This window comes from Paenibacillus oralis (assembly GCF_003863965.1).
Lineage (GTDB): Bacteria > Bacillota > Bacilli > Paenibacillales > Paenibacillaceae > Fontibacillus > Fontibacillus oralis.
This window is the reverse complement of the sequence record NZ_RRCN01000001.1, coordinates 403,700-461,370: the sequence shown is the minus strand read 5'-3', so window position 1 is coordinate 461,370 and position 57,671 is coordinate 403,700. Positions and strand designations below refer to the sequence as shown.

55 protein-coding genes and 1 pseudogene (2 of these 56 running past the window's edge) are annotated in these 57,671 nt (G+C 46.2%); 48 read left to right on the top strand and 8 right to left on the bottom strand.

The window, feature by feature from the left end:
- Positions 1-1,741, bottom strand: the 5' portion of a protein-coding gene (locus EHV15_RS02160) for a vWA domain-containing protein (RefSeq protein WP_128629828.1). It extends 347 nt beyond the left edge of the window; 1,741 of the gene's 2,088 nt are visible here — the first part of the coding sequence; the start codon lies at positions 1,739-1,741; its stop codon lies off the left edge, out of view.
- 376 nt (positions 1,742-2,117) lie between these two features.
- Between EHV15_RS02160 and EHV15_RS02155 the strand changes: the two genes are divergently transcribed.
- From EHV15_RS02155 to EHV15_RS02025, 25 genes and pseudogenes are all read left to right on the top strand, one after another.
- The gene (locus EHV15_RS02155; RefSeq protein ID WP_128629827.1) at positions 2,118-4,289 is read left to right on the top strand and encodes a transcriptional regulator; all 2,172 of its coding nucleotides are present in this window, start codon (positions 2,118-2,120) and stop codon (positions 4,287-4,289) included.
- Positions 4,290-4,433: 144 nt separating this feature from the next.
- Positions 4,434-4,868 (top strand): membrane-associated protease 1, encoded by a 435-nt coding sequence (locus tag EHV15_RS02150; protein ID WP_128629826.1) that lies wholly within the window; start codon positions 4,434-4,436, stop codon positions 4,866-4,868.
- Between the two features lie 61 nt (positions 4,869-4,929).
- Entirely contained in the window at positions 4,930-5,427 is a 498-nt protein-coding gene (locus EHV15_RS02145) for a DnaJ domain-containing protein (RefSeq protein ID WP_246061262.1), read from the top strand.
- A 37-nt stretch (positions 5,428-5,464) separates the two neighbouring features.
- On the top strand, positions 5,465-6,004 hold the full coding sequence (locus tag EHV15_RS02140; protein ID WP_246061260.1) for an FHA domain-containing protein: 540 nt from the start codon (positions 5,465-5,467) through the stop codon (positions 6,002-6,004).
- Between the two features lie 45 nt (positions 6,005-6,049).
- A complete protein-coding gene (locus tag EHV15_RS02135) occupies positions 6,050-6,574 on the top strand; it encodes an FHA domain-containing protein (RefSeq protein WP_128629825.1) in 525 nt (174 codons plus the stop codon).
- Between the two features lie 11 nt (positions 6,575-6,585).
- On the top strand, positions 6,586-7,485 hold the full coding sequence (locus tag EHV15_RS02130) for a PP2C family protein-serine/threonine phosphatase (RefSeq protein WP_128635131.1): 900 nt from the start codon (positions 6,586-6,588) through the stop codon (positions 7,483-7,485).
- Between the two features lie 42 nt (positions 7,486-7,527).
- Complete coding sequence (locus EHV15_RS02125; RefSeq protein ID WP_128629824.1) at positions 7,528-9,597, top strand: serine/threonine protein phosphatase; 2,070 nt, start codon at positions 7,528-7,530, stop codon at positions 9,595-9,597.
- On the top strand, positions 9,594-10,880 hold the full coding sequence (locus tag EHV15_RS02120; protein WP_128629823.1) for a normocyte-binding protein: 1,287 nt from the start codon (positions 9,594-9,596) through the stop codon (positions 10,878-10,880). The genes EHV15_RS02125 and EHV15_RS02120 overlap by 4 nt, the downstream gene beginning before the upstream one ends.
- Positions 10,871-11,572, top strand: coding sequence for an iron-dependent peroxidase (locus EHV15_RS02115; protein WP_128629822.1), 702 nt, complete (start codon positions 10,871-10,873; stop codon positions 11,570-11,572). Before EHV15_RS02120 ends, EHV15_RS02115 begins: the two co-directional genes overlap by 10 nt.
- A gap of 340 nt (positions 11,573-11,912) precedes the next feature.
- Positions 11,913-14,603, top strand: a complete 2,691-nt coding sequence (locus EHV15_RS02110; protein ID WP_128629821.1) for an Hsp70 family protein — start codon at positions 11,913-11,915, stop codon at positions 14,601-14,603.
- Positions 14,604-14,617: 14 nt separating this feature from the next.
- The gene (locus EHV15_RS02105; RefSeq protein WP_128629820.1) at positions 14,618-15,163 is read left to right on the top strand and encodes a hypothetical protein; all 546 of its coding nucleotides are present in this window, start codon (positions 14,618-14,620) and stop codon (positions 15,161-15,163) included.
- Between the two features lie 4 nt (positions 15,164-15,167).
- Positions 15,168-15,683 (top strand): RDD family protein, encoded by a 516-nt coding sequence (locus EHV15_RS02100; protein WP_128629819.1) that lies wholly within the window; start codon positions 15,168-15,170, stop codon positions 15,681-15,683.
- Positions 15,684-15,724: 41 nt separating this feature from the next.
- A complete protein-coding gene (locus EHV15_RS02095; protein ID WP_128629818.1) occupies positions 15,725-16,264 on the top strand; it encodes an RDD family protein in 540 nt (179 codons plus the stop codon).
- Positions 16,265-16,277: 13 nt separating this feature from the next.
- Complete coding sequence (locus tag EHV15_RS02090; protein ID WP_246061258.1) at positions 16,278-16,874, top strand: RDD family protein; 597 nt, start codon at positions 16,278-16,280, stop codon at positions 16,872-16,874.
- A 23-nt stretch (positions 16,875-16,897) separates the two neighbouring features.
- Positions 16,898-17,671 carry a DNA and RNA helicase gene (locus EHV15_RS02085; RefSeq protein WP_128629817.1) on the top strand — a complete coding sequence of 258 codons (774 nt, stop codon included), beginning with the start codon at positions 16,898-16,900 and terminating at the stop codon, positions 17,669-17,671.
- A 58-nt stretch (positions 17,672-17,729) separates the two neighbouring features.
- Positions 17,730-19,331 (top strand): type VI secretion system Vgr family protein, encoded by a 1,602-nt coding sequence (locus tag EHV15_RS02080; protein WP_128629816.1) that lies wholly within the window; start codon positions 17,730-17,732, stop codon positions 19,329-19,331.
- Positions 19,332-19,344: 13 nt separating this feature from the next.
- Complete coding sequence (locus EHV15_RS02075; protein ID WP_128629815.1) at positions 19,345-19,542, top strand: hypothetical protein; 198 nt, start codon at positions 19,345-19,347, stop codon at positions 19,540-19,542.
- 13 nt (positions 19,543-19,555) lie between these two features.
- Positions 19,556-20,197: a hypothetical protein gene (locus EHV15_RS02070; RefSeq protein WP_128629814.1), complete on the top strand. Its 642-nt coding sequence runs from the start codon at positions 19,556-19,558 to the stop codon at positions 20,195-20,197.
- Positions 20,169-20,672, top strand: coding sequence for an imm11 family protein (locus tag EHV15_RS02065; RefSeq protein ID WP_128629813.1), 504 nt, complete (start codon positions 20,169-20,171; stop codon positions 20,670-20,672). The genes EHV15_RS02070 and EHV15_RS02065 overlap by 29 nt, the downstream gene beginning before the upstream one ends.
- A gap of 12 nt (positions 20,673-20,684) precedes the next feature.
- Complete coding sequence (locus EHV15_RS02060) at positions 20,685-21,818, top strand: PAAR-like protein (RefSeq protein ID WP_178075724.1); 1,134 nt, start codon at positions 20,685-20,687, stop codon at positions 21,816-21,818.
- A 14-nt stretch (positions 21,819-21,832) separates the two neighbouring features.
- Positions 21,833-24,706, top strand: coding sequence for a hypothetical protein (locus tag EHV15_RS02055; RefSeq protein ID WP_128629811.1), 2,874 nt, complete (start codon positions 21,833-21,835; stop codon positions 24,704-24,706).
- 27 nt (positions 24,707-24,733) lie between these two features.
- Complete coding sequence (locus EHV15_RS02050; protein WP_128629810.1) at positions 24,734-25,963, top strand: PoNi-like cognate immunity protein; 1,230 nt, start codon at positions 24,734-24,736, stop codon at positions 25,961-25,963.
- A 137-nt stretch (positions 25,964-26,100) separates the two neighbouring features.
- Complete coding sequence (locus EHV15_RS02045; RefSeq protein ID WP_246061256.1) at positions 26,101-26,448, top strand: polymorphic toxin type 15 domain-containing protein; 348 nt, start codon at positions 26,101-26,103, stop codon at positions 26,446-26,448.
- Between the two features lie 88 nt (positions 26,449-26,536).
- Positions 26,537-27,099, top strand: a pseudogene (locus EHV15_RS02040) (T6SS immunity protein Tdi1 domain-containing protein).
- A 1,052-nt stretch (positions 27,100-28,151) separates the two neighbouring features.
- Complete coding sequence (locus EHV15_RS02025) at positions 28,152-28,457, top strand: hypothetical protein (protein ID WP_128629809.1); 306 nt, start codon at positions 28,152-28,154, stop codon at positions 28,455-28,457.
- A 699-nt stretch (positions 28,458-29,156) separates the two neighbouring features.
- Here the strand turns inward: EHV15_RS02025 and EHV15_RS02015 are convergent.
- On the bottom strand, positions 29,157-29,363 hold the full coding sequence (locus EHV15_RS02015; RefSeq protein WP_036619900.1) for a helix-turn-helix domain-containing protein: 207 nt from the start codon (positions 29,361-29,363) through the stop codon (positions 29,157-29,159).
- A 207-nt stretch (positions 29,364-29,570) separates the two neighbouring features.
- Here EHV15_RS02015 and EHV15_RS02010 point away from each other — a divergent pair, with 207 nt between their 5' ends.
- The 6 genes from EHV15_RS02010 (at position 29,571) to EHV15_RS01985 (ending at position 35,353) form a co-directional block, all read left to right on the top strand.
- Positions 29,571-29,831, top strand: coding sequence for a DUF6809 family protein (locus EHV15_RS02010; RefSeq protein ID WP_246061254.1), 261 nt, complete (start codon positions 29,571-29,573; stop codon positions 29,829-29,831).
- 284 nt (positions 29,832-30,115) lie between these two features.
- Positions 30,116-30,646 (top strand): pentapeptide repeat-containing protein, encoded by a 531-nt coding sequence (locus EHV15_RS02005; RefSeq protein WP_178075722.1) that lies wholly within the window; start codon positions 30,116-30,118, stop codon positions 30,644-30,646.
- Positions 30,633-31,154 carry a hypothetical protein gene (locus EHV15_RS02000; protein ID WP_128629807.1) on the top strand — a complete coding sequence of 174 codons (522 nt, stop codon included), beginning with the start codon at positions 30,633-30,635 and terminating at the stop codon, positions 31,152-31,154. Before EHV15_RS02005 ends, EHV15_RS02000 begins: the two co-directional genes overlap by 14 nt.
- Positions 31,147-31,899: a PAAR-like protein gene (locus tag EHV15_RS01995; protein ID WP_128629806.1), complete on the top strand. Its 753-nt coding sequence runs from the start codon at positions 31,147-31,149 to the stop codon at positions 31,897-31,899. The genes EHV15_RS02000 and EHV15_RS01995 overlap by 8 nt, the downstream gene beginning before the upstream one ends.
- Positions 31,900-31,914: 15 nt before the next feature.
- The gene (locus EHV15_RS01990) at positions 31,915-34,863 is read left to right on the top strand and encodes a YwqJ-related putative deaminase (RefSeq protein WP_128629805.1); all 2,949 of its coding nucleotides are present in this window, start codon (positions 31,915-31,917) and stop codon (positions 34,861-34,863) included.
- 28 nt (positions 34,864-34,891) lie between these two features.
- Positions 34,892-35,353 carry a toxin-antitoxin system YwqK family antitoxin gene (locus EHV15_RS01985; RefSeq protein WP_128629804.1) on the top strand — a complete coding sequence of 154 codons (462 nt, stop codon included), beginning with the start codon at positions 34,892-34,894 and terminating at the stop codon, positions 35,351-35,353.
- A 519-nt stretch (positions 35,354-35,872) separates the two neighbouring features.
- Here EHV15_RS01985 and nfi read toward each other — a convergent pair.
- The gene (nfi, locus tag EHV15_RS01980) at positions 35,873-36,556 is read right to left on the bottom strand and encodes a deoxyribonuclease V (protein ID WP_128629803.1); all 684 of its coding nucleotides are present in this window, start codon (positions 36,554-36,556) and stop codon (positions 35,873-35,875) included.
- A 120-nt stretch (positions 36,557-36,676) separates the two neighbouring features.
- Between nfi and EHV15_RS01975 the strand changes: the two genes are divergently transcribed.
- The 3 genes from EHV15_RS01975 to EHV15_RS01970 are packed head-to-tail and all read left to right on the top strand — an operon-like array spanning position 36,677 to position 37,902.
- Positions 36,677-37,078, top strand: coding sequence for a hypothetical protein (locus EHV15_RS01975; RefSeq protein ID WP_128629802.1), 402 nt, complete (start codon positions 36,677-36,679; stop codon positions 37,076-37,078).
- Between the two features lie 5 nt (positions 37,079-37,083).
- Entirely contained in the window at positions 37,084-37,251 is a 168-nt protein-coding gene (locus EHV15_RS36285; protein WP_178075721.1) for a hypothetical protein, read from the top strand.
- Positions 37,252-37,263: 12 nt separating this feature from the next.
- Entirely contained in the window at positions 37,264-37,902 is a 639-nt protein-coding gene (locus EHV15_RS01970) for an SUKH-4 family immunity protein (protein WP_128629801.1), read from the top strand.
- 336 nt (positions 37,903-38,238) lie between these two features.
- Here EHV15_RS01970 and EHV15_RS01965 read toward each other — a convergent pair whose 3' ends face one another.
- Positions 38,239-38,439: a helix-turn-helix domain-containing protein gene (locus tag EHV15_RS01965; RefSeq protein WP_128629800.1), complete on the bottom strand. Its 201-nt coding sequence runs from the start codon at positions 38,437-38,439 to the stop codon at positions 38,239-38,241.
- A 412-nt stretch (positions 38,440-38,851) separates the two neighbouring features.
- On the opposite strand from EHV15_RS01965, the gene EHV15_RS01960 reads away from it, so the two are divergent.
- Genes EHV15_RS01960 through EHV15_RS01930 form a run of 7 tightly spaced genes read left to right on the top strand, consistent with a single transcriptional unit; the run spans position 38,852 to position 46,803 of the window.
- Complete coding sequence (locus EHV15_RS01960; RefSeq protein WP_128629799.1) at positions 38,852-39,145, top strand: DUF6809 family protein; 294 nt, start codon at positions 38,852-38,854, stop codon at positions 39,143-39,145.
- Between the two features lie 49 nt (positions 39,146-39,194).
- Positions 39,195-40,718 (top strand): contractile injection system protein, VgrG/Pvc8 family, encoded by a 1,524-nt coding sequence (locus EHV15_RS01955; RefSeq protein WP_128629798.1) that lies wholly within the window; start codon positions 39,195-39,197, stop codon positions 40,716-40,718.
- Positions 40,719-40,740: 22 nt separating this feature from the next.
- Entirely contained in the window at positions 40,741-41,880 is a 1,140-nt protein-coding gene (locus EHV15_RS01950) for a pentapeptide repeat-containing protein (protein WP_128629797.1), read from the top strand.
- 26 nt (positions 41,881-41,906) lie between these two features.
- A complete protein-coding gene (locus EHV15_RS01945; RefSeq protein WP_036619885.1) occupies positions 41,907-42,422 on the top strand; it encodes a hypothetical protein in 516 nt (171 codons plus the stop codon).
- The gene (locus tag EHV15_RS01940; protein ID WP_128629796.1) at positions 42,422-43,066 is read left to right on the top strand and encodes a DUF4280 domain-containing protein; all 645 of its coding nucleotides are present in this window, start codon (positions 42,422-42,424) and stop codon (positions 43,064-43,066) included. The genes EHV15_RS01945 and EHV15_RS01940 overlap by 1 nt, the downstream gene beginning before the upstream one ends.
- Positions 43,067-43,084: 18 nt before the next feature.
- Positions 43,085-46,276 (top strand): contractile injection system protein, VgrG/Pvc8 family, encoded by a 3,192-nt coding sequence (locus EHV15_RS01935; protein ID WP_128629795.1) that lies wholly within the window; start codon positions 43,085-43,087, stop codon positions 46,274-46,276.
- Positions 46,277-46,278: 2 nt separating this feature from the next.
- Positions 46,279-46,803: a hypothetical protein gene (locus EHV15_RS01930; protein ID WP_128629794.1), complete on the top strand. Its 525-nt coding sequence runs from the start codon at positions 46,279-46,281 to the stop codon at positions 46,801-46,803.
- A 424-nt stretch (positions 46,804-47,227) separates the two neighbouring features.
- Here EHV15_RS01930 and EHV15_RS01925 read toward each other — a convergent pair whose 3' ends face one another.
- On the bottom strand, positions 47,228-47,437 hold the full coding sequence (locus EHV15_RS01925) for a helix-turn-helix domain-containing protein (RefSeq protein WP_128629793.1): 210 nt from the start codon (positions 47,435-47,437) through the stop codon (positions 47,228-47,230).
- 35 nt (positions 47,438-47,472) lie between these two features.
- Here EHV15_RS01925 and EHV15_RS01920 point away from each other — a divergent pair, with 35 nt between their 5' ends.
- Together EHV15_RS01920 and EHV15_RS01915 are read left to right on the top strand one after the other, a co-directional pair.
- Positions 47,473-47,754: a hypothetical protein gene (locus EHV15_RS01920; protein WP_128635129.1), complete on the top strand. Its 282-nt coding sequence runs from the start codon at positions 47,473-47,475 to the stop codon at positions 47,752-47,754.
- 18 nt (positions 47,755-47,772) lie between these two features.
- Positions 47,773-48,468, top strand: a complete 696-nt coding sequence (locus EHV15_RS01915; protein ID WP_128629792.1) for an SMI1/KNR4 family protein — start codon at positions 47,773-47,775, stop codon at positions 48,466-48,468.
- 560 nt (positions 48,469-49,028) lie between these two features.
- On the opposite strand, the gene EHV15_RS01910 is transcribed toward EHV15_RS01915, so the two are convergent.
- Complete coding sequence (locus EHV15_RS01910) at positions 49,029-49,235, bottom strand: helix-turn-helix domain-containing protein (protein ID WP_128629791.1); 207 nt, start codon at positions 49,233-49,235, stop codon at positions 49,029-49,031.
- 208 nt (positions 49,236-49,443) lie between these two features.
- Between EHV15_RS01910 and EHV15_RS01905 the strand changes: the two genes are divergently transcribed.
- Together EHV15_RS01905 and EHV15_RS01900 are read left to right on the top strand one after the other, a co-directional pair.
- A complete protein-coding gene (locus EHV15_RS01905) occupies positions 49,444-49,737 on the top strand; it encodes a DUF6809 family protein (RefSeq protein WP_128629790.1) in 294 nt (97 codons plus the stop codon).
- A 201-nt stretch (positions 49,738-49,938) separates the two neighbouring features.
- The gene (locus tag EHV15_RS01900; RefSeq protein WP_128629789.1) at positions 49,939-50,646 is read left to right on the top strand and encodes a GntR family transcriptional regulator; all 708 of its coding nucleotides are present in this window, start codon (positions 49,939-49,941) and stop codon (positions 50,644-50,646) included.
- Between the two features lie 47 nt (positions 50,647-50,693).
- Here EHV15_RS01900 and EHV15_RS01895 read toward each other — a convergent pair whose 3' ends face one another.
- The gene (locus EHV15_RS01895; RefSeq protein WP_128629788.1) at positions 50,694-53,648 is read right to left on the bottom strand and encodes an S-layer homology domain-containing protein; all 2,955 of its coding nucleotides are present in this window, start codon (positions 53,646-53,648) and stop codon (positions 50,694-50,696) included.
- A 243-nt stretch (positions 53,649-53,891) separates the two neighbouring features.
- Positions 53,892-54,593: a hypothetical protein gene (locus EHV15_RS01885; RefSeq protein WP_128629786.1), complete on the bottom strand. Its 702-nt coding sequence runs from the start codon at positions 54,591-54,593 to the stop codon at positions 53,892-53,894.
- A gap of 362 nt (positions 54,594-54,955) precedes the next feature.
- Here EHV15_RS01885 and EHV15_RS01880 point away from each other — a divergent pair, with 362 nt between their 5' ends.
- The 3 genes from EHV15_RS01880 to EHV15_RS01870 form a co-directional block, all read left to right on the top strand.
- Positions 54,956-56,227 (top strand): MFS transporter, encoded by a 1,272-nt coding sequence (locus EHV15_RS01880; RefSeq protein WP_128629785.1) that lies wholly within the window; start codon positions 54,956-54,958, stop codon positions 56,225-56,227.
- A 35-nt stretch (positions 56,228-56,262) separates the two neighbouring features.
- Complete coding sequence (locus tag EHV15_RS01875; protein ID WP_128629784.1) at positions 56,263-57,288, top strand: zinc-binding alcohol dehydrogenase family protein; 1,026 nt, start codon at positions 56,263-56,265, stop codon at positions 57,286-57,288.
- Between the two features lie 208 nt (positions 57,289-57,496).
- A protein-coding gene (locus EHV15_RS01870) for a YiiG family protein (RefSeq protein ID WP_178075719.1) crosses the window boundary here: on the top strand, positions 57,497-57,671 show its 5' end (the start). It continues 836 nt past the right edge of the window; 175 of the gene's 1,011 nt are visible here — the first part of the coding sequence; it begins with the start codon at positions 57,497-57,499; the stop codon falls past the right edge of the window.

Here is a 57,671-nt window from a genome sequence, read left to right as displayed (position 1 = left end):
CCGTAGCCAGGAAATATCCCTCCAGCTTTCCGGCAAAAGCCGGCTTGGGCCGCAGCCAGAAATACAGGGCAACGCCGATCAGCGCCAGCGCAATTCCTGCGGCGATGGACCATTTCAGCACCGTATATTTGGATTTAACATTCAGCTTCAAATGGGCTGTTACCTGGGCGCCTTCCGGATCGGTGGCGGTAATCGTAAGCTCCGCTCCGCCGGTCCGCAGCGGCGAAATGTTCAATTGGTCGCCGACCAGTTCGGCCCGGGCCGCCTTGCCCGCCGCGTCCTCCAGCGCAAAGCTCAGCTTGTCCCCGTTTTCATCAAGGAACAACGTGTTTAAATCATACTCCGTCAGCCCGTCTTCTTTCGTCAACTGAAGCTGCCCTTTTCCTTGAATAACCGGCGCCAGATTAACGATCTTTTGAACATTTGCCGGCGTATCCCGGAAAAAGGTATCTCCCTCCATTTTCACATACCACTCGTATTCCCCCGAAGCGCTGAACGTGTACTCGGCATAAAATCTTGTTCCTTCGTTTTTCATCTCTACTGCGTTTTCGGTTTTGGCGGCTTTATCCAAAACGACCAGTTCTGCGCTGAGTCCCTGATAAAGCTCCTTCTCCTCCAACGGCTCGTTCGAATTGGCGTCGATCAGAAACGCTTCGATTCCGGCGGGTTTTCCCTTTACCGCCTCCCCCTTCGCCAGCTTGGCTTTCGCCTCCATGGCGTAGCTGCCGAGCAAGCTGATTTTCACCAAATTCCCCGAGTTGCCCTTGAATTTGAGCGTCGCGGTTCCCTTTTTCGGCGCGGTGATTTTCAGCAGGGTGTAGCTGTTCGACTTGAACATGCGAATATTTTTGGAACTGTAGAACAACTGCGCGTCCTTCAACGGGTGCGCGGATAACAAGATGATGTTGGCCTCGCTCATCGAAGAGTTGGGGATCTCCACCTGGAGCTCCTGCAACTTACCGGAAGCGGTCACCCCGGCCACGGGCATGAGCACGGAGCGCATTTCCCGGGCGAAAATCTGGTTGAAAATTTCCGGCAAATCATCCGCGCTGCTGGTCGTATAGAAAGCGCCCCCGGTATTTTGCGCGATTCGTTTCAGTTCATCGGGATTTACCGTGCCATCATGATTCAGGCCGATCGTGTAAATGGGGTACCCGTGTTTTTGGGCCATGGCGATCGCGGTATCGCTGTCTTTCGCCGAATCTTCCTTGGTTCTGGATTGCCGGTAAGGGCCGAAATCCGTTTCTCCGTCGGACAGCAGGATGAGAAACGGTTTGCGTCCTTCCGTTTGCCCGCCGTTTGCGGATGCCGTCAGCAGCTTGCTGCCCGTGAGCAGGCCCAGGCCCAGATCGGTGTAGCCCGTCCGGCGGAGCCCCTCGATCTGCCGCTTGATCTCGTCCCGTTTGGAAGCGACGGAGATCGGGGTAAGCGGCATGGAATTCACGATTTGATGATTGTAGGCGGCGAATCCGATGCGCGTCCGGCTGGCGTCGCTGATATCCATAAACATGCGCACGACCTCGCCCGCCATTTTGTCCGGATCGGCATGGTTCATCGAGTAGCTCGTGTCGAGCACGAAGATGGCGTCAAAGGCTTCCTGATTTTGCGGCTCTTGCTGCTGTACGGCGGCCTGAACGGGAACGGCAAAAGAGCAAGCCGTTACAGCCAAAAGAAAAAACAGGAGTATAGTCCTAGAAATGATGAAAAATGTAATAATGTGTCGATTCTTCTTTTGAACCATTATCCAATACCCACCTCAATTATCTAAAAATTACAAAATAGATATATTAAACTATCTATCAACTATCCCCTTTATATCGGACTAACCATTTTGAATTTGTATAGACTTCCAAAAAATAGGTCTCTGATTGGATAATCATCCCTTTCATAGGTTTTTCTATAGGTCTAAAATCCTTATTTCGGGAGCAAATGCTACAGATTGACAATTTAGGCGGACGCTGTTTATGATTACCCCTAAAGGCCTGACCGGAAGGTGCCGGTTTGGAAAGAACCTAAACACAGAGCACTATTTTAGGGGGCTACAGCCGCATGAATTATGGGGTTTTTGGCATAGGTAATGCGTCTTTGAAGAAGCGGGAGGAGGACAAAAAGATCATATGGATATCATCAATCAAACCAATCGGACGATGCTGTTTGATGAGATCAATCCGGAGAAACTGGACTTGCTGACAATTGTGGGCGATGTCAAAGGGATCGACAGCTTAAGCGACGACAAGATCAAGGAGATCAACGAGCATCTGCTCATACGCAGCTTTGACGAATTTTTGACCAAGTTTTCGCCGTGCGTGTATTCGTTTTTCAATGCGGCCAACCAGAAAGTCGTTTATACGCTGAAAAAACCCGAGGGCATCGCGGAAGATGCGATTTCGGAAATCCGGATCGACCAGAACAACGATTTTCTGAAAATGCTGTTTACGCTGATCGATACGAAGCGGAGCCAGGGCATGACCAACGTCGATTTCAAATTCGAGAATTTGCTCGATATGATTTCACCGAAAAAGGTTATGGACGATATCCGGCAGGTGCGCAAAGAAATCCATTACTTGTACGGACAATATGACAAACTGGATGAAGAAGATCCGAAGAAGTTGGATTTGGGCGACAAGCTGAATGCGATGTTTGAAGAGGCAAGTGCAAATTATAACAATGTGATGGCGATGCTGCCGCTGGCGATCGAGGACATTAAAACACGGCTTCTGCTGGGAGGCTCCAGTGAGGAAAAAGACGCCGAAGCGGTGCAGATCGGGATGCTGACGATCGGAGAAAGCGGCGAATTGAAAATCATCGAAGCGCCGAAGAGCGAAAGCACGGAGCTGGTGCTGCTCGACGAGAAGGGCTCCAACGGGTTGGCGGTTGTCTTCGAAGATGATTACAACTCGATTACGGAGGCTCCATCCGGTTATGTTCGCGATTTGGTTGTACGTACCTTTAGCCCGTTGCCGGCCGTAAGCACGGAAGTCAACGTGGAACAGGAAGTGCAAAATTACAACACGTATCTGGAATTTTACAAGACGGCCAAGGACGATTTTGTAAAAACGGTCAAACCGCTCGTGGAGAAAATTTTGGGCGTGAAAATGTTTTTTGACCAATATGCCGTGAAGAACAGAGGGATGCAGCCGTCAATGCTCGTCACGAACAGCAAGCTGGAGATGACCGTCAAGAGCTCCAACATCCCGCGGCTGGAGACGTATCTGAACACCGTTAACGCGAAAAACGATTTCACGGATACGATCTGGTTTGGCATCGTGCCTTCGGTCGAGCTGGAAAGCGCGGGCAAAGTGAAAGTCAGCCGCGAGCGCTTTAAGGGCAACGAGAAAATCGTCAAGCAGGACGGCAACAACATGGAATCGCTGGCGATGCTGCTTACGGTCGTGAAGGAATTCAAGGTGCAGGTTTTCTTCAGCTTCGAATCGGGCGAGGAGACGACGTTCAACAACATCGCCACCTCGGGAGTCGACAAATACATTGACAAATGTGCGCCGCTCATCCGCAAGGATTACAGCGAATTCGCCATCCCGTGTCTGCCGAACTTCACGGTCATCCCCAAGGAGAAGTCGGGCGTGATCATCGACAGCCGCATGGTTAAAACCGAAGGCGGGGCGGCTCAGCTCTCCCGCGAGAAGGAAGACATTCTGAAGCTGTGGATCGAGGGCGTTTACGTGGGGGCGTCTTACGTCGCCGCCGGGATTGCGGCCGCTTATCAGTGTCCGGAATACCTGCGGGAATCGTTCAAGAACACAAGCAAGGAGTTTCCGGGCGTGCGCTTCGACATCGAAGCGGGGGACAACAGCCTGCGCGCCGTGACGACCATGGCCAAAGAAATCACCGGCTTCACGAATACGATCAAGGATTCGATCAACCGGAAAAATTTCGGCTTTGTTTTCTCCTCGGAAAACGCACAGCTCCAGGGTAAAGACATTCGCCGCATCACTGTTTACAAAGCGAGAAGCCTGGCGGCGTCCGAGGACGGATTCGACTCGATTTACAAGACGCTGGTCAGCACGTATATCGAGCGGATTTTACGCTTCCAGACCGCCGACTTCAAGCATGAAAATATTATTAAATTTTTCAGCAACAACCCGACCAGCCAGAAGAGTCAATGGCTGGCCAAGCGAGGCTTCATCAACTCGATCATCTATGACGGGGACGATATGAATTACGTCATCGACGAGAAAAACAACCTTTGCCATATCGACTTGATCTACAATGGCAACGTGAAAAATCTCGAAGTGATGATCACCAAGGGCACAAGCCCCGTCAAAGCTTAGGCATATTCGAGCACAATTTTCGTATGTAGGAGGACCGGCTGCCATCCGGTGACCGCCCTCGTTACATAAATTCCGGGGCGGGCTGTCCACTTGGATAGCAACGCCCTGGAGCCATCATATTTTTACCTTGAGGAGGATGTATTTATGGGATTCAGACTGAAAGTTGAAGGTGCCGAAACGATCGAACTGGGATTGGACAACATCCAGAAGGTGTATTATGACACCGATACGCCGGACGACTCCAACGCCAGATCCACGGACGTGGGTTCCACGCTGAGAATTATCGGCAAAATCATCACGGCGACCGACGGCGACAAAGCCGACGATACGCTGAAGCTGGCCCTGTGGTCGCTGGTTCCTGCGGAAAAAGCGGACTGCTACCGCAAGCTGACGCTGGAAGTCATCGCCGCCAACCAGGTGGTGCGGGAGATCGTATTCCCGAACGCATTTGTGGTCGACTATAAGGAAGCGTTTGGCGACACCGAAGGCATCGGGCAATTCGAGCTCTATGTGAAGCAGAAGAAAGACAAGACCGAACTGGCCAAGCTCAACGGCGGCTATCCGGTCAACGACATCTAAGCTTGCTTCATAGGGCGCGCGGGCGCCCGCATTTCGTAAATCTCAAGAGGCCCGGGGCCTCTTGAGATTTACTATACCTATCACGAATTCGAAAGTAGGAGAACATTTGGCGGACTATTACGAACGGCTGGGCGTTTCCCGGAACGCGGAAGCCTCCGAGATCAAGGCTGCTTACCGCAAGCTGGCCAAGCGCCATCATCCGGATGCAAACCGCGGAGATCCCCAGGCGGAGCAAAGATTTAAAGACATCGTTGAAGCCTATGAAACGTTAAGCGACGCGGAGCGCCGGGCCGCTTACGATGAGCGCTTGCAGCGCGGGAACTTCGGCGCGCCGGGAGGCAGCGGAAAGCCGGGGCCGGAAGCGCAGCGGCGGACCGGCGGAGGGGCGGCGGCAGCGGAACCTTTCGATCCCGCGCGGATGAGGGAGCAGTTTGAGCAGTTTTTTGCCATGCCGCGCAAAGGGCAGAAGGACTCGGAACAAGGGAAGGAAGCCGAAGGGAAAAATCCGCTGGATACTTCCGCCTTGTTCAATAGCTTTTTCGGCTATCGCAAGAAATAACAATTGAGATGAATTCATCTGACGGGGGTAGCTGCCTGTGAAGACGGAGAAATCCGCTTGGATCTTATATATTGAACTCATGATATACGCCATACTGGTCGGTTTGGTGATCTATGTATTGCTGCGGCCGGTTTATTATGTGGCGCAAATGGGCACGGTTGCGGTGTCCGCCGTGATCATCTCGGCCATCCTCTGGACGGGGGGCGACCCGAAGCTGAGTCCGGGCAGGAAGCCGCAGGAAGTGAGCAAAATCGTGCTGCTGGATGACGATGGAGAACGGGTGAAGGAATGGCTGATAAAAGGGGAGACGTCCGTATTGATCGGCAAGAAATCGGATCAAGGCGAAGTGGATATCGATTTGACGGATTGCGAGTACGCCTCGCTGGTCAGCCCGGAACATGCCGTATTGAACCGCGTTGGCGCCGAATGGTATATCGAGGACGCGGAATCTTACAGCGGGACGGGAATTCGCAAGGCGGGACGCAGCGACGCGAATCGGCTCATTGCCGAAGAGCCGGTACGGGTCGGTGCGGGAGATATGATTTTTATCGCGAACACCAGGCTGTTGATTAAATAAGCGGTACTCCCACTTACATTTACATACGGAGGAATGAATCGAAAAATGAGCCTGACGAGATGTATGAACGGGCATATGTTTAGTTCGAGAAAGCACGGCAACACATGCCCCTACTGCAATACGACCGTGGAGCAGCCCGCCCGCGCGCCCAAAAACGCGCAGAGCCCTGCGGCCGCCGCGGACATGGATGAGAAAACGATGCCTTACCTGGGGGAAACGACCGGGATTCAGCCGGTAACCGGCTGGCTGGTGTGCGTCGAAGGCCCGCAAATGGGTCAAGACTACCGGATCATGGCGGAGAAAAACTTCATCGGCCGCGCCGAAGAGATGCATATCCGGATCATCGGGGACAACGCCGTGTCCAGACGCAATCATGCGGTCATCGTCTATGATCCGAAGAAGCGCAACTTTTACCTGCTGCCGGGCGATGCCTCGGGACTTGCTTACCACAACAATGAGGCGGTGTACTCTCCCGTGGAGCTCAACGCCTACGATTTGATCCAACTCGGGCACAGCAAGTTTGTGTTTGTGCCGTTATGCGGTCCGCATTTCGAGTGGGATAACGGTTAGGAGCCGGGATGATGGGGATGGATGATTGGTTCACTACTGATGTGCTCGTGGTCTACGCGGCGGTGCTTGTTGTGGTCGCTGTTTTGATCGTCCTGCGCCAACGGCTGCGCGCGGCCATTGGCGCGGGTCCGGCCCGGACGGCGGCGCCTTTGCCGCCTTCGGCGGATATGGAGCAGCAGCCGGACCGGGAGATTTCGATCGGCAATGCGCAGACGATCGGCCGGCGCGCGGAGCAGGACGATTATTTCGCCAGCGCCGTGACCAAGGTGGGCACGCTGGCCGTGCTTGCCGACGGCATCAGCGGCGTGTCCAACGGCCGGATGGCCAGCACGCTGGCGGTCACGATGTTTTCGCGGGAGTTTCTGAAGCAGGATGACGCCGGGGATATCCCGGAATTTTTTCACAAGGCGTCGATTGTCAGCAACCGGGCCATTATGGAGCAGCTTGGCGGAGCGATTGGAGGCACGACGCTTGTCGCCGTCGTGATTTCGGATCATCGGCTGCATTGGGGCGCGGTTGGGGACAGTCTGATTTTGCTGTTCCGGGACGGAGAGTTTCTGCCGGTGAATTCCAAGGATACGTTTGAGAGCGTGCTCGAAGCCAGATATTTGGCGGGGGAGATCGGCCGGGAAGAGGTCAGCGGCAATCCGATGAAAAATCAACTGACCAATTATTTGGGGTACGGGGGCTTTATGAGCATGGAGATCGGCGAGCCGATCCCGCTGGAGCCGGGGGACATCGTTATCCTGTGCAGCGATGGCGTCTATGACGCGCTGACGGAAGTGGAGATGGAAGAGATCCTGATGCAAAGGATGCCGCCGCAGGAAACGGCGGAGGAAATGATCGCTTGCGTGGAGCGGAAGAGCTACAAGCATCAGGATAATGCGACGGTCCTCATTCTGGAGCATTAATCATCACCCTCGCGCGTGTGCACGGGGGGAACGGGGGAACGCATGAGGAAGGAGAACAGCGATTTTAAGACAGCATTCGTCTCCGAAGCGGGTTCGCATTTCGACAACCGGGATTATTTCGCTTTCGTGGAGCTCGACGACATGGCCTGCTACGTCATTGCGGACGGCCTCGACCTGGATAAGGAAGTGCGCAGCGCGCAGATGGCGGTTGAGGTGATTCTGGAAAACTTTATGGAAAAGCCTTCGATGTCCCGCCGCAAAATTCGCCAGGATCTGGAGGCGGCGCACGAATGGCTGAAATTCGAAAGCCGCCGGGTCCGGTTAAAGGCGAGCGTGCTGGTCGTCGTCACGGATTATACGCGGATGGTGTGGGCGACCTGCGGGAACGCGCGGCTGTATCAATTCCGCGGCGGCCGGGTGAATTTGCGCTCCAAGGATCAGAGCTTGACGCAACTGATGCTGGATCAGGGAAGGCTGGCCGAGGACCGCAACCACAATCACGAAGAACGCGGCAATCTGCTGAATTACATGGGCAGGCCCGACCGCTTCGAGCCGTATGTTTCGGACAAAATGCCGCTGTCGGACGGCGATGTGCTGCTGCTGGCGACCCAGGGCGTCTGGGAGCAGGTGGACCTGCCGGAAATGCTGGACGCGCTCGCGGAAGCGAGCGATCCGGAGAGCTTGACCGATACGCTGGAGGAGGTCGTGCTCAGCAAGCAGCAAAAATCGGTCAGCAATTATACGGCGGCTGCCGTGTATGTGAACAAGACGTTTACGGAAAAACCGAAAAACATCAAAAAGTGGATTTTGCGCGGCGCCATGCTGCTGCTGACGCTGGCGATCGCCGGCGGCGGCGTCTGGTACGTCAAGGCGAAGCAAGCGGAAAAGCTGGCCCAGACGGCCGTCCTGATGGTTGAGAGCGAGGAGGATGGGGACCGGTACGCTTCCGCCGGCGACTATGCCAAGGCGCTGAAGTCCTACAGCGAGGCGAAGAACGCCGCCAGCAAGCTGAAGGACAAGCTGCATTTTCAACTGCTGCGCGGCAAGCAGCAGGTGGCGCAGTTCCTCAGCGACGGCGATGGCTATGTGCAGGACGGCAGCTACGATATGGCGGTGGACAGCTACAACGACGCGCTGAAGCAAGCGGACAAATACAAGCCGTTTAAGGCGGAGGATATCAAAGCCAGGATCGAACGCGCCGGGGCGATTGAAGCCTTGTCCGAGGTGATCAAAGAAGGCGATAAGCTGTTTCAGGGTCAGGATTACAACGGAGCTCTCGAGGTGTATTTAAAAGCGAAGAAAGCGGCGATTGAAGCGGAATACGAGAGCGGGCAAAAGAAAGTGGAGGAGAAGATCGAGCAGACGCAAAGCAAGATCGACAACATCTACAAGGAAACGAGAACGCTGAAGGCGGACAATTTGGAGAAAAAAGGCGATCGCAGCCTTGCCGCGATGGATTATGCCGCGGCGATTGAGTCTTATAAGCTGGCGCAGGAAATTTATCAGGAAATTGATAAGCTGGAGCGGGTACTGGCGATGGAGCGCAAAATCTCCCAAGCCGATGAGAAGCTGCATCCCGCGGTTCCGGCGGGGGCCTCATCCGGTGAGGCTGCCGGGGCAGGCGGCAACGCTGCGGGTTATGTGAATCAGCAGCAGCAAGCAGCGGCGGGTTCGGCAGGCGGCGGCCAAGCCGGGGCAAGCCAGCAGGCGTCAAGCGCGGCGGCGGGTTCGTCCGCTAAAGAGCAGTCCGGGACCCCGTCGGGCGGCGGTGAAGACGCGGCCGGGACAACAAGCGGTAACGGCAAAGCTGGCGGCAACGGCACGAACGGTGGAAATGCCGGATCCGGGAAGACCAGTGGAAATGATGGAGACGGCGGTAACAAGGCTGGTGGAAACACCGGGGATGGCGGTAACAAGACGGATACGGGAGCCAAGGCCGATAACGGTGCGGATGGCAAGGATAATGCCGATACGGGCGATGGCGACACATCCAATACCGGTACGGACGGCACATCCAATACCGATGCGGAAGCGGGTTCGGCAGGTAACGGGGCGGCAAATGGGGCTTCCCCGGCAGACCCGTCTTCTTCCAAAGGAGGGAACGCTTCATGAAGGATATTATCATGGACCGCTTAAGCAAGATGGAGGATTTGCAGCAGCGCCGGCTGCTGCGCAATTTGATGAGCGGCGTGTTCCTGAATCTCGTGGAATACCAGGAAGAACTGAACCGGCAGCTGGAGCGCCGGGTGTTCGAGGAAGTGGGCGAATACGACGGAAAATACGACGTCTTCGTCTCCGCGTGCTCCAGGGAGGAATGGGACCCGCTGCATGAGTACCTGTTTCCGATGATTCCAGAGGACACGGAAGCGGGCAAAATCGATCTGCGGACGGTGGTATCCGGCTTGCGCGGCGGTGAAGAGGTGCGGATCTGCACGCTTTTTCTGGAATGCAAGTACGCGGAAATTCAGCAGCTGCTGCTCAGCGGCCGCCGGTTCAAAGGGGAACTGGCCACGTCCCAAGGCCGCTATGCCGTGGAGTTCAAGCTGGAGCGGAATATGACGTACATCCGGGAGATCGAGAAGCTGTATCACGTTTTCCTCAGCAACGGGCTGCCCTGGAAAACGGTCAATCATCCGTATGCCCATAAATTTGTGGACGCGGTGCTGACCGAGGTGGACGGAGAACTCGGCGAGGAGGAAGAGGCGCTGGAGCTTACCGTTCATTTAGAAGAATATGAGCCGTACAAACGGGCGGATATGATTCCTTTGTGGAACATCCAGCGCCTTGAGCTGAAGACGGGCGGTTTTCCCGTGCCGGCCGCGGACCGCGTTAACTTTGAGCACGTGCTGCCTTTACGGAAAACGGGCGTACAGCACGGTTACCTCGTGGACGTCGACGATGACAGCATCCGCTACGTCAAACGTACACCGGAGGAATTGACCGTCGTCTCGCCGCTGGAGAAGTCGGATATGTGGTGGGTGCTAATGCTGGTCGAGCCTTTTGAATCGGTGGTCAGCAGACCGGGATACGCGCTGCTCTCCAACCGGCAGAAGGAGGATTTCATCGGCAGCTACCGCCGCCAGCAGGGGCAGATCGTCCGGTCCCGGGGCGAGATTTTGCGGCTGGTGCATTCTTTTGTCGCGGCGGAGGCGCTGGAACTGACGGATGTGGAAATTCGACCGCCGGGCGTAAGCCGGGCGATCACGTATGAGCTAAACCGGTTTATTACCGATGAAGTGCGGGTGGACAACGGGAAATGGCGGATGTGCCTGAAGTTTGGCGACCGCGGCTTCACAAGCCGGCTTGCGTTTATGGCCGAGGATGTGATGAGTTTTCTCGTCTCGGAAGTCCAGCTTTTGTTCCCGGAATACCGCTGTGAAGGAGAATGGGCTTGAATTACATTTGGGATCTGCTCGTGCGGGCCGGAGAAGCCGGGATCGAAAAACGGCAAGTCAAGTTCCTGCCGGCCAAAGTGTATTCGCCGTATATGGAGCTGAGCCTGCACGAACTCAACGCGGGCGCGGGGCAGCACGGTCTGGAGGTCGAGGTGAATCCCCATTACCGGTTCCCGGCTTTGTTCGGCGAACTGCTGGATATCAATCTGACGGAAGACCCCGAGTTCCGGAGCGTGCTGTTCGATATTTTGATGCATTTTTTGGCCGAGCTCGATTTGATGCAGGGTATGAACAAGCGGGAGTATTACATCCGGTTCGTGCTGCGCGATATGAAGTCCGGGGCGTTCGGGGAGCGGGTAAAAGAACGCATGAGCCTGTTTGACCGCGACGAACAGGAATTTATCGCCGGCGCGATCCTGCGGATGTACGATACCGGTGAGCCGCTGCATCTGCTGAAAAGCGCGGTCGGCCGCGTGTTCCGCCGCTCCACGATCTACGTGAACAGCGAGGAGAAGGACGAAATGCTGTTCTATATCGGCCAGAAGCGGACCGAGCAAGGCCGGCTTAAGCTGGAGACGCTGATGGAGCTGTTCCTTCCGGTCCGCTACCGCACCGAGGTGTACTGGGACTGCCATGTCGGCATTATTGACGCGGAGGAGACGATGATCGTGGACCGGATCGCGTTGTATTGATTTTCAGGCTGTCTGAGAGACTCTAGCAAGAAAATAGAGGAAAAAAATACCGTTATTCCGCCGCTATCCCCATTTTAAGAGAAATAGAGGAACTTTATGCCGCTATTTTTTCGAACCGCAAGGAAATGCCTGCGATCTTGACCATTCATAGGAAAATAAGGACAAAAAATTCCCCTATTGGGGATGAACAAGCCTGGCTCCGGAAAATAAGAACATTAAATTCCGCTATTTTTAAAAGGTCGAAGGATGGTCTGGGGAATTGAGGAGAAGCCGCTGCGGAAGGCGCGAAAATGTTGCGGCTAAACGGCGTCGTCGTCACGATACAGGAGGGAAAAAGCGCATGAGGGGATTTAAATTGTATACCGATTCCGCCGGCCGGGAGCGCGGGCGCGGACAGGCCCGTTACTCGCGGGAGGAACTCGCCGAAATGACCACGTTCCAGCTCCGGAACATCTGTTACCGGGAACGGCTTGTGGAAGGGTTAAGCCAGCGGCTGGACCGGGAAGAGACGATCCGCATCATTTTGAAATATTTGGGCGTGGAGGAGCGTTTGTTGATCGGACCGCGCTGCGAAGGCGGAATCGAGCGGGTACAGACGGCGATGCGCAAGTATATGCAGGCTCCGCTGCAGGGTGACGGCGGCATTCGCGTTCCGGCCCGCATCGTTTTGTATCCCGGGATCGCCGTGGAGCGGATGGACGGCTACGAAGTGAAGGCGCCGGCGGGATATGCGGAGTCCAACGTGCTGCTCGTCAATGACCGGATGGAGCTGTGCGGGGTTTTTCATCTGCGCCGGGACGAGGAAAGGCCGGGCGGTTATTATTTGGCCGCGCATCACGACGGCGAGTGGCGGCGTACGGCAAACCGCCAGTACAGCCTGTTGTTTCTGCGCCGACAGGATTCGGAATACGTGTACAAGACGTATTACCAGGAACGGGAGCTGCCCCCGACCCATATCCACTACTACAAAATCCCGCTGGCCGATCTGGAAATCTGCGAGCTCCAGGAGACGGGCGCCGTACTGGCGATCGATTTCGGGACCTGCAATACAACGGCGGGAGCCTACCTATATCCGGGCTACACCAAGTTCCCATCGGGTCACGATCCGCTGAACGGGCAAATCCGGCTCGGCGAAATCAATTTCGTTAAATTCCCCGCTCCGGATGGCCCCGAGCGGACGGAGGCCTTGCCGACGGCGGTTGGCGTGGCGGATTGCTCCGACCCCGGCGGGGTGAAGTATGTTTTTGGCCATGAGGCGCTGCAAAGCGGCCGGCGCAGCAGCTTCGGCAGCCGGGCCTCCGTGTTCCAGGGGCTGAAGCGCTGGGTGAACGATTACGGGAAAACAGTCGAAGTGATGGACAGCGAAGGCAATACCGCGCTTGTGACGCGGACCGAGCTGCTGCGCGCTTATCTGGAATACGTGATCCGCATGGCCGAACATCAATTCAAATGCAAGTTCAAGCAGCTGCATTTCACTTCTCCGGTGAAGATGAAGACGCCGTACCTGGATATGTTCGCGGAGCTTTTGCCGGATTACCGGATTGAGCAGGAGAACGCGCTGGATGAAGGGATGGCCGTGCTGTACAACACGATCGCCGACGGGATCGAGCGCAATATCTTTGACGAGGGCGCCGAATACAAGGCGCTTGTGATCGATTGCGGCGGCGGGACGACGGATTTGTCCTCGTGTGCCTTCCGGGTTGAGGACGGGCACATGTCTTATCGGATCGCCATCGAGGCGACCTATGAGAACGGGGACACCCATTTTGGCGGCAACAACATTACATATCGGATTATGCAGTTTTTGAAAATCGTCTTCGCGGACTACTACACAGGAAAAAAAGGCATGACGGATATCGATGCGCTGATCGCTTTTCCGGGCAACGATTTGTTCCGGGAGGTGGACGAGCGGGGCGTGGACGCGGTTTACGCCGAGCTGGAGCGCAGGTACAAGGAAGCGGAGGCCGTGATTCCGACGGCGTTCGCGATGTATGAGAACCGCTCCCGCGAGGAGTACATGCGGGTGCGGAGCAATTTTTATTTTCTGTGGGATATTGCCGAGGAAATGAAGGAGCAGTTTTTCCGCAAAACGGGCGTGCTGATGAACCGGTTCCAGGCGGAGCATGGTGTGTCCGCGTCGGATGGACATGGGATGCATTACGGCAGCCGGGCGGCGCTGCCGCAGGGAGATGGCGTGCTGGAGATGACCCGGGTGGAACGTTGGTTCCTGTCCGTGTTCCGGAGCGGCGATTTGAAGGACGAATATGAAATTCCCGACGTGGTGTTCAACATCCAGGAGATTACGCAGCTCATCAAGGCGGACATTTACGAGGTTGTGCGGCGGTTTCTTGAGGATTTTTACCGGGCGGGCGCACTTGGGGAGTATTCGATTATTAAGCTGACCGGGCAGTCGTGCCGGATCGACGTGTTCCGCGAGGCGTTGAAGGAATTTGTGCCTGGGCGCAGCATCGAGTTCCGCCAGAAGCCTTCGGAGGGGCGGGTGCCCGAGCTGAAGCTGGCCTGCCTGCGCGGGGCCATCCGGTATTTGAACGCGCGCAAGGCCGGGGAGATCGAGGCGAGCATTACGACCCGCTCGGCGGTGATCCCGTATACGGTGAGCGCGTTCACCCATAACCGCCGCGAGGTGGAGCTGATCAGCAGCCTGCGCCGCAGCGACAGCGCACCGGGGGCGATTTCGCGTCCGTCGGACGTCGTCCAGCTGGACCTGTTCCTGCGCGGCAGCGACGGGACGCTGCGGCAGCAGTACAGCTACAACAACCGGTCGAAGTCTTACAAGCCGGTGCTGTACGAGGACATTCAGGCGCAATACGGGGAGCGGATTCCGCAGGACGACACCGACTCGATCGTGAACGGGGAGACGAAGTTTTTCGTGTTCGCCGACGACAATCATTGGGGGTTCCACGTGCTGCCGGTCGCCCGCCGGGATGAAGGCCTGTTCTTGGGCCGCAAAGCGCTGTTCCCGTTCGAGACGGACAGCTCGGAGCTGGATTTTTTTGATGGAATGAAATAAGGAGAGGGTCAGACATGAGGAGATTTTTTACTCGTTTAGTGGTTCGTAATGTACTGGGGGAAACGTTTCGTCCGGCGGTGAGAGATACCTCCGGCGGCATCATTTTGAAAAAATCGAAGTTTGTGTTCGTGTGGTGCGTTATCGGTTTGTTGGTGACATCGGCGGGTTTTGCGCTGTTTCTGCTGGATGAAAGCCCGGAAATGAAGGAGTTAATGCCGATTGCTTGGCTGATCGGTTTCGGTGCGGTTTTGCTGCTGTTTCATGTCCTTAACCATCTGGTCTTCCGGGCCGAAGCGGGCGAAAATTCCGTGAAGGTGCGCTCGCTGGGCGGCAGCCGGACGCTCCGTTACGAGGAACTCCGAAGCGTGGGCTATAGCCGTTTCAACAGCGGGCAATTGGTATTGCAAGGCGCGGCCGGCGCGATTCGCATTCCGGCGGGAATCCGCGGGGCGGCGGAATTCGTCGCGCTCGTTAGCGGGAAGATTGGCGAGGCCGCTTGTGTGGACGCGATAAAGGCGTTGGACGTGTGGCGGGAAGATTTGAAGAAGTGGGGCGGGTAAGCCCATGTATGACGTGTTATGGAGAAGATACGGCGCCTTGGTCGTCGACCGGATCATTGTCGCTATAGCCGCGCTGATTCTTAGTTTTGTTTGGATGTCATTGCAAATGCTTGTTTCAGGTTATGCGGATACGGAGGGGTCGGGCGCTTCTATTTTGCTTATGTTCGTCTGCCAATGGCTTTACTATACGCTCTTGGAATCATCGAAGCATCAGGCGACTCTGGGGAAAATGCTGGCCGGTATCGTCGTGGTTGATCAAAACCACCGGAGAATATCCTATGGCGAAGCCAATGCCCGGTTTTTTGGGAGAATTTTGTCGGCATTTACTTTTGGAATCGGATATTTGATGGCGATTTTTACGAACAAGAAGCAGACGCTGCACGATAAAGTAGCTTCCACCTACGTCGTTAACAAGAACCTGCTCCGGGTACGGGAATTGGCGGAAGAGGCGGAAGGCGCCCGCCGCTTGCACCAAGCAATCCGGGCGGACCGTTCGACAGGTTTTAATTGGCCCGATTGAGGTCGCGGCAGGGGGATGATTGTTTCGAAGGAGAGGGACGGATGTACGCGGGTTTTTGGAAAAGATTTTTTGCGAATCTGCTGGATTCGATCATTGTGTATTTTATTGCCTGGGTAATGATCCTTATTTCTTTGCTGCTATCTATGGTTTTCGGCGTGCTCGGCTACTATGTGTTGGAGAACTGGCCGGGAGTATACCAAATTTATAATGCATCCGGTTATATCATCGGATTACTGATCGCCCCGTTAGCGGTATGGCTCTACTATGCGATTATGGAATCTTCCAAATTGCAAGGCACTCTGGGCAAAATGGCGCTGGGCATCATTGTGGTGAACGAGCGGTATGAACGGGTTTCGTTTTGGCGGGCGAGCGGCAGGTTCTGGAGCAGAATGGTCTCGCTTTTGACGATTTATATCGGTTATATCATGGCCGGATTTACGAAAAAGAAACAGGCGCTGCACGACAAGATTGCCCGGACCTATGTGGTCGATAAGAGGATGCTGGAGATGGCGGAGAACTATAATGCTCAAAATCCTCAGTTTCCAGGGGGCGAAAGCCCCGGAGCATTCGGCGGCGCGTAAGGATCAGACTGTGATGGATGAGGGGAATAAACGGATGTACGCGGGATTTTGGAAGAGGTTTGCTGCTTATCTTTTGGACTTTATCGTTTCGTATTTTCTCGTTTTGGGGGTTGGACTGTTGGGCATGGCCATCCGAAGTATTTTTGGCTGGTGGCCGGCTTCCGACAGCGAGATTTCTCCGTCTGATATAAATCCGGTTAATGTGCTCCTTAGCTTGGGACTCTCTTTTCTGTGGTTTTCCGTTATTAAATGGCTGTACTACGCGATTATGGAGTCTTCCAAACTGCAGGGGACGCTTGGGAAGATGGCTTTGGGCATTGCGGTGGTAGACGGGCAAAACGAGAGAGTTTCGTTCTGGCGGGCCAGCGGGAGATTTTGGGCGCAGTTCTTGTCGATTTTGACGGTGACGGTCGGTTACATGATGGCCGGATTTACGGAAAAGAAGCAAGCACTGCACGACAAGATCGCCAGGACCTATGTCGTCAACAAGAAGGTGCTTGAATACGGTCAGGGGCTAACCGGGCAGGGAAATCCAGCGGCGCACACTCACGCGAATGCCGCCGCATTGTTGGAAGCTTTTGAAGAAGTAAGACAAGCTCGTAACCGATAGAAACCGAAAGGAGGAGGATGCCTTTGTTTACCCATATCGCGCCGAAGTTTGAGAAGGGACGCATTTTGAAGACGGCGATGCTGGAGAATCTGCGGGACTTCCCGCGCGAATTCGCGGATATCTACTACCAGGATTATGCGGACGGCGTCGTGACGGGGGCGGAGGTCAAGGTTGGCCCGGACACGCTGACGATTCACCCTGGTATCGTAAAGCATAGGGGGCGATTATACTCGCTGAGCGAACCGGCCGAGCTTGCGTACCAGACCACCGGGCGGGAGACCGCCGTCAAGGTTCGCTTTCTGGAGGGGAAGGAAGACAGCGACTGGAGTGTGTACCGGAGCGAAATTGTGCTGGACGAGCGGGTGGAAGCGGGGCCGGCAGAGCTGGAGTTGTGCCGGTTCAAGCTCAAGGAAGGCGCCCGGCTGCGCCAGGATTACCAGAACTTCCGGGACCTCACCACGGAATATAACACCGTCAATCTGCTGCATGTTCCTATAGCGGCCTACGGGCAAAGCACGGTCTCTCCGGTTGTGATGCGCATGTTCGGCGACGAACTGCTGCGCCGGGGAAGCGCCGACCCGCAGGATCTCGCGTTTGCCATGATGTGTCTAAACGAAGGCACCCTCCACCGCGGCGTGATCCTGCACTACATCGCAGGCCGCCTTGGCATCGCGTACAAGGACTACGGCAACGCGGACATCCACAAATACCTGGCCCGCATCCTGGACAGCGCCCGCGGCGGCGGCCACCGGATGGGCATAAGCCCGGGCGGCGGGGGAAGGGTGATTGTGGATTAGGGGAAGAGAGTTCCAGTGAGTTTCTATAGCATCTAATTAAGTGAGGAGGTACTTGTTGATGAGAAATGCGACACCAGCACTGGGAGAGGCATCTGAAAAGCAGCTAGTTACCAAACTTATTGTCAAATACGAGGACGAGGAACTGGCCATCGAAAATGTCCAACTAACGATTGACAAAAAGTTAAATGAACATACCTTAGCCAGATTAAAGGGAAGAGTTAAACAGGATAACTTTGATCAGTTTGTTCTAACTACCAATGCTGAAACGAATCTTGTCATAGAATACCAAGTTGGGGAAGATAAGATCCTACTGTTTAATGGCGTTATCGTCAAAATCGAATCCGAAGCGGAAGGTATTGAGCAAAATGCAATTTACTACTTGGAGATAGAAGCCCTCTCCTACACTTATTTACTGGACATCCAGCATAAAAAGCGTTCCTTTCAAGATGTAAATATGACCTATTATCATTTAATCAAAACGGTAATAAAGGAATATCCTCGTTCGGATTGTTTGGATTATGCAACCGAAAAGGAAACCTTAAATAGCATTGTCATGCAATATCAAGAGACGGATTGGCAGTTTATTAAACGAATGGCCTCAAGATTCTATGCGCCCATTATTGCAAACCATACGTCGGACTCGCCCAAATTTACCGTTGGCGTGAGGCCCGAGTCAACAGCTACGAAATTGGAAAACTTAAATTATAAAGTTGTCAAAAATGTGGATACTTTCAGAAATAATGTTCATAATTACCGAATTCATTCAACCGAATCAGATTATATGTTTTACGAGGTTACGACAAAAGGGAACGACACGAAATCCCTAGAGATCGGGGATTCAGTTCTCTATAAAGGAAGAACCTTTTATATCGTATCTGCCCAAGCTATGGTTAAACACCATATCCTTTCGCATACCTACACCTTGTCCGCGTCAAACGGGTTCTTTACGCCTCCTATTTTTAACGAAACGATAGCCGGGTTAACGATTCAGGGAACCGTCATAAAAGTGTCCAGAAATTTATTGAAGGTACGTCTGGATATTGATCCGGAGCAGTCAGCGGAGAAGGCTTATTGGCTGAAATATTCAACATTTTACTCCACATGGTACTGCATGCCCGAGGTAGGTGACCGTGTTAATGTTCATTTTCCCACCAAAGATGAATCCGATGCGATAGTCATAAATTCTATTAAACATGCGTCATCCGGCAGCTTCAAACGATCGAATGACGGAAACAGCACTGCGGCCGCTGGCAGTTCTGGAGGTGGAAGTAGTCAAGCAGGGCTTTCAATACCAAACGCCCAAACACCTACGGCGCAGAAGAAACAAAATTTTGACTTTGAAAATTTATCCCAGAATGAAAAGGTAAAAATGATCGTTACACCAAGCGGAAAAATGATTATTTTGGATGACAACAGCTCCAGCGTCTCTATTGTTTGTAACGATAGCACCTATATTAGATTGGCCGACTCCGGGGACATTTCAATCTTTACAGAATCAGATATCACATTCGAATCCAAAGCCGACATTAACTTTTCTGCAGAAGAAATGATATATATGAAAGCCAAGGAAAGTATTGCCTTCGAATGTGGTGAGAGTTTACTGGAGCTGACTCCTGAGGAAGTAAAAATCAAAGGCACGGATATCAAATTAAATAAGTGAGAAGGTGTTAACAATGCTTGTCACAGGCGCCAAACGTGCAGATGAGATACAAAATATTCTACTGAAAATAGCGGCCTCCGGCCTTTCCGGAGGACTTGTCAACGGATTGACCGTTCACAACGCAAAGCTGACTCAAAGAAAGATAACCGATAAATTGTATATAAAAAATATCCAGGCACAGATTAGCGAGCACTATAAAAGCAAGCAATGAGAAGGTGGATGGGATGAACAAGGCACAGGACTTTGATACTTTTCTCCAGCAAACGGTATTAAAGAAGGCGGATGAACATTACAAACGAGCGATGGAACATTTAATCCAAAATAAACAGCAAGTTATCGACGAGTATGTTGCGGCATTCCAGGATTTATGCTTGGACATAAAGCAAAAACAACGTCTAAACCCGGCCATCAAAGTTTCCTATATCCAATATTCCTTATTATTTAGCCATGTACTGTTGAAGAAGGCACCATACCGGTTAGAGGCCTTTGATGGGGATTATTATTTGGGCAACGTAATCAGCGAAGCTAACTATAATCCCACGTGGCTTTTTGAGCCGCTCCATGCGTTCTATGAGGAGATCCAGAGAGAGGCTAAAAAGTATATTTTAAGAGTCAATCCGATTGAGGTTGAGAGAATTTTCCTCATTGAACTAAAAAAGTATGAAGAAATCGTCAAATTTCTGGCCAAGGAAGCAATAGAAACGCTGGTGGATACGGAAGAATATCAAAGTTTGCCTTATGGAGAGGAAGTCCAGTTCAGGATAGGGGAGTTTAGAGGCACCACGGATATTCTGTTTATCAAAAACGCCAGAAACGACGAGCTATGGAGGTATGTTTGTGGATTATTTTCAAATCAAGCCAGATGATCGGTCAAATAACGCAATCATACCTCAAGTTCCCGACCCCGTCGGGATCTGGAAGTCCGATAAACCGGCTTTTTTTCGGGCTGTGGCCAAAGACGCAAAGTCGACTCTCGATTTTCTTCCTTTGATAGAGAAGCCGATACTGATGGTTTCAGATGCAGTAAAGAGCATCTTTGAAATGTATCAGAGTAAAATGCTGTTCAAACCTTGTGCTATAGGAAGTATAGAGCAGCAAAGAATCGAAGTGTACTGGCTATTACAGCCCAGAATACTGGATTGCTTGGATGAAAGTACGGAGTTTTATCCGGATGGCACACTGAAAGAGATTGTTCTTAACAAGGCGAAGATCGGTTTCAATAAAATCTTTAAAATTGATTCTTTGCGCGGGGAATATTTGATTGTGGATACTGAAGTCCTGGAAAGATTGTTCAGAGAAGGGATTCATGCCTTCAAAATGATACCAGTTAAGTACCGATAGGAGGTGATGATTTTGGCCAAAGAGTATGTCGTTGAAAGCGCGATGATCTCCTGTGAGTACGGAAGCACCCCCATTGAACTAAAAACCCCTGATCATAGACATATTTATGCGGATGAAAAGAAGTTATCCAATATTACAGACATTGACTCCACCTGCATCGGGTGCTTTGGTTCATGCAGCAGCCCCTATCTGGTTAGTTATGATGTACCAACGATGGAGCAGTTTGATATTGACACAGTACAAGAGGCCAGAAAGTTTCTCGGTGACAGCAGTTGTATATCTCAAGTAGTTATTCCCTGGCAAAATCCTAAACCGGATGTCTTCGCAGGGCATTACCAGGCCTTGATAGAGGGATGCTGGACCGTTTGCCAAAAGGGATTTGGCATCATTTCTGTTATAGCCTCGGGGCAATCTGCAGAGTCCAATAACCAGCTGGTTATGCAAAAGCTAAAAGATCTGGAGCAAGCGGTAGAAGCCTATATGAAGGAACACGGCATAAAATCAAAATATAAAGATAAGCTGCTGGAGAGTATTTTGCTCTGGGACGATTATGACCAAGCCTTCTGGGAAAGAACAAGCGATGAACATACGACGGGCTTCTCTGAATATTTAAGGAAGGATAATCCGGCGTTGTTTAACTTCTTTGAAAGAAATATTACGATTCAAGATACAGCTACCGGCAAGGATGTGGACTTGACTTATTTTATGGGGCTGATGAAAGGGTTTGACAAGGATCATACCGATCCATTGGAAGCGATCAGTCCGGAAATAACGAAAAATGAGAGCATGCTTAACGCCTATCTTGATGCGGCCAATTTGAATCAAGTGCACTATGAAGATATCGAGGATAAGTCATTAGTAGAGATTATCGACGGTTACTATGGATTAAGCGGGACACCTAGCGGAAAAACACAGACGAGGTATAGTGATTTTGTTGACTACGTTACACCAATACTGGACGGCCCTTATTTAGGAGATCTGGTCGCTTACGAACAGGCCACGGAGGAAGAAAAGAAGTTTATTCGATTAAACGACATGATTAGCGGGCGGTTGCAGCATGGCGCTGACGAAGAATATGCTTCCGAACTGACGACTTCCTTTCTTGATAAGGTTCGCCAAGGGATGTCGGAAGAGAGAAGCAGGTAAAGGGGGGAGGATTCATGGCAGAAACGTGGGGATACGACAACATTATATTGGAAGGCATCGACGGCGCTGCATATATCGAACAATTGACGATCGATCAGAAAATGAATGACCATGCAATGGTGAACTTGATGGTTGTTATGGACGAGGACAAGGTTCAAGGCTTCTTGACCGCCAATTTATGCAATCGAAAGTTTGTTTTAAGAGATCGGCATAACGAGCGCCGCGTTTTATTTAATGGAATCATTAAAAATAGTGAAGTTGAACAGATTAATGGCGTCTATACTGCAAAAATAGAAGGAACTTCGCATACATACAACTTGGATATTGAGCGGCTACGGCGTTCTTTTCAAAACGAGAATGTGACTTATAAAGAGCTTTTTGAGCAGGTTTTACAGGGTTACGCACATTCGGATTTTATTTGTTCGGATACACTGAGGAAAGAGCCAATCAAGCGATTCATTCTCCAATACGATGAGACGGATTGGGAGTTTATCAAACGGGTAGTATCCCGTGCAAACAAAGGGTTAATTGCAGACGTTAGGCTGGAGGGGGCTAAATTTTACATCGGGTTGCCTGAAGGACGAGAAGAGATTGAAATTCCTAAAGCCTCCTATCGGGTGAGCCGCGATTTAGCATGGATACAGAGAGTGATGAGGAATCGCTCGATTGCCCAAATCGATGGACAGGACAGTCTGCAATATGAGTTGAGGAATCTGTTTGCCAGCTACGAGCTTGGCGATCGGGTACGCTTTCGAGACCGTACGCTGTATGTGGTCGGAAAGTATAGTTACTTGGACAAACGCGACGGCATTCTCCGGCATCACTATACCTTGAAGACACTTCGAGGAAGTCAGCAGGAGAAGCTGGTCATTGAGAGATTGAAAGGGAATTCGATAGCTGGAACGGTAATCGACGTCAAAAGCCACTTCACTAAACTGCATCTGCATATCGACAAGGAACAGGATGTTGGGACGGCAATGTGGTTTCCCCAACCTACGTATTTTACAGGGGGAGAGGGAAAAGGGTATGGAACCATGCCCGAGAGAGGGGAAGTACTCTATCTGCATTTCCCGATGAATTATGAGGAAGCAAATTATGTAATCAGTTCGGACGGTAATGATTACGACGCGATTTCCAGCCGTATCCAGGCATCCACAGTGAATCCAGAACCGTCCAAGCCAGGCAAAAAGGCTCAAGCAAATGCGGGTATGGCGAATATGACATCCGCATCCGCCAAAACCCGAAATCCCGCAAAGGCGATGACGGAGGAAACCATTACTCGAAGCAAGCAATGGTTTTCACCGGGAAACAAATCACTATTGCTGGACGATCATCAGGTAAAGCTGCATGCGACCGGCGGGGCAGCGCAAATTACGCTATTGGAGGGTAGCGGCATTTTGGTCACAGGCAAAGGGAGTTTGGATCTGACGGCCAAGAACATCCGAATCAACCCGGATTTCGTCGGGGCAGAGGAGACAATTCCGAGCGAAGGGGTGAATGTGAACTTATCGGCCGGCAAAACAGTGGCGCTCCTGTGTGAGGGCAGCACCCTGATGATGAGCGAAGCGGACCAAAGCATTGATGTAGTGTCCGATAAGATCACGCTGGAGAGTCCCGAAAATCCAAAGGATATCCAGGTTATGTCCCAGGACGCCGTAGCAGCCCTGCTAGCCGAATACGAGGAAACACGGCTGCGTACGCAACCTGTGTTCAAGTCGGACGGAACCCGAATTACGGCAGATGATAGGGATTTGTTGTTCAATTACTTTTTGAAGTACGTGTTACATGTAGAAGGTACACCAACTCTTGATGAAGTTCGAGAGAGAAACATCAAGTACACGGAATGGCGGCAGAAGAACTATGGAATGAGCACGATGGAGAAAAACCTGGATTATACCAAGAAAAGCTTGAAGTTCGTCATAGAAGGAAACTATTCAGACGAAGGTCCTACAGGGTTGGGCATTGGAGCCAACGTGCTTTTAGGTATTTTCGGATTGGATGTTTTGGCAGACGGGAGAGACCTTTTCCATAACTTCACACACTGGGAATGGAGCTGGGGGCATACCGGGGAAACGCTTCTGAACTCCATCGCGCTAGTTCCGTTTGTTGGAGTAGTCAAAAACCTGAAGTATTCTGACGAAGTAATGGAAATGGCAAAACAAGCTGACAATATTGACGATCTGGTGAAGGGAATCAATAATACCAAAGCATTTAAGGATGCGGCAGGCAATGCGGTTGAGATTAAGAAGCTTGCTGACGGAACATATGAACTGCTCGCTGCCAACGGTCAGGTACTTAAAAAGATTGATGATATGCCTAGATTTCTTGATGAGATGGGTATTAAAATAGGGAAGGGGCCGGAAGCTCCTTCGGGAACGGGCGATGGCAGTAAAAAAATAAATGTAGACGACTTTAATGCGGAGAAAGCTACGACCAAACAAAAAGGTAATTTTGGTGAAATAAAATCTAATGATAATTTATTAAATAATCAAAGTATAAAAGATGCTGGATATGACTTGAAAACAATAGGCAGGGATGCACCATCAAGCATAGATGATAAAATAATAAAAGGGATTGATGGACTATACGAAAATGTAAATCCAAATTCGAAAATAAAATATGTTATTGATGAATCTAAATTTGGTAGTTCACAATTAGGAAAAACCAAAGATGGATTACAAATGTCAAATGATTGGTTGAAAGGTACTATATCTGGGAATAATAGAATATTGAAAGCTGTTGATGGAGATGAACAATTAGCAAATAAGATTATTAAAGCTTTAAGTAAAGGCGAAGTTGAAAGAGTCCTATCAAAAATTGATAGTAGTGGGAGTGTAACAACATATAGGATAGATGTAAATGGCAATATAATTGGAACATGGCCTTAATTTAGAGATAAGGAGGAATTATATATAATGCGAGATCACTTATGTATAGAAGAAAAATGTAGAAAAGGAATTGAATATAATAAAGAGTTTATTGAAGAAAATAGAGAGGATATTAAAAATTTGGAGGAAGATAATAAAAACGGCATCCAAAGATATCCTAATGATAATAAAAGTATCATAGAAGAAACCTACCAAACAAATTTTTTATATGAAATGAAGAACATTAGGGCAAAATACTCTATAGGAGAAAATATTAGTACTATAGAAGAAGATTTTCACAACGCGATCACTGACTTGGAGAATATAGGAAATAAGGAAGTTGGATATTTAAATCTACTTTGGATGATATCTCTAGGGATTTTACTAGAAACTGATAAAGAGAATATTGTAAGATTATCCAAGTTGGTTGAGAAAGAAAATGTTAAAGATTTTGTGATTGATTATTTATTATATGCTTGTGATATTGGTTGGCCCCAAATTACCGATGTTTATTTTAAAGAAAATCCATACTCAGCTACAAGAGAAATCATAGAACTTACGCAAAAAGATAAGAGAGAAGCGTCTAGAAGAATGCAATCGTATATGGAGAAAGAATGGTTTAAAGGACACTATGATTATGAATGGAAAAATGCGCATAAGGAACATGGGTATGTAGGGTTTTGGAGCTTTGAGACAGCTGCACTAGCAAAAATATTAGAACTTGATGATAATAGCTTATCAGAAGATAATCATTATCCCTATGAATTAGCACATTACAAGAATTCAGTGAAATTCAATCAAATCTCCAGAAGTAAATATAACTATGATAATGACGTTGAAGAAATAGATAACGGAAAAGAAGGAATTGAAAACAATCCTTTATTAGAAAAGATTATTCCAATAAAGTGGCATTTATTTGTAAATAAATTGATAAATGATTATGACGTTCTAGATGATAGTGATTTTTATGAAAAATACAAAAAAATTATCGGATTAGATAGAGTATGGTTTTTATTACAGGATTACATGAAAGAAAATGAGCAAAAAAATCTTTTGGGAAGTTTAATTGTTTTTGCGTTGACCGAAAAAGGATATATTTTGCAGTTGGATTATAAGGAAGATGTGGAAGAATACTATTCCAATATGAAAAACTACTGGAATCATTTAAAAACAAAGTTAGTTCAATTTATATTAAATAGTGACCAGAATTATTATGCAATAGTACCAGTAGATACAAAAATTGAAAAGATGTATGAAGTTACTATTAAAGAAGTATAGTAAATTTATGAAATCAGTAAAACTTTTTCCGTTACAGTTCACAGGTCAATTATGGTCAGATACTACCGTGATTGACCTGTTTTTTGTCATCTTCGTATAGGCGATATTGGATGGTTAGAATCGCGAGCCATAGCTAATTGAAGGGTCAAAAAACTGAAATAAACCAGCTAACTGTCTATGATTATTTAAAAAACAGTGAACGATATATTGCAGAGGGGAGAGCAATAGAAGGAAATGCTGCACAGCAAGCAGCTAGAGAAGAAGCGTTAGCTCAAAAAATTAATGAGTTACAAAAACAAGGACTTACATTAAAAGAAGCTAAAGAGAAAGCTTCTGCATGGATTAAGAATAAAGCAATATTGCATAATCCTGACCAAATTGCAGGCGGTAATCCACTAAATGTTGGTGGTTTAGGGGATTCTCCGATAAATTCATCAATTGGACGCAGTGGAAATATAGAATTGATATTGTTGATGAGAAAATAAGAGACTTAGTTAAAAATATGACGGAAGAAGAGCGGAAATCAACCTATCTTAATGTTAATTTAACACAATAGAAGGAAGTGGTTTAGTTATGACAAATCATATATTCCATGATTTTAGATTTACCTCTGAAGTTCCAAAGGAACTAATTGAAAAGTATACTGCTATTCTTCCATCACAAATCATTAGAATTTGGAATGAATATGGGTTCGGCAGTGTTATAAATGGTTATCTAAGAATAATTAATCCAGAGATGTATCGCGGTTTGCTGACAGAAACTTATCTGAGGAACAATGAAAACTGTACACCTTTATTCACGACTGCTATGGGAGACGTTCTCTTTTTTGAAAATAATGGTGAAAATGACCAGTATATAATCCAGATAAACTATAGAAAAGGAGCAACTAAAGTCGTGGCTTCAGGGGTCGATTTATTTTTTAAATTCCTAGAGGAAGTTCCCTTTAGGGAGAAGGCTTTAAGTTGGTCACCTTATTTAGAGGCGGTGGATAAATTTGGTGAACCCTCTACGATGAATGTTTTGGATACGTCCCTCTTCTAGGATTAGGCGGATCTGAAAAAGTAGAAAACCTGAAAAAGGTCAAACTTATTGAACATATTTATTTAATCACACATTTTATGGGGCCGGTTGAGTAAGAGTCAACAGTAATATGCCGAAATAACTGTGCACCGATATTATAAAACAGGTCTATTATGGTCAGGTATCACCATGATTGACCTGTTTTTTGTTATTGTTTTCTCACAGTTTTTCAATTCAATGCAACTTTGCGAATAGATGCCTCTATGGATATAGTGCTGAGAGCATCGCAAATCCGCAGGAAGCCCTTGAGGAACGAAGACGGCTTTACGACACAGCAAAATGATGACTTACTATATCGATTATTCCGTGGACTTATTATCCTCAACTGAAACAACAATATGCTGATTTACGAAGATGTTTTCCAGAGTATAATTTTTCTGCAACGTATGGAGGGAAGAAATTAATGTCAATTGGATTGTTTAGATATAATGGTGATATCAATGATCGCGATTCAGAACTTACTCTAAGTGAGAACATTTCATCTCAAAAGTTTTTATGAGAAATATTGGGAGAAAGCCATACATGACTTAGGAATAAAATATATACAGGAGGGAGCTGAATTTGATAGATCAAAATTAGACGATGTTTTAGTAGAACTGGATTTATTAAGGAACTGGGCTATACAAAATTTAAATGGGACGGATTTAGAATATATGAAGGGAAGAATAGAGAATTTGCAAAAAGTCATACCAGATGCATTCATTAGTGATGATACGATCTTGTATATATTTTAGAATTTCGATAGAACTTAGACAGGCAGTAACTTGATCAACAAAAATGGGTGGTAAATTGTTGCAAAACAATTATCACCTTCTTTCTTAGCAAGGTAATATAATGGTGGTAATTTAAAAATATATTCCAAAATATAAAAATAGAATATGATGGGCAATCAATTTACCGCGTAACAGAAAAAACTGATAATAAATATCTGAAAAAAGGTTATGGAGTTTATCTTGATGCGTTACATAAAGACCACTTAGAAGTCATAGATAAGACTGGTAAAGTAAATACGTACTAAATTTAGATGGAACTTTAAATCTTGATAAAACACAGAAAGCTCTAGGACGTAATGTTAAAGGGTGGAAATAAAAAAACTGAGGTGATTTAGATGGAAAAAAGATTACGTGAAGTATTGAATATACTAGAGAAACTTAACTCAAACACCGATATAGTAACGAAGGAAGACATAGATGAACAACATGAAAATATGGATGATTTTGGGGATTTAACTGATGAATTAGACCAACTATTAAGTAGCTTCAATACTGTAAATCTTAATGATGGTAATAAAGTAGAGGAATTATTATTCGAAATTCATAGAATTATGACGACTTTTGAATGGAATTTTTCGGAGATTAGTGAATTAAATAGAAAATTATTAAAAGGGTATAAAGACAAAATCAAAAACCAATAGTCATTAAAGCCTTATAGGAGATTTTCTATAAAGACGGAGTTTGTGAAATACTTCATATCATGAGGTTAGTGGGCTAATACAGCAATCTCACTTCATTTAAAAATTTATAGCTAGGGTGCTCGAATAGAACTTATAAAGGCTTATTCCGTCTTGAACCCAAAGAAGGAATGAGCCTTTATTAAAAGGTTTGAGTTTGATTGAGTAGGAATCATCAATCATCCATGAATCCTGTAAAGGAGCCATTCAGAAGCTAGGGCTAATACATTGGGCGTTTGTTGTCCTGTATAACATCTCATCCGGAAGGCTTAGTAGTAGCTTGTATGGCTACACTGATTCCATCCCCCACGCTATTCTGAATGTCATGGTACAGAATGACTATAATGAGCAGGAAGCTGGGCGGCAATATCTATTATGGAGGAGGTTTAGAGTCCTGCAAGAGTTAAACGCCCCCCGCCGACACAGAAGGGAGGGCGAATCCATGGAACGACTATCATTAGATACAGCCTTAACTCTGATGCAGCAGGGGATAGGCTTATTCCAATAAACTAATAGGAATAAGCCCTTTTTTTATGCCTAAGGACGATTCGGCTTAACCATAACTTAATAACATATGAGTTCCTTTTCGGAAATTTGTTGGTTTAAAATGGGCTGACGCTTCCGTTACCTTTCCTGATTACTTTAGCCTACAGCTATATTTGTTTAGTTGTCTTCCATTACAAGAAGTTCATGCAAGCTGATGTTGAGTGTTTTGCAAATCTGTTCCAGGGTGTCAAAATAGGCGGCATTGACTTTATCGGAGCAGAGATGACTAACCGTGCTTGGTCGGATATTCATTCTGCGGGCGAGTTCTCGCTGACTCATTCCCCGTTCTTCTAGAATTTCTTTTAAACGAAGCCGGATTGGCATTGATTAATTTCCCCCATAACGTTTTTTCGTTTCAAGTATTAATACTTTCTTCATGATATCATGAAAATCCTCTTGAGTGTAACGGTGTACCGTGATACAATAAAAATATGATACGTAATGCCGTTACACCACATAATAAATCAACTACTTATTGCGTAATTCTCTCCTTCAAGTAACACCAAAATCCCCCCTGAAAGGAAGATGGAAATGAAAAGCATGCTGGAAGCATTATATTGTGGCGAAATTCGCCCGGAAGAGAAGATCGTCCCGAGAGCTCCCGAGTTCCGTAGAATTAGAAGAGAGATATCCGAAGCCAAAGGAATGTGGAAAGGGAAACTGTCTACCGATGATTTCAACCAGCTTGAAACGCTGCTCGATTTGCACAGACAGACCGAGTCGATGCAGGCCGACTTTCATAAATGGGTTTCAACTTGGGGCGTTAATGATGATGGAAGTGTACGGAGCTAAGGAAGAACTTCTTTATGGTTTATGATAATTAATCGGTAACACAAAATTGAAAATATGTGGTTAGCGAAAAGCTTGTTTCTACTTTGTTTTAATAGGAACAGGCTTTTTTCGTTGCGATATAAAGCTATCAAGCGGTGCAGTTCGTTTCTTTTCAAAATGTGGTGAAAGGAAAGCAGTTTGATATCCGTGTAGGCGAGTATCGTGATCCTAACATCTCTGAATCGGTGTATCGGTTGAACAAAATCATGAGGTCATCAATCACTTGTAAAGGATGGCTGGAAAATTTGCTGGAGCATCAATATGTTCATGAGCATATTGCAAAGGTCGATCTCTCCCAAGGAAATTATCAAGGGATTAATTTAAACTATGCGCGATTTGAGGATGTTGATTTCACCGCCAGTAATATGCGGAACAGCTATTTGCTAGGGACGAAATTTGAGCGATGTTCATGCGATCATGCCGATTTTCGGCACAGTGTATTAATCGATGCGGATTTTCGAAATTGTAGTCTGGAAAATGCAAGGTTTGATCATATTCTTGCGAGCCGTGATCTTATGAATGAGCAGCATGCAGTTGTATTTGGTGTGCGGGGAATGTTGTTCCAGCAGGCCAACCTCACCCATGCCAGCTTTCGTAACGCACAGATAGCTGGAGATTTTAGAGGTGCGATTTTAAATGGGGCGGATTTCTCCGGGGCGGATCTGTCGGGAAGCTGTATGTTTAAGCGTGATATGAACTTAGTCTCCTTAAATGAATCTCAACGCCAGAGCATTCGTTGGGTAGAAGAGGAGGAGCATGGCCATGGAGTATTTTAGTTTAGAGCACGATCAACGCCTTGAAGCGATAGGCAGCAGTATCACCTTTCCGGAACAGTTGGTTCAGGGGTTCGAGCATGCCGAGGACTTTCAGACGGTATTCGTGAAGCCCGGAAGAAAACAAGGATATAGCTGCATTATCGAGCATCCCGTATTTCTTGTCTCCATTGAAATTCAACAAATATTTACCGGGTTTGCACCAAATATGAAATCCAAGACCGTTCATGTCATAAATCCAAATATTTCCTCCCAGGACACCTATTACATGTTGGATATTCCTGAAATCGATTGTATTTCATCAACGCATGCCACGATTGAAAAAGGATTTGTGAAGAAACTGGTGATCCGTGAGGAACCGATAGAGGATCAGCCGATGTTTAAAATTAAAAGCCTGATACGGCCTTCCCTGGTTGTGCGTCTGGATGTAGCCGAAGCGTTGCTTCGAACTAGTTTATATGGATTAAAGATACAACGAATTTTAACGGAAGCGGGTGTAGAACATGAGTGAAGGAAGTGGCGTGGCGAATACGGGGATATACGGGACGATGTTGAAAAAATCTACAGTGGATGAATTGAAGACCGATTGGCGGCAAAGAGAAACTTACATTACGCGCGGAGCTTTTATGTATTGTACGATGGGAACTCATGAGGATGTGTTAAATCAGCCTAAAGTCAATGGTATGTTTGTGAATAAGAATCCGATTATGACGGTGAGTGATTGTAAAGTATCCACCAGTATAGCTCAGGTGGCAAGTTATCTCGGTGTTGACGGTTTTGAGCAACCGGGGACTGTGATCGATGGGAATATCCACTCATTTGGCTTTTGCAGGGCTGATCAGCACCCGTCCAAAGTATATGAAACGACTCTTAAACCGAAAGACATGCACCGAGAATTCGCCTTTGATTTTGATCCGGATCAGCCGCCATCGGCTGCAAATCCCGATAAGAGTAAGAAGATATACCCATGTGTCCCTAAGTTTATTTCCAGCTCCGCAAATCCTCTTAAAGGTAGTGCGTTGGCTCAATCGTTAATGGGAGGCGAAAGGGCGGAGGCTGCGAAAAACGCTATTATGGAATACTTTGGGGGACCTCGCTGGCAAAAAGGGAGTGAGACGTTGTTTATTAACGGGGTGCCCGCGCTAACGAGTAAATCCTGTTTGACCTGTGCTTACGGGGGGGATATCGGTTTTCTGACGAACGGGATGGACATGCCGCCCTTTGAATTTGTAGAGCACAATTTAAAGCAGGAATAGGGATGGTGAGTAAAAATGGGGGGAGATTGGTATCAAGGCGACGGCTTCCAATTGCTATGGCCCTATGATCATCAAGGCATTCAGCGGTTAAAGATCGTACATCAATTCAATGATCATGCACGTTGTCATTTTACCGTTAGGATGACGGAAGAGCAAGCACATGCGTGTTTATTTCAAGGAAGTTTACAAGATGCGATTTTAATCCAAAAGTTAAATGAAGCCGGTAAAGAGTATTGGTTTGCCGGAGGAATCTATCAGTTGGAGATGGTCGTTGAGGACGGGATTTATTTTGTTGTCGTGGAAGGAATATCTCGTTCCTATGAGCTTGATATTCATCCCGAAAGCCGTTCTTTTCAAAATAAGGGTGCTACTTATACCCATGTCATTAAGCAGTTGGTGCAAGGGCATCCCAAAGGGGATGCGCAAAATGAAGCTACGGAGCCTGGCGCAACCATTGGTGAATTGATCGTCCAGTATCAAGAGACGAATTGGCAGTTCATGAAGCGGCTGGCCTCCCGAGTTGGAACGGTTATTCTTCCGGATCTGGTCATGGATGCGCCCAGAATTTATTTTGGTGTTCCTGATTTTTCGTGGGGCAAGGATATGAAGGCTTATAGCTATACCATGATGCAGGATATGGGAAGTTATTTGAGTTATCTAGCGCAAGCCGCCGGTAATGAATCACTCCGTTTGCTAGAGGCCGATTGTATTCAATACCAGGTGAAATCTAAGTACTACTACCAAGTTGGAGAGAACGTCGGCTTTAAGCGGCAGATTTGGGTGATCTATGGATCGATGATCACATATGACCAAGGAAGTATTCAATATGAATACGTATTGGTGCAAAGAAAAGCTATACGTCGAAAGTCCAAGGTGAATCAGGCGATTCAGGGCGAAGCTTTGGAAGGAAAAGTCGTCAGCCGGGCGAATAACATGGTAAAGGTCCATCTGGATATCGATGAGCAGCATGATAAAGCAGGTAGTTGGTGGTTTCCGTATTCTGCGGAAGGGAACAACATCTTTCATAGCTTACCCGATGAGGGGGCAAAGGTAAAAGTCTATTTTCCCAGCGGCATTGAGAAGCAGGCGATTGCCGTCAACTCGGCACGCGGATCCAGTGAAGAGATGGTATCGCGGACAGTGTTCCAGAAACCAACGACCAAAGTGTTTCACATTCCGGGAAACACCAAGATGGAGCTGGGCGAAGATGGCGTACTCTTCAAGAAGGATACGGTGAAAATCAACTTGGAAGGCGGAAATATTCAGGTTGAGGCTAACGAGGATTTACTTGTAACCGTGGGTAACGAACTGAAATTGATCAGTCAAAAGGAGGAATCAGAAGAGGGGGATAGTAATAAGAGCAAATCGTCAGCCATGCTCCCAAGATCCATAAAGTTTACGGCGAAGAATATGATTGCGATGCAAATACTAATGGATCAATATATACTCATCACGAATAGTTTCGTATCCATACGCAGCAAGAAGATCGATTTTAACAAAGTCGATATCCCGTTTGTGGATATGCTTACAGAAGATGAACTAAAGGAATTGTATTTAGATGAGTTAAAAAATGATAAAGATATGCTTTTAAGAATATATAATGAAAATTGGAGTGAATCAGATACCGTAAGTGCAAAAGAGATTCAGGCTGTGATAAAGGCAAAAGCATATGAAGATCCAAATGCCATCCAGAACGCAAAAGCTTGGCTCGGAAAAAAAGACCAAAATGAATTGCAAGCGAAATACCTAAGTCGAGGAAAGCAGGATAGCGAGGCGAAATCAGAAGAAAAAAGTGAAGAAGAACTAACTATAATCAAAAATAATTATGTTACAAGGTATAATCAAACCAATAAGCTCATGAGCGCTTCCTATCATGTGCAGAAAGCCGAAACCGATGAGGAACGCACAGAAGCTTATAACCAGTACACACAGGTTTTTGAGGAAATGCAAAAATCCGGACTTTTTGCGAATGATGCGGAAGGAAAGGGTGAGCTTAGTAAATACTTTAGCAAAAACGTGCCCGAAATGTTATATTATTCGCGATTCAATTTTGAACGAATCGTCATTTCAGGTCAATATGGATCCGTGCTCATGGGAGTTTTTTTTGTGGCAACGGGGATTATTGCTATTGTCGCTTCCGCCCCATCCGCAGGAAATTCCGTTCTTCTATGGTCTCTTATGGTTGGAGACGTAGTATGGTCCGCGGGACAAATGTATGTTAGCTTGGAGAAACTGGATGATCTGGGGAAAGGGTATGCTAATACCGAACCTGAGATTTTTGGACTAAACCAATCCGACCTTGATAATCTCGGCCTGTTATTAACCGCAGTAAATCTATCTATTCTTGCCAAGCATGGCGTGACGAAGACGCTGGATGCAGCAACGGATGCGAATCGGATTAAGTTGCTGGATGATATAGCAAAAAGAGAAGGATGGGATAATTTAGGTAAGAATTTTGCTGAGAATTTAAAACGTCTTGGGAATAGGGGGGTGGGTGAGCCTCCCCTAACAAACGGTAACTTTACACCCGAAGAAATTATAAATTTGAAAAATCATGTTATAGAAGAGGCACAAATGTTAAAGGATGTTGGGCTAACAAATACACAATTAGGTCCAGCGGTTGCAGGTGTATACGATAGAACAACAGGAAGATATTTTACAGCTATAAATGACTTAGACGGAGATATACCTAAAGAGTTACATCCACTTTTAGAACCGAGAATTAAGAATATGCCAAAAGAAGTTCATGATTCATATGAAAGAACGCGGGGGGCAGGATCTCACGCAGAAGTGTATGCAGTTAATAAGGCCTTATTAGCTAATCCAGATGTTGATATCAATGACCTGCTGGTGTATGTTATAAAGCCAGGAGGTAAAACAAAACCTGTAACTGATATACCTTTTCATACATGCCCACATTGTAATTATATTCTGTCTGGCTTTAATGTTCTTTCTGATTTTTAGTATCTTATTCATTGAAAAGGGGATTATCATGGATGAAATAAAAATATTAACGAAAGAAGAAGTACTTTTAAAAGGAATAGAGTTTATAGATGATGTTTGTTTTTCTGGAGATTACGAAGATCAGGTTTTTGATAGACCTATGGAAGATGGGGGAAAGCCAATAACAGGACTTGTTTATGAAAAGTACAATAATGGTAATTTAGCTCATTATTGTTACTATGTGAATGGTATACCTGAAGGTGATTATGCTACATTTTATGAAAGTGGTAAATTAGAGGGCTTTAAACGAATGAGCAAGGGAGCTATTATTGGAAAGTCTTTTTCTTGGTTTGAGGATGGATCTATTAGAGTAATCGCAGAATCTCTTTATGGTTTTAAAATAACCTATAAAGAATGGAATGAGAAAGGGGAACTGATAAAAGAAAAAGTAGAACCGACCCAATTTGAGAAAGACACTATAAAAAAGTGGTCGGAACAAGACGCAGAGTGAATTAGAGGAACTAAATAAGTTATTTTAACCAACAATGCCCACTTAGTTTTATCCCTGTGAAATTTACAACATGAAAAAGATTTGCAAGTGCGTTTCGGTAGTTGCGCGCTGATTGAGATTAAATTGAACAATCAGCAACTCTCTGAATCTCAATTACTACTAATACTTTTGAAGCAGGCCACAATCTCCTTGTGGCCTATTGTTGTATTGCCCTGTAGTTTCATCAGGAGAACTGGTTACGACTCCTTGGTGAGCTAGAACGGCGAGACGTTTCATTGTAAAGAAGTTGGCAAGAAATGTCTGGTACAGATCTGCAGGTTATCTCAGCCATCTGGTCCGAGTTTTGCATCCAGCCTTTCTGCTTCGTGCGCTCTTCAGAAAGTTATCCGTCGGGAGGTGTATGTGATTGGCTGTCAAGAGCGATAACTATCTGCTGATTTCAAGTTGCGAAAGTTGAATTATAAGTATTCTGGAGTTTCTTTTATGAAAAAATCGTGACGTTAACCCCTTCTCTTTGTTTTACTTTGGAATAATCTTATTTAATGTGATTTTCACAAGATGGTCAGCTTGTCTAGTTGTTTCAGGTAAACGATATTTAGGTGAAAATTGTAATATCAATTCACATGCTGTAGCTAAAGAGATACGATGACCGATTGACACGAAAACAGGCTTAATGTTGTCTTGAGTTCTTAGTACATTTCCAATCACTTCGTTGTTGTCAATTAAAGGTGAGTAGGCCCCCCGCTGGAGTTCAGGTTCTTTATATGTTCCTAATAATCTAGTTTTTCCACAACCAATAGTCGGTATATCAAAAAGTACTCCTAGGTGACTAGCCAATCCAAACCTTCTAGGATGAGCGATTCCCTGACCATCACAAACAATTAGATTTGGCTTAATCTTTATTTGCTTAAATGCTTTAATTATTGGGGGTAGCTCTCTAAATGAAAATAGTCCAGGGATATATGGAAATCGAACTTTATCTTCAATTACCACCGATTCTACTAATTTTAATGAAGTCGACTCCAAAATGACTAATGCTGCAATTAATTCCTCGCCTCGCTTACTGTATGCTACATCAACTCCAGCAACATAATTTATTTGATCATAATAATCTCTTTGAATGACCTTTTTGGCTAAATTCACTTGTATGGAAATTGCTTCTTTCTCGTTTAATTCCCATGGATGAATTAATATTGGCTCCATTATAATCACCTTATAAATTTAATATAATGCCTTTATTTGACTATTTTAACCGATAAGCGCGGAAAATTGGTTACAGCTAGTCCATAGTGATTAAATGAAACCGATAGGATGACCAAAACATTGAATACAGCAACTGATGCCAAACGGATTAAGTTGCTGGAGGGAGTACCTTTTAAAGAGGCTTGGCCGAATTTTAAACAGAATTTGAAGAAGTTTTTTGAGAATTTAAAGAATTGTTTGAGTCCAAAACCTTCATCAGCTAGAGATATACTGCCAAATATTCAAAAGGTAGATTATGGAGTAAATGATTTATCACAAATAGCGATTAAGTTCAGGAAGACCAACAAAATAACGAGTGCTCGTAGAAATGTTACCGTATTTGAGTATGTAGATGAGTCTGGAAACTTAACCCAAAAAGCATTTATAAGCAATTCTGAAAAACATGCTGAAGTGGTAGGAATGGATTTCTTAAAAAATAATAATATTCCGAATGAATCTGTGAAAAGAATATACACAGAATGAGAACCATGTATCAAGACAGAAACTATCATGCAAATTGCACTGGAAAAATAAAAGAAGAATTTTCTAATGCTAAAGTTGAGTATAGTATTGATTATGGGGATACAAAAGAACTTGGAAGAATGGCAAGAGAAGAGTTACAAAAACTTAAAGAGCAACATGTTCTAAAAAAGTAGGAGGAGTTCGGTGTGGAAGATATCAAAGAATACTGGAATCAAGAATTTTTTAAATATGAAAAAAAAGAATTAGAGAAGTATGGATTTCAAGAAGATACGGTTGAGTTTTTATGTACAGTGGGTTTAATGAAAGGAGAACGTTTCAATGATCGAAGTACTTTGCGTTTTTTAGCTGAATTTGGAGAAGAAACAATTTGCAATGAGAAGTATATAAGAATCGCTTCTCCAACATTAGGGTCAGAGGGATTATATTTAAAGGCTGGGGAGGACCATGTATATTATATAGACTTGCCAGATGAACATAATGAGTTATACAAAAAATTTTGTAACACAAAAATCCATGACTATGTGAAGTTTGAAACGATGAAGTTTATGATTGCTTCAACATATCCAAATGTAGACGATGACGAATTGGAAGGATATCAATGCGCCAGAGAAGTGATTGAAGCATTTAAAAAAATAGATCCTGCTGCCGTGTACTCTTACTCTTATTGGGCAAACAGAATGCTGAGTTACGCAATTGATTACTTTTATGATGAGGATGAAAAATTCGAAGCTGCCATAAAGTCAGGAAAGTATAGATCCAGTGAGGAAGCTTATTTCGATGTACTATTTCATGGAATGCAGGTCTTGGAAACCAATCCTTCATAGTCAACCGGAAGCAGAGGGAAAGTAAAAAGTATGCAACCTACCAGCGGAAGTTTTGGGCGTGGTTCTGGTGGAGCACTTAAATTACTTCATCATGGTATTACTTCGATGTTATAAAACTTATAATTCAAAGGCTTGTTCAACTCGACAGTCGAATAGGAATGAGCCCTTTTTTATTTGGGTTAGAAAGAGCTAGAGTAATTAGCCTATACTAACCAAAAAAGCATTCGAAAGTACACCCGACAATCATGCTGAAGTGGTAGAAATGGATTTCCCTGAAAATAATAATATTCCGAATGGGTGACGGCGTTCTTGAATATACGCACTTTTACTTGTGGTCTACTTTATCTCAATAAGTTCGTTTACGTTGATATCAAGTGCTTTGCAAATCAATTCAAGAGTTTCAAGGTAAACTCTATCCACACGCTCTGAGCATAAATGATTGATTGTACTGGGGCGTAGTCCTGTTAATCTTGACAATTCTCGTTGTGTCATGTCTTTTTTATCAAGAATTTCTCGAAGACGGAATTTAATCGACATTCTCTTTCCTCCAACATACATAGTAACGCCTTAGCGTATTTTATGATTATAGCATAAGACTTGAAAATAACATTTGATTGTTTCGGTTAAGCGGTATATAATTATAATGAATTTCGGTTAAGCGTTATATAAATTATCGTAACAGTGGGGAGGGAGCATATGAATGTAATCGGATAACACCGAGTATCGACACAAGGATAATCTATCATGCCAAGAAAAAAATACACTTACGAAAAACGAGGCTCTAAGCGGAGTATTGGGAAACTGAAGTAAAAAGGGAGGCGGCGCTTCCTGGCAAAAGAACTCGCCACTTCCTCACTGCGACTACCTAAAAGGCAGACTGCACAATTAATCTATCATGTGTAAGTCTTTCTTTCAAGGCGTTGTAATCCATACGAAAGGGAGATAAAAAATGAAAAGCATGCTGGAAGCATTATATTGTGGTGAATTCCACCCGGAAGAGAAGATCGTCCCGAGAGATCACGAGTTCCGTAGAATAAGAAGAGAGATATCCGAAGCCAAAGGAATGTGGAAAGGGAAACTGTCTGCTGATAATTTCAACCAGCTTGAAACGCTACTCGATTTGCACAGACAGACCGAGTCGATGCAGGCTACATCTTCTTTCGTAAATGGGTTTCAGCTTGGGGCGTTAATGATGATGGAAATATACGCGGCTAAGGAAGAGCTTATTTATGGTTTAAGGTAATTAACCACTTTGAAAATTATAAGATTTACAAAAAAAGCTTGTTTCTACTTTGTTAGTAGGAACGGGCTTTTTTTCGTTCGAGGTGAAGCTGGACAAAACCATCGATGACCACGCGAGGCTGACCTTTACCGGGATTATCCCGGAAGAGAAAGAGGATCAGTATGTGAAAATGGCGGGTGAACAGACGGATGTGGAGCTCCAATACACCGATGAAAACGGAAAGAACAAAACGCTGTTTCATGGCATGCTCTTAAAGCTGTTTGTAAGAGTGGATCGGGATGTTTATTGGCTGGAGGCCGAAGCGGTGTCTCATATCTATACGATGGATATCAAGCTGGAAAACCGCGCTTTTCAGAATAAGTCCTTGCTCATTGAGGATGTGATGAAGGAAGTCGGAGGGGCCTATGCCAAAGCCGATTTTAATAACACATATACGGAAAAGCGCAAGCTGGGCGCATTTACGCTGCAGTATCAGGAAACCGATTGGCAGTTTCTGAAACGTCTGGCATCACATTATCACGCCCCGCTTGTTCCGGTTTCAACCTACGATCATATTGCCGTGTATCTGGGAATACCGGAACACCGTGATGCCGGGCCAATTCAGGCCACCCACTACAAAGTATATAAGGATTTACTGGCCTATAAAAATGCCGGCGCCTCAGGGGAATCCGGACTTCATGAGTCCGACTTTATCTGCTATGAAGTCGTGCTTGATCAGGTGCTGGAGCTTGGAGATATGGTCACGTTCAACAAGCAGAAGCTGCACGTTTTTGAGGTTCATACGGAAATGACCCGTGGTATTTTGACTCATAAATATGTACTTTGCCGGAAAAAAGCCGGATACAAGCGTAAAATGTACAATTCCAAAATCATCGGCGCATCAATCCAAGGGAACGTCGCAGCAGTAGTCCGGGACGAGGTCAAAGTGAAGCTGGATTGTGACCAGGGTTGGAGCATGGATACCGCCTGGTTATTCCCCTACTCGACGATGTATGCTTCCGAAGACCAAACGGGCTGGTATGCTATGCCGGAGAAGGGCGATGATGTGCGGATTAATTTCCCCGGCCCGAACGAAGCCGAAGGCATCGCACTTAGCAGCGTGCGCAAGAAGCTGCCGGCCGAAGCCATGGACGGAGGCTCAGCAGGCAGCGGCGGAAAAAGTGGAGGCACCTCAGGCAATGTTACCACAACCGTCGTCAAGCAGGAGACGCTCCAGCCAATCATCCATTATGACAACGATTTAAAAAATTTAAAGGATGACTTGATGGCGGATCCGGATACCAAGTTCTTGCTTACTCCCATGGGACAGAAAATTATGTTTGAGAAAGACAAGATAACGATTGTCGGGGCGGGAGACGGTGCCGCGATTACGTTAACGAACGACGGAACGATTGTTTTGAACAGCAGCAATAAAATCACCCTTCAGACCGGGAAGCAGATTGAAATGGAGGGAGAGAGTATTATGATGGTTGCCAATCAGATCGAGATGTCTACTGAGGGAGGTTTTGGCGGAATCAAGATTGACCAGGGACAGGTCGTTGTCAGGGGCGTCGAGGTTTTGATGGAAAAATAATAAACGGAAGTAGGGAAGTGGCATGAATTCACAAGAAGCGTGGGAACGGTTTGTCGAGGTAGATGCACTTCCACAGCGAACGGAAAGCATACGGGCATTGCACGATTACTTTTGTGAACATAAGGATCAGATCGCGCAGCAGTTGACGGAATGTTTTGATTCGTTTTGCCAGCATATTGCGGAGCAGCAAACGGCTGGCTCTATAGGGAAGTGCGCCAGTATTCACCTCTCTCTTCTGCGTACCAGACTGCCGGAAGGCCATCTCGAGTATATGTTCGAAGCTTTTGACTCGTCGACTGCCGATCAGATTAAGATCACGCCTTTCAGGTATCGAGCGGACTGGATCTATGAGTTTCTAAATACCTGGTCTCAATATTGTGAGGAACAGCGCAGAAAGTATGCCATGCAAATTCCAATACCCTTGCTAGAAGCATGGATGCATGAGCAAATTCCCCTTTTCCATGAATATATGACCCATGCTATGCGTTATGCCATGGAGCGAGTCAGCGAGTTGTCCTCGTTTTGCAACCTGCAAAAAGAAGTTTCTTTTGAAGTGCGGGGTGGGGAGTTTCGAGACTCCATGCAGACGGAATCGGTCTATCGCATCAACGAAGTCCAGAGGTTATCCGTAAGCTGTAAAGGTTGGTTGGAAAGTTTGATCGAGCAGGGATATATTTACGAGCATATCCAGGGTGTGGACGTGTCAGGCGGAAATTTTGCCGGAATTAACCTGAACTATGCCCGGTTGGAACAGGTCAATTTCAGGGATTGTATCGTCCACAACAGCTATTTATTGGGAACACAGTTCCAGCAGTGCGATTGTCGAGGGGCCGATTTCCGCGGCTCCGTGATGATGGATGCGGATTTTCGTGATTGTGACCTGGAAGAAGCGTGGTTTGATCAAATATACGCGGTTCAGGATTTAATGAATGAGGCACGCGGCGTGATCTTCGGCGTTCACGGCGTATGTTTTCAGCGAGCTAATCTGACAAACGCCAGCTTTCGCGATGCCCAAGTGGCTGGGGACTTCACCTATGCCGCACTGGACGGCGTTGATTTTACCGGAGCAGACCTGGCAGGCAGCCGTATGCTGAGGCGGGATGCTGAGCGGGTAGCTTTAAGCGAAGAGCAGCGCAGCAGCATTTGCTGGGTAGAGGAATAGGCGATTATTTGAGAGGTGGGGAAACGGTGGAGTATTATGTCGTCAGTCATGATTCGCGCCTGGATGCGATGGGCGGGAATATTTTGTTCCCGGAGCGGGTATTAAGCGGGTTTGCGGCAGCTGAGGATTATGAGATGGCGTTTGTCCGGAAAGGGAGAAAACTGGAATACCGGAGTGTCATTGAGCTGCCGGTGTTTCTCGTTTCCGCGCAGGTACGTGAAATCTTGAGTCAATATGAACCTAACCTAGCCTACAAAACCCTCGTGGTCACGGACCAGACAACCTATACCCAAGTGTATTTTTGCTTGATCGATGTCCCCAAGGTGGATTGTATCTCACAAACGCACTCGGTAATCGAGCGGGGAATGGTCAGAGAGGCCGTTTTGGAGGAGGAGAAAATAAGCGGACTCCGCATGTTTTGGGCAGCAGGATTGCCGTTCCCGGGTCTAATTGTGCGTCTGGATGTGGCGGAAGCTTTGTTAAGACATAACTTGTATGGACTAAATCTACGAAGAATATGCTCGAAAGCAGGTGAAGCGTAATGAGCGGTACTTATAATCAGGATAAATTAATTATGTTAGGTAAAGCAAGGATTCACGAGTTGAACACAGCGTGGAGAGATACGGAAACCTATATCACGAGCGGGGCGTATATGCAATGCTCTTGCGGGACACACGAAGAGGTACTTAATAGAGTCACTAATAATGGAGTATACATTAATAAAAATCCAATGATGACCGTCAGGGATTGTAAGGTATCTACATCGAAAATCAAAGAGGGGGACAAGGCTTTAGAGGAACTTGAAGGAAATATTGACGGGAACTTGTATTCTTTTGGTTACTGTCGAAGTGACCGTCATCCTGCATTTATAAAAGGAGAACAAACCGCTCCCGGAGCATATGGAGGTGAAGTAGATTATGATGTTGATTCCGGGACTAATATACCAGGAAAATTTATTTATCCATGCATCCCGGAATTTGTCACAAGACTATCTGGCCCTACCTCCGATAGCAGCATGTGTATACAACCAGAGTGGCAGAATGGCAGCAAAACCGTATCGATCGATGGCGTACCTGTCTTAACGAGCAAGTCTTGCCTGACCTGCGTAAAAGGCGGGCAGATCACCTTTTTAACGAATGGAATGGACATGCCTCCTTTGGATTTTGTCAAGCATTACGTGAAGTGATGAAGGAAGGTGAAGGGGATGGAAGAATGGTTTGAGGGGGACGGCTTTCGCTTAAAGTGGCCGTATCCGATTCAAGCGGTTCGCAGCTTGCGAGTGGAGCAGAAGTTTAATGAGCATACCCGGTGTACTTTAACCGTTGCGATGGCTGATGAGCAAGCCGAGCGGTGCATGATCGAAGCGAGCTTTGAAGATAGCCTGCTCATTTGCAAACCCGGAAACCCACAGGATGAGCATTGGTTTGCCGGGGGGGTCTCGAATCTGGAGATGACGATGGAGGACGGAATTCCGAGTGTCACCGTAGAGGCACTCTCCCGATCTTACGAGATGGATGTGCGGCGGAAGAGCCGTTCGTATCAAAACAAACAAACCACATACACCCAAGTGATTAAGAGACTAACTGAAGGCTACCGGAATGGGGATGCGCAGAACGAAGCGACGGAACCGGGGGCAACGCTTGGAGAATTGGTTGTGCAATACCAGGAAACAGACTGGCATTTTATGAAGCGGCTCGCTTCCCGCCTGGGGACAGTGATCTTACCGGATACGACGATGGATGCGGCGCGGATTTATTTTGGCGTACCGGATTTTTCCTGGGGGAAGGATCTTAAAGCGACGCAGTACTCGATGGAGCAAAATCAGGAAAGCTACTTGAGTTACCGGGAACAAGCCGCAGAAAATGGGGCCAAAATTCCGTCTGAAGCAGACTGGATCAGTTACCGGGCAAGGTCAAACCAATTCTTCAGAGTTGGGGAGAATGTCGGGTTCAAGCGCCAGATCTGGGTGATTGCCGAATCGGTCATTACCTACGATAAGGGAACACTTCAATATGAATATGTGCTGGTCAAGCGGCAAGCGCTTCGCCGCAAGTCCCGCTTGAACAAGGCGATCCAAGGCGTAGCGCTAGAAGGCCGTGTGTTGAAACGGGCGAACAACATGGTGAAGGTCCATCTGGACATCGACAAGGAACACGACGAATCGGGGAACTGGTGGTTCCCGTATTCGCCGGAAGGCAATAACATCTTTCATTGTATGCCGGATGAAGGGGCGAGGATTAAGGTTTATTTCCCAAACGGCATTGAGAAACAAGCGATAGCCATTAACTCGGTTCGTGGCGGCAGCGAGGAAATGAAGACGCGAACTGTTTTCCAGAAACCGACGACCAAAGTCTTTCATATGCCCGGGGATGCCAAGATGGAGCTGGGCGATGACGGAGTTTTGTTTGAGAAAAATACGGTAAGACTCCAATTAGATGGCGAAAACATTCGTTTATCCGCGGAAGAGAACATTGTGCTGATCGCGGTCAACACCGTTGAGCTGACCAAGACGGAATCGGCGTCCAAATTGGAATCGATCCGGATGAAGGCCAAGAGTGTCATTACGCACATGGCGAATAAGGAGCAATTCGTTGAAATCGCGGGTAACCGGGTGCTCATTCAAAACCAAAAGGTGAACTTCGAGAAGGTTGACATGAACATTTTGGACATGCTGACGGATGAAGAACTCGAAGAGACTTATATTGAATATTTGTTAGAGAATGGGGCTATGCTCGAAGCCTACGGAGAAGCGTTAACGAATAATGAAATCGTATATGATGATTATGAAGCCTATAAGAATTTTGGTAAGGAAACTAAAAAAGTAGACTTATCGCGAGAAACTGTAAGAAAGAAATTAACTGAAAAGATACAAAGCGATCCCGATTCAAAGAACACCGTGCGTAATGCTCTGAAGGGTCTAAAGGAAGCCGAGACCCAGTCATATTATCTAAAAACAAATCGCCCGCCGGCAACAGACGGCAAAGGGGAAGAGAGAACAAATGATGAGATAAAGCAGGCTCACCAGGAATACGAGGCTGCCTATAAAAAATACAACATGATGAAGCGGGTTCAATATGATCTGAAAAAAGAAGCAGAAGGGCCGCCAGCTTTTATGCTGGCGGAGAAAGCTCCTCCAAAGCAACTATTTCCGGGAATATTAGATGTTACCAAGGTGGTCGAGGAGGAACAATCACCAGAATATGAAGCGCTGAAAGACGAGATGCGCAAAAAAATGAACGGGGAGACAGCAGAAAAATTGACCCCGCTCGCCCAAGCAATGAATGCGCTAAGCCAAGGCTTGGAAAATAGCGATTTTTGGCTGGAGAACGTCATTCCCAAGAAACCGGATTATTTCAGCAAAAGGGATGAAACGGTTACCTATCTCTCGCGATTGAACTTTCTAAATACGGTTACTGTTCCCCAGAAACAAGCCGCAGTGCTCGGCATATTATTCGGTGTTGTCGCCATTGTGTTGGCGCTCCCAACGATGGGAAGTTCCTTGTATATAGCAGCCATTGGAGCCGCAGAAATCGCTGTGGGGGCCATGCAGATTAAAATAAGTTCAGAGAAACTACGTGATCTGAACGCAGGGAACAACTATAGCAGTCCGAAAGTATTCGGGATGGATCAGGAAGCAGTGAATAGTGCAGATATCGTGGTAAGTTTAGTTGGCTTATCCATCCTGTTCAAACCTAACTTGAAAGCCGCCGATTCATTTAAGGATAGCCAAAGACTAGCGGCCCTTAAAGAAACCGCAGGTAATAAATACGCAAACTTCAAGAATACAATGAAAGATGCTAATATTAATCTGAATCCGCGGAATTATGAGCTGGAATGGGAAAAAGCACCAGCGTTGAATACCGGATATGGTTCAGTGGGTGGAGGATTTGGAAGATTCCGTCTTGATCGTGTTGCGGACGAGCCGTTTATTCAGTTTAGTAAGAGTGGCGGTGGGAGGGCACTTAATGAAAGTAACAGGCTAAATATAGGTGCAGGAGATAACCCTAGACAAGGATACAGAAATGGGGATATTGATCCACGAGCTGAGGGTATTGAAGTAATGGATGCTAATAACTTGGTTGGAATCAAAACAGGTTCACAGGCAGAGGTAATTGTGCAAAATCCACATGGTTTTAATGCGCTTGAAGGTGACATTCCGCGAGTAATCGAGCCAGGAGGCTTACTGAAAATAGTAGGTGGAGAAAAAAATCCTTTTTTCAACAAAATATATAAAATGAATGATGAAGATCTTTCGAAATACGGTTTTGAATTGGTAAACAAAGGAAAAGCTTCTGATGATTTAATGTTTGGAACTCAGAAAACAACTAGCGGTGATGCTTTCAGCGATAAGGCATTAAGTAAACAATTAGAAGTAATTTTAAGGAGGTTGAAGTAATCTTGATACTAAATATTTCTAATGAGAGATTTGATTTAATTTATTTGGGTGAATCCACAATAAACATTGATTATTCTTCAACGTCTTCAACTAAGTTGGTACTAGATGTGTGGGGGATAAATCTACCTATTAGTGTATATGGTTTAGAAGCGTATGGATTAACTGAACATACTAAACCATTCAATGATGATATTTATGTTTCGGGCTACTCTAGGCTCACATTTCATGATGTTACTGGTGGAAACATAGAAGTTGAATTATTTAGTAAGGAGGCTCCTTATTCCAAACTAAGATGGCCAGATAATAGCTTAATGAAAATAAACAAAACTTGGGGAGAAGTGTATCAAGGGGATGATAAATATATTTATGAAATAGAGGGAACACTCGCATGGCCTTACGGTAGATGCGACTTATCTATAGTAACCGGATCGAATGTATCTATTGAATTAAACAGTAATAATTTTATACCTTTAAAAGAATATATACTTAATACTAAAAAATATGGATGGAGTAGAGTTTTTTATTAGTGTCGAAAGGAGATTTCTTTGAATAACCTGTTTACAAGCCTAACAACAAGATCATACAATACAACCTATAAAACCTGTATATAAATTTCGTTATTTGTTTGTACGCACACCAAGCGCTTTAGTTTTATAACCTAATAGTGTTATTCAGTTGTACCAACAGGTTGATTATGGTTAGATACAACCATGATTGACCTGTTTTTGTTATCTTCGTTTAGTCACGGGGTTTACAAAATATTACCAAATTTTACAATACGCCACCCCTCCACCCTGTCCGCTGGACGGTTTTCAATAGCTCCAAGAACGCGTGAAGGCTTTTTCAGGCTTTCTGTTGTTCTTGGAGTAGTGCATAAGAATTGTCGTGGTGGCTATACGAACCATATAGACGCTTTTTATCCGGGCGGCGTGATAATCAAAGCAGTAGTTTTTACTTTTCAAGACGGATAATGTCTCTAACATCGTGTATGCCGAGGCAATCAGCAATTTTTTCAATATGTTCGCGATTTATTGAGGTTCTCTGATTGTTACAGATTTCGCTAATTGCCGCAGGTCGGATACCTGTAAGCTCCGAAAGTTGTTTTTGTGTCATCCCACGTTCTTTTAAAATTTCACTCAACCGTATTTTCTTCAGATGCAACTCCTACTCCTCTTCAAGCGGACCATATCGTGCCTATGAATAGCATAGTAAAAATGGAAGGCTTCGAAAAGCTAACTAAAGAACAACAACTAGAAGTATTAAACAATCCTGATAACTTTATAGGATTGAGTGAATCAGCCAATAAATCAAAGGGATCGAAATCTTTTTTAGAATGGACGAAGTATAAAAAAGAAAATATTGATGTTGACCCTAAATTTAGAGAGAAAATAATCAAAAAAGAACAAGAACTAGAAAGGAAACTACAAAAACAAATAGATGATTTTGTTGAACGAAATAAAAAAGTTACAGATGATTGAAGGAGATGATATAATAGCATGCAAAATAAACTTGATTTTTTAAAAAAGTATAAAAGAAATGTGCGAATAATACCATTTGATCAAATCAATAAACTTGATCCTGAGTGGATGCCAAGTGCATGGTATGATTTGTTTAACGAAACTGATGTAACCACGAGAATTGAAACTATTTTGTCAATGTGGAAAGAACATATGGGTACAGAATTGAGTAACACTATTTCATATTTATCCAAACATCTAAAAGAAATTGACTTAATGGAGATAGACGGTAAGTACTCTATTTTATATACGATTAAAACGGGTAGTAAGGAAATCTATTATGAGGGGCGAAGTCCCAAAGATGCGTTTAACAATGAGGTGCTAGAAGAATCTTGGGATAAAATACCCCCGTCAATACGGAAGTTTTATGAAAATGTTCATAATGGTTTTTATTATTATGCGAGTGAATCTATGGGCTTAGTACCTCTGGAAGCTGTAACATTTTTTGACGATGATGAATGGGGCATTATAGAGGAGTTAGAAGAACCTTTACAAATTGACTTGAAAACTACTTTCGGTTTCTTTAAAAGTGGGATGGGTGGTTATGTTGCAGTAGATTATAGTAATTGTGATAATGATCTAGCTACATTGTGGTGGACGAATAAACAGCCAAGATACAAGATAAACTTTTGGGATGTAGTTGACGAATGGATCGTAATCGGCTTCGAGGTGTAATTAAAAGGTGGGGTTAGTGCCGAATGAATCTATTATTCAACCAATAACAAATATACCCCATGTAATACCCGTATAAAGATTTGGTCATTTCAGTTGTACGTACGAAAAAACTTGAATTATACCCTAAATAACGCTATTCCGTTGCATTAAACAGGTCGATTATGGTCAGATACCACCATGATTGACCTTTTTTATTGTTAACCTCTACTGCTCATTGTACCGCTAATTAAGCGGGCGTGAGATAACGGACCCGAGCAAACTTAATTATTCTTCACTGTGGTTAATATCAAACCCGATTAGATTATCACCTAAATAGTGCAGCGAGATGCGGCAATCTATCGAATCTATTATGCATTTAGCATTAATATTCAGGCTGTCTTGTTACTGATGTGTAATTCCGATGTGACAAAATTAAGATTTTCTCATGTTCCTGTATGTCTATTGTGAATCCTGCCTGTAGAGTGTCTAACCTATAAAAGAAAACATCTCGAAAGGAGTAATCATCCATGAATCATCCTGTTAAGGAGTGCATTCAGAAGTTAGGACTAACACATCGGACGTTAGTCGTCATCCATTACAAGAAGTTCATGCAAGCTGATGTTGAGTGTTTTGCAAATCTGTTCCAGAGTGTCAAAATAGGCGGCATTGACTTTATCGGAGCAGAGATGACTAACCGTGCTTGGTCGGATATTCATTCTGCGGGCGAGTTCTCGCTGACTCATTCCCCGTTCTTCTAAGATTTCTTTTAAACGAAGCCGGATTGGCATTGATAAATTTCCCCCATAAAGTTTTTTCGTTTCAAGTAATTAATATTTTCTTCATGATATCATTAAAATCCTCTTGAGTGTAACGGCGTACCGTGATAAAATAAAAATATGATACGGAAAACCGTTACACTATATAATTAAATCAACTACTTATTGCGTAATTCTCCCCTTCAAGTAACACCAAAATCCCCCTGAAAGGAAGATGGAAATGAAAAGCATGCTGGAAGCACTATATTGTGGTGAATTTCACCCGGAAGAGAAGATCGTCCCGAGAGATCCCGAGTACCGTAGAATAAGAAGAGAGATATCCGAAGCCAAAGGAATGTGGAAAGGGAAACTGTCTGCGGATAATTTCAACCAGCTTGAAACGCTGCTCGATTTGCACAGACAGACCGAGTCGATGCAGGCTACATCTTCTTTCGTAAACGGGTTTCAGCTTGGGGCGTTAATGATGATGGAAATATACGCGGCTAAGGAAGAACTTATTTATGGTTTAAGGTAATTTTCGGTAACACTTGGCGCTTCTAAAAGCTTGTTTCTACATTTATGGTGGAAGCAAGCTTTTTTAGTTATAAGGCGAAACTGGATTAGGCTATTTAGGTTCGGACCAGGTTTTTAATGTTACCGTAATATTAAAGTTTGATTCCAATACTTGCATACTAGTATAATAATCTTATCGTAGTACATTAGGTAAGGTGAGAATATGAATCTACCGAACATCTCCAAAAATAGGAATACCCTGTCCGATCATGCTTATCACGTTATTCGGGGGGCCATTGTTACGTTGCAGTTGGAACCGGGGCAGCTCGTATTTGAATCGGAGTTAGGCAGCACATTGGGGGTAAGCCGGACACCGATCAGGGAGGCTTTCCGCCGTTTGATGACAGAGGAGCTAATCGAGATCCTGCCGCAGCGCGGCGCCCGAATCGCATACATGTCCAAGAAGAAGATTGAGGAGGCTCGCTTTGTACGTGTAAGTCTTGAGGTGAGTGCTTTTAAAGAAGCGGCCAGGAAGTGGAACGCAAACGATGCTGCCTTCGAGAAGGCGTATCAGCAGATCAAGGGGATTTTGGAGGAGCATCGAAAAATCATTGATGAACAAAACTTCGATAGGTTCCTTGAGCTTGATGAGAGCTTCCACAGTGCGGTGTTCGAGCTTACGGGAAATTCCACGTTGATATCGATCATCAATCAAATGCGCGGCCATTTAAACCGTATGCGGTATTTAGAGCTGCTGGAAACGAAGCATATGAAACAGCTTGTAAGCGAACACGAGGCTATATTCGAAGCCATAACCGTTAATGATGAAGAGCAAACGGAACGACTGCTCAGAGAGCACATTACGTCGCTTGAATATTGCACGCCGGATTTGGTTAAGAAGTACTCGCATTATTTTCAAAGCGTAGAATGAAAAAGGAACCGAAAGCATATGCTCTCGGTTCTTTTTCTTTAAGCCTCTCACTGATAATTCACTTCTTCCGCGAAGTAAATCTCTTTCAAACGATCCTTTATGCGCTGAATTTCCTCTGCTGTTAACGGAGCCGCAGGATTTAGCTTGAAGTTTCTTCCGGTGACGTAACTTACATCCGTGTCCTTATTCAGGTTGTAAGGTGTCTTTGGAACAGGACTGCGGGTATAGTCGGTGAAATCAATAATGGACCATGCCGCGTCTCCATCCTCTTTGGATAAAATAATCCGCTGTGAGGCGTTTTCAGTCCACAAATACCGTAGATTGGCCGGTGAATTATTGGAGTCCATAACCGTCTGAATGCCGGAGCCTCTAAACATGAGCGTAAATTCCGCATGATCATTATTCGATCCGGCTGATGATTCATAAATCTGTTTCAGTCCGTCCACGCCCACAATCTCGACCTCGCGGTCAGCAGGGAAGTGATTCACAAAGTTCTCCCAGATTTGCGACATGTTATGGTTGCTGGCAAGCCAGTTGATGTCCAAAATAATGGACATATAGTTTACCGTATTTATACGTTGAAACGGATTATCTAAATATTGTTGTGCTATATACAGTTGTGGTGCCGCATCCGTTTCATTCACATAGGGGTCACCCGGATGGAGAGTCCAGCGTGAGGAATCTTTGGTATAGCGTGATCCAATCGGATCAATCGTAATCGAGTTCATGAATACGGTACCGCTATTATCAGTAAATCCCTGCGCGGGGACCATCGGATTATCCTTATTGGACCAGTAAGGCATCAAAGGTGAACCCTCGCCATACATGCCGTTCACATTATATTGTGTAGCCGACCATCCCATGGCGGAGGTGATCTTAAAGTGATCTTTAAGCCATTGGGTTTGCTCGGGATTCACCGTAAAGCTGGTCAGTGATTTAGGCAGATACTTCCGATATTGATCCGTATCCATGCTTTCAAACACCGAAGGTGATCCCAACGTACCGGATTGGTGCAGCTCATTGAGCGCATTATAACGATACATATACAACCACTCATTCATCCGCAATTCCCAAAAAGGGAGCTCATACAGGTTATTCGGATACCCGTCCAAAATACCGACTTCATCACCATACTGATCGACGTATTCCAAAACCTTTTTAAGCTGCGGGCGATTCGATTCCACGAAAACAAATCTGTTTTCCATGGCCCAGGTTACTTTCAAGTTAGGGCCGAAGTGGTCCATCAGCAATTGACGAGCCTGCTCAATTTGTTCGACCGTGGTCGTACTGCCCGGATCTTGTCCCTGCAGCATTAGCGAGACAGCAAAATATTGCTTTTTGCGTTCTCCGGGTACTACCGTTAATTCGGCATCGGATATGAAGTGAATTCCCTGGGATGGCGATTCAACTTCGATCTTGAATGGAATGACAGAGTTCACTGCAGGAATCAGATGCAGATTGGCTATATGTCCATCCTCGTCAAATATTCTCCTGGAATCCTCGATCCGAAGCTTCAAGTCTGAAGGTAACAGACTTGGTGGTATTACCTCTCCCTTTGTATTTTGAAATACATAGGGCATACTCCAGGCTGCAGGGTCTAGAGTAATGGACTGTGGAATGGTATACGTGGCCAAGTATACGGACCTGATTACACTCGGGTCTTCTACTGGAGGAGTCTTTCCTTTTACGATCAGTTTGGTTTGTGCTGTAAGTACCTGATAGGGCTTGGCAATGGTGACTTTTATCCCTACAGGAATGAAGTTATCGGCAGCCGGAATATTTTCGGCATGTGCGATTTTCCCTTGTTCATCAAAAACGCCCAATTCATCACTAAATGTATACGTAACACTTGTGACGCTGGCAGCGGGAATGCTTACCGGCCGCCCCTCATTATAGAGCTGAAAGGACAACTGATACGAAGGATACGTTTCCGGTTGATTTACCAGCTCCGGCGCCTTGATGACGACCTCATCCGCCACAAAATCCACAGGAGGATCACCCACTGGAAGCACCGGTGGTTTTGGCGGAGTTGTTGGTGGTGTCACAGGTGGTATCACTGGCGGTGTCCCTGGTGGCTTGGGATCAGACCCTGGCGGTATCACTGGCCGATCTGGCGGCTTCGGCTCTGTTGGTGTCACTGGCTCTGTTGGCGTTACCGGCTCCGTTGGTGTTACCGGACCTGCCGGTGGGTCAGGTCTAGGACTATGGCTTCTAGGCTCCGCGATTTGCGGATTCGCACGTTGGCCGCTAATTTCCGGCGCCAGGTCGACCGCTATCTTCTCCGGTTCCGATGGGCTGGCCGGCTGATTCGCCGTTGCAGCTTCATTTCCTGATGAATCCAGCAAACGCTTGGCGCGTTCTCTCAGCTCGTCACCGCCAAGCCATACTCGATAAGCAACCAGCGTAGCATCCTGCCGTTTCACAAATTGTTTGGGATGGAAGTAATGATCCGTATCCCCTTCAATCAGCTCTAATCGCTCCATCAGCCACACGCTCGTTTGTGCATAGTCCGATATATCGGACCGATCCACAAAGCTGGATATACCGGAGGACGGGGTAGTTTCAGAGACACCGAAATACCTGGCATACCAAACGGCCATATCCTGGCGAGTCAGATTGCGCTTGGCACCGAATAATTGGCCACCAGTTCCTTTAGTAATGTTCTCTTCCTGCAAGACCTGTACATAAGGAAGAGCCCACGGTGACACATCACGAAAAGAAGCTGGGCCTTTGTCATTCGCTGTTCGTTTTAAGGTTTTAGCGAAAATGCTTGCCCATTCCTGCCGCGAAATCAATTGCAAAGGCCGAAAGCTCCCATCCTTATAACCGGTAACATAACCTTGAGCAGCCATAGCCTCAATCGCATCAGCCGCATAGGAATGTTCAATATCGTTAAAGGTTCTGTCCGCAAAAACGGGAACACTATGTATGCAGAACAACCAAACAGCCAGTAAACCAGCCATGTAACGCCTAATTCGTTTCAACTTTTTTTCACACTTCATTATTTCAGCTCATCGAACCTCCTTTGCGAGATAGCACACGGTCACTTACGCCTGCACCTCCATGTTAATCTTGAAAACGGGTCTCTTTTTCAAACAGGTTTTCATTTCCATTACAATAAACACCAAACTGTATATACTTGGATTATCGGAATAATCTCCTTGGGATTGAATAAAACCAGCAAAAAAAATGGTTTGAGAAACATACCTTTTAAGCCGTAATTTCCTATCACTTAACAATGGTTTTCATTGGTAATTAAGCGTTTGAGAACCCTTTTGAACATAATAATAGCCGTTTGAAATTCCATCTTGCGGATAAGCAGCAGGATCTTCGCTTGTTACTTGACCTACAAACTCGCGATTTATAAACGCAGGTTCTCCTTCCTCGATTAACGCTTCCGCGGACATTCCGCTGATCGGTCTTACTGTACTGGACCAGAATGTAACTAAATAAACCTCGTCAGCATTAAAATGATATCGCCCTTCACTTGGTGTCCCCTCATAAAACAGCTCTGCCAAAGCAGCCGCTTCCGACCCTCTCATAAAAATGCGAATATCATCGGTTCCGTTCCAGCGGTGGGGAATCCCGCCTCTTGGATTTACGTATTCTACAATTTCAGGCTCCACATCGCGAATAAAATCAACGACCGTATATTTATAAACCCCATCCGTTACACTCACGGTTGCAACTCCAGTTGTTTTCCCTGTTCTATAGCCGGTGAATTCCCCATATACATTTGGGGTTTTGCTGATCGCGGCAAAAAACGTTTCCTGATCCATAGATCCTGCTCTTCCAGGTACCGCGGCCAGTTTATATGTCCTGACCTCCGTGCCTTTATACTTATCCCAAGTGTATTCTGCAGCCCCATAAGATACTCCGCTATTCCAGCCCGCAGATACCACCATGAGCATGCCAATCATCAAGAATAATGGCCATTTTTTCAACATCTTTTTCTCTCCTTTTTTTCTCCAAATCCACGCAAATGATCATTAGCATTATAGCGTTTCAATAATTCCACTAACAGTTAAATTTTAGAAGAAAAATAGGAGCAGGGGGCAAAGGAACTATTTTTCGGGTGGTGACAAAATACTCACAAACTTCAACTTGTATACTAGCATAATGTATGCTAGTATTTCACATGAGGCCGGCCTAAAGTTGTCTGTACAGATGAAACATTTGTAAGAAAGCGCTTTATATCGATTGGAAAGAGCAGTAGGGCCGTACATATTGACGGCGGATTTATGGTTTGCTCGGGCGTTTATTAAGCGAGTGGCGACAACATCCCATAATTGAAAGGAGTCAACAGTGCATGTTATCTAAAGGGCGTGGCATCGTTCTGGTTTTGCTGTTTCTGGCGGGAGTTATTAATTACTTGGATCGGTCGGCCTTCTCCGTTGCAGCTCCATTTATTCAGAAAAATTTTCAGCTCAATGCGGCTCAAATGGGCCTATTATTTAGCAGCTTCTTTATTGGATACGCTCTCTTTAACTTTATAGGCGGTTTCTTGTCCGATAAGTTCGGGCCGAAAAAGGTGCTTGGTTATTCCATGACATTCTGGTCGCTTTTTGCCGGTTTAACCGCCGCTACCTTCAACTTTGTGTCCTTGTTTATTGCCCGCGTATTGTTTGGGATGGGGGAAGGTCCGCTCTCTTCATCGCAAAGTAAAATGGTCAATAACTGGTTTCCGAAGAAATACCGGGCCAGAGCTTTATCGATCTCCATGGCCGGAACCTCGCTTGGCGGAGCCATTTCGGGTCCTATCGTCGGGATTATTGCTTTGACTTGGGGGTGGAAAGTATCCTTTGTCCTGATTACGATTATAGGTCTGATTTGGACCGCGTTCTGGCTCAAATGCGTGAAGGATGCTCCGAAGGATGTTGAAGACGATGAGGCAGATGATGAAAAAGAGCTACAGCATGCTCCGGCCGGCAAAACCAAAACCCCGCTCTCTTATTATTTGAAGCATCCGACGGTTTTGTTTACGTCAGTAGCGTTTTTTGCCTACAACTATATCTTGTTTTTCTTCCTGACCTGGTTCCCGAGTTATTTAATTCAGGCCAGAGGCCTTGATATCAAGGAGATGAGCTTTGCCACGATGATTCCGTGGACGGTTGGGTTTTTCGGTTTTGCCTTGGGCGGCTTCATTATCGATTTTCTTTACAAAAAAACGCGCAATGCCATGTTCTCCCGCAAAGTCGTATTGGTCACATGTTTGCTTGGCGCGGCGGTCAGTATCGGCTTGGCCGGTCTGGTCAACACCACGGCTGCCGCGGTTTCATTGATGGCAGCAGCGGTATTCTTCCTGTATCTTACAGCGATTACGTACTGGGCGATTATTCAAGATACGGTTGAAAAAGAGCGGGTGGGCAGCGTCGGCGGCTTCATGCATTTTCTTGCGAATACATCCGGCATCATCGGCCCGACGGCTACAGGAATGCTCGTGCAAACAACAGGTCATTTTACAAGCGCTTTCATCCTGGCAGGGGGGCTGGCGGTGATCGGGGCGTTATGTGTCGCTTTTTTCGTAAAGCCCATTAAGAATAAAAAAGTGAAGCTTGCCACAGAACGGACGATTGCTTAAATAAACCTAAATCATAAGAGAACGGAGTGAGTGGATTGAAAGCGATACAAGTTGTGGAACCGGGAAAAATGAGACTGATCGAAAAAGAAATGCCGCGGATTATTCACAGTAACGAGGTGCTGATTAAGGTTCGCATGGTGGGCATATGCGGCTCCGACATGCACATTTATCACGGGACTTCACCAGTTGCCACCTACCCGCGCGTAATCGGACATGAGATGGCTGGGGAAATCGTAGAAATCGGCGCGGATGTCCACCGGCTGTCGCCTGGAGATAAGGTGGTCATGGAGCCGATCGAAACCTGCGGACAATGTTATGCCTGTAAAGCCGGCCGCAAAAATGTGTGCGCCAAGCTGCAGGTGTACGGAGTTCACAAGGACGGCTCCTTCCAGGAATATATCGTCCTTCCCGAGCATTTAGCGCATAAAGTGGACCATCGTTTGGCTTGGGAGGAGGCGGTTTTGGTCGAACCGTTCACGATCGGCGCCCAAGCGAACTGGCGTGGCGATGTCCGGGCCGGAGATTTTGTTTTTATTATGGGAGCGGGTCCGATCGGATTGTGTGCGCTGCAGGTCGCCAAACTCAAAGGCGCGGTGTGCGTGATTTCCGACTTAAGCGATGAGAAGCTGGCATATGCTAAGGAAGTTGGCGCCGACTATACCTTGAATCCGCTTACGGATAATGTGGCCGACGAGATCCATCGCATGACGGGCGGATTAGGTCCGAACGTAACAATTGATGCGGTTTGTACGGAAAAAACCTTCGAACAGGCGGTGGAAATGACCTCTGTGGCCGGACGGGTCGTCGTTCTCGGCTTTGGCGAAACCCCTTCGCAAATACCGCAGTTGCCCATTACCAAGAAAGAAGTAACCATAGCGGGCTCCCGTTTGCAATCGGGCAAGTTTCCTGAAGTGATAGAATGGTTTAACAGCGGAAGGATCGAGGTGAATTCTTTTGTCACGCATCGCTTTGCGTTGGAGGATTTTCGTGAAGCGATCGAGCTCATCGAAACCAACCCTAACCAAGTTCGGAAAGTAGTCCTGGAGCTCCATACGAAATAGAGATAGGATCGCCAACCACCGGGCCAAGCGGACCGAAGGCTTAGGAGAAACATCTGTCATATCCTGTACAGCACGGGATTTACAGATGTTTTTTGTTTTTGTCCGCGTGAATAATATTCCCACCCCCTATTCAAATCCGCCGCTTCCAGCCGATATAGTTAAAGGTGCGGGGAGACTCGAGATTACGACAAAAAAGGGAGAGAACGTAGTGAAGAAAGTTGTAAATTTGTTTTTGTGTATGATGTTGATCGCGATAGCGACAACGGCATGCAGCCTGCCGGCAGCGGGGAAACTTACGGGGGCGGCCGGCGGAGACGAGGTGAAGGATTCGCTCAAGTATAACGAATACATTGACCTTAGCAATCAGATTAACGGAGGGATGT

Bases quoted from the DNA above. Each gene is read 5' to 3' on its own strand.
- EHV15_RS02155 (WP_128629827.1), top strand. From the start codon at position 2,118: ATGGATATCATCAATCAAACCAATCGGACGATGCTGTTTGATGAGATC.
- EHV15_RS02150 (WP_128629826.1), top strand. From the start codon at position 4,434: ATGGGATTCAGACTGAAAGTTGAAGGTGCCGAAACGATCGAACTGGGA.
- EHV15_RS02135 (WP_128629825.1), top strand. From the start codon at position 6,050: ATGAGCCTGACGAGATGTATGAACGGGCATATGTTTAGTTCGAGAAAG.
- EHV15_RS02130 (WP_128635131.1), top strand. From the start codon at position 6,586: ATGGGGATGGATGATTGGTTCACTACTGATGTGCTCGTGGTCTACGCG.
- EHV15_RS02125 (WP_128629824.1), top strand. From the start codon at position 7,528: ATGAGGAAGGAGAACAGCGATTTTAAGACAGCATTCGTCTCCGAAGCG.
- EHV15_RS02120 (WP_128629823.1), top strand. From the start codon at position 9,594: ATGAAGGATATTATCATGGACCGCTTAAGCAAGATGGAGGATTTGCAG.
- EHV15_RS02115 (WP_128629822.1), top strand. From the start codon at position 10,871: ATGGGCTTGAATTACATTTGGGATCTGCTCGTGCGGGCCGGAGAAGCC.
- EHV15_RS02110 (WP_128629821.1), top strand. From the start codon at position 11,913: ATGAGGGGATTTAAATTGTATACCGATTCCGCCGGCCGGGAGCGCGGG.
- EHV15_RS02105 (WP_128629820.1), top strand. From the start codon at position 14,618: ATGAGGAGATTTTTTACTCGTTTAGTGGTTCGTAATGTACTGGGGGAA.
- EHV15_RS02100 (WP_128629819.1), top strand. From the start codon at position 15,168: ATGTATGACGTGTTATGGAGAAGATACGGCGCCTTGGTCGTCGACCGG.
- EHV15_RS02095 (WP_128629818.1), top strand. From the start codon at position 15,725: ATGTACGCGGGTTTTTGGAAAAGATTTTTTGCGAATCTGCTGGATTCG.
- EHV15_RS02090 (WP_246061258.1), top strand. From the start codon at position 16,278: ATGGATGAGGGGAATAAACGGATGTACGCGGGATTTTGGAAGAGGTTT.
- EHV15_RS02080 (WP_128629816.1), top strand. From the start codon at position 17,730: ATGAGAAATGCGACACCAGCACTGGGAGAGGCATCTGAAAAGCAGCTA.
- EHV15_RS02075 (WP_128629815.1), top strand. From the start codon at position 19,345: ATGCTTGTCACAGGCGCCAAACGTGCAGATGAGATACAAAATATTCTA.
- EHV15_RS02070 (WP_128629814.1), top strand. From the start codon at position 19,556: ATGAACAAGGCACAGGACTTTGATACTTTTCTCCAGCAAACGGTATTA.
- EHV15_RS02055 (WP_128629811.1), top strand. From the start codon at position 21,833: ATGGCAGAAACGTGGGGATACGACAACATTATATTGGAAGGCATCGAC.
- EHV15_RS02050 (WP_128629810.1), top strand. From the start codon at position 24,734: ATGCGAGATCACTTATGTATAGAAGAAAAATGTAGAAAAGGAATTGAA.
- EHV15_RS02025 (WP_128629809.1), top strand. From the start codon at position 28,152: ATGGAAAAAAGATTACGTGAAGTATTGAATATACTAGAGAAACTTAAC.
- EHV15_RS02015 (WP_036619900.1), bottom strand. From the start codon at position 29,363: ATGCCAATCCGGCTTCGTTTAAAAGAAATTCTAGAAGAACGGGGAATG.
- EHV15_RS02010 (WP_246061254.1), top strand. From the start codon at position 29,571: ATGAAAAGCATGCTGGAAGCATTATATTGTGGCGAAATTCGCCCGGAA.
- EHV15_RS02000 (WP_128629807.1), top strand. From the start codon at position 30,633: ATGGAGTATTTTAGTTTAGAGCACGATCAACGCCTTGAAGCGATAGGC.
- EHV15_RS01995 (WP_128629806.1), top strand. From the start codon at position 31,147: ATGAGTGAAGGAAGTGGCGTGGCGAATACGGGGATATACGGGACGATG.
- EHV15_RS01990 (WP_128629805.1), top strand. From the start codon at position 31,915: ATGGGGGGAGATTGGTATCAAGGCGACGGCTTCCAATTGCTATGGCCC.
- EHV15_RS01985 (WP_128629804.1), top strand. From the start codon at position 34,892: ATGGATGAAATAAAAATATTAACGAAAGAAGAAGTACTTTTAAAAGGA.
- nfi (WP_128629803.1), bottom strand. From the start codon at position 36,556: ATGGAGCCAATATTAATTCATCCATGGGAATTAAACGAGAAAGAAGCA.
- EHV15_RS36285 (WP_178075721.1), top strand. From the start codon at position 37,084: ATGTATCAAGACAGAAACTATCATGCAAATTGCACTGGAAAAATAAAA.
- EHV15_RS01965 (WP_128629800.1), bottom strand. From the start codon at position 38,439: ATGTCGATTAAATTCCGTCTTCGAGAAATTCTTGATAAAAAAGACATG.
- EHV15_RS01960 (WP_128629799.1), top strand. From the start codon at position 38,852: ATGAAAAGCATGCTGGAAGCATTATATTGTGGTGAATTCCACCCGGAA.
- EHV15_RS01950 (WP_128629797.1), top strand. From the start codon at position 40,741: ATGAATTCACAAGAAGCGTGGGAACGGTTTGTCGAGGTAGATGCACTT.
- EHV15_RS01940 (WP_128629796.1), top strand. From the start codon at position 42,422: ATGAGCGGTACTTATAATCAGGATAAATTAATTATGTTAGGTAAAGCA.
- EHV15_RS01935 (WP_128629795.1), top strand. From the start codon at position 43,085: ATGGAAGAATGGTTTGAGGGGGACGGCTTTCGCTTAAAGTGGCCGTAT.
- EHV15_RS01920 (WP_128635129.1), top strand. From the start codon at position 47,473: ATGAATAGCATAGTAAAAATGGAAGGCTTCGAAAAGCTAACTAAAGAA.
- EHV15_RS01915 (WP_128629792.1), top strand. From the start codon at position 47,773: ATGCAAAATAAACTTGATTTTTTAAAAAAGTATAAAAGAAATGTGCGA.
- EHV15_RS01910 (WP_128629791.1), bottom strand. From the start codon at position 49,235: ATGCCAATCCGGCTTCGTTTAAAAGAAATCTTAGAAGAACGGGGAATG.
- EHV15_RS01905 (WP_128629790.1), top strand. From the start codon at position 49,444: ATGAAAAGCATGCTGGAAGCACTATATTGTGGTGAATTTCACCCGGAA.
- EHV15_RS01900 (WP_128629789.1), top strand. From the start codon at position 49,939: ATGAATCTACCGAACATCTCCAAAAATAGGAATACCCTGTCCGATCAT.
- EHV15_RS01895 (WP_128629788.1), bottom strand. From the start codon at position 53,648: ATGAAGTGTGAAAAAAAGTTGAAACGAATTAGGCGTTACATGGCTGGT.
- EHV15_RS01885 (WP_128629786.1), bottom strand. From the start codon at position 54,593: ATGTTGAAAAAATGGCCATTATTCTTGATGATTGGCATGCTCATGGTG.
- EHV15_RS01880 (WP_128629785.1), top strand. From the start codon at position 54,956: ATGTTATCTAAAGGGCGTGGCATCGTTCTGGTTTTGCTGTTTCTGGCG.